Source organism: Lacticaseibacillus absianus, assembly GCF_013407595.1.
Classification (GTDB): domain Bacteria; phylum Bacillota; class Bacilli; order Lactobacillales; family Lactobacillaceae; genus Lacticaseibacillus; species Lacticaseibacillus absianus.
In genome coordinates this window covers 229,077-279,906 of sequence record NZ_JABEKX010000002.1, presented here as the reverse complement: position 1 = coordinate 279,906, position 50,830 = coordinate 229,077, and the positions used below count along the sequence as shown (strand labels likewise).

Annotated in this window: 74 protein-coding genes, 1 tRNA gene and 2 pseudogenes (2 of these 77 only partly in view); 10 read left to right on the top strand and 67 right to left on the bottom strand. The window is 55.5% G+C overall.

The window, feature by feature from the left end:
- The 21 genes and pseudogenes from HII33_RS06445 to HII33_RS06350 form a co-directional block, all read right to left on the bottom strand.
- Positions 1 to 394 carry the start of a phage tail spike protein gene (locus HII33_RS06445; RefSeq protein ID WP_425483985.1) on the bottom strand. Its footprint begins 2,090 nt before the window's first position, so only the first 394 of its 2,484 coding nucleotides appear in the window; the start codon lies at positions 392 to 394; its stop codon lies off the left edge, out of view.
- The gene (locus HII33_RS06440; protein WP_179394989.1) at positions 394 to 1,905 is read right to left on the bottom strand and encodes a distal tail protein Dit; all 1,512 of its coding nucleotides are present in this window, start codon (positions 1,903 to 1,905) and stop codon (positions 394 to 396) included. The genes HII33_RS06445 and HII33_RS06440 overlap by 1 nt, the downstream gene beginning before the upstream one ends.
- 1,366 nt (positions 1,906 to 3,271) lie before the next feature.
- Positions 3,272 to 4,492: pseudogene (locus HII33_RS13995) on the bottom strand (phage tail tape measure protein); the annotation flags it as partial.
- A gap of 218 nt (positions 4,493 to 4,710) precedes the next feature.
- On the bottom strand, positions 4,711 to 5,091 hold the full coding sequence (locus tag HII33_RS06430) for a hypothetical protein (RefSeq protein WP_179394987.1): 381 nt from the start codon (positions 5,089 to 5,091) through the stop codon (positions 4,711 to 4,713).
- Between the two features lie 93 nt (positions 5,092 to 5,184).
- Entirely contained in the window at positions 5,185 to 5,769 is a 585-nt protein-coding gene (locus tag HII33_RS06425; RefSeq protein WP_179394986.1) for a major tail protein, read from the bottom strand.
- Between the two features lie 2 nt (positions 5,770 to 5,771).
- Entirely contained in the window at positions 5,772 to 6,092 is a 321-nt protein-coding gene (locus tag HII33_RS06420; RefSeq protein ID WP_179394985.1) for a hypothetical protein, read from the bottom strand.
- Complete coding sequence (locus tag HII33_RS06415) at positions 6,092 to 6,442, bottom strand: HK97 gp10 family phage protein (protein WP_179394984.1); 351 nt, start codon at positions 6,440 to 6,442, stop codon at positions 6,092 to 6,094. The genes HII33_RS06420 and HII33_RS06415 overlap by 1 nt, the downstream gene beginning before the upstream one ends.
- Positions 6,432 to 6,746 (bottom strand): phage head closure protein, encoded by a 315-nt coding sequence (locus HII33_RS06410; protein WP_179394983.1) that lies wholly within the window; start codon positions 6,744 to 6,746, stop codon positions 6,432 to 6,434. Before HII33_RS06410 ends, HII33_RS06415 begins: the two co-directional genes overlap by 11 nt.
- The gene (locus tag HII33_RS06405) at positions 6,739 to 7,011 is read right to left on the bottom strand and encodes a hypothetical protein (protein WP_179394982.1); all 273 of its coding nucleotides are present in this window, start codon (positions 7,009 to 7,011) and stop codon (positions 6,739 to 6,741) included. The genes HII33_RS06410 and HII33_RS06405 overlap by 8 nt, the downstream gene beginning before the upstream one ends.
- A 13-nt stretch (positions 7,012 to 7,024) precedes the next feature.
- Entirely contained in the window at positions 7,025 to 7,273 is a 249-nt protein-coding gene (locus HII33_RS06400; RefSeq protein ID WP_179394981.1) for an Ig-like domain-containing protein, read from the bottom strand.
- A gap of 32 nt (positions 7,274 to 7,305) precedes the next feature.
- Positions 7,306 to 8,502 (bottom strand): phage major capsid protein, encoded by a 1,197-nt coding sequence (locus tag HII33_RS06395; RefSeq protein ID WP_179394980.1) that lies wholly within the window; start codon positions 8,500 to 8,502, stop codon positions 7,306 to 7,308.
- Positions 8,481 to 9,068 (bottom strand): HK97 family phage prohead protease, encoded by a 588-nt coding sequence (locus HII33_RS06390; protein WP_179394979.1) that lies wholly within the window; start codon positions 9,066 to 9,068, stop codon positions 8,481 to 8,483. The genes HII33_RS06395 and HII33_RS06390 overlap by 22 nt, the downstream gene beginning before the upstream one ends.
- Positions 9,016 to 10,254: a phage portal protein gene (locus HII33_RS06385; protein WP_179394978.1), complete on the bottom strand. Its 1,239-nt coding sequence runs from the start codon at positions 10,252 to 10,254 to the stop codon at positions 9,016 to 9,018. The genes HII33_RS06390 and HII33_RS06385 overlap by 53 nt, the downstream gene beginning before the upstream one ends.
- A gap of 2 nt (positions 10,255 to 10,256) precedes the next feature.
- Positions 10,257 to 11,987: a terminase large subunit gene (locus HII33_RS06380; RefSeq protein ID WP_179394977.1), complete on the bottom strand. Its 1,731-nt coding sequence runs from the start codon at positions 11,985 to 11,987 to the stop codon at positions 10,257 to 10,259.
- Positions 11,980 to 12,357: a P27 family phage terminase small subunit gene (locus HII33_RS06375; RefSeq protein WP_179394976.1), complete on the bottom strand. Its 378-nt coding sequence runs from the start codon at positions 12,355 to 12,357 to the stop codon at positions 11,980 to 11,982. Before HII33_RS06375 ends, HII33_RS06380 begins: the two co-directional genes overlap by 8 nt.
- A gap of 75 nt (positions 12,358 to 12,432) precedes the next feature.
- Entirely contained in the window at positions 12,433 to 12,711 is a 279-nt protein-coding gene (locus tag HII33_RS06370) for an HNH endonuclease (RefSeq protein ID WP_246287338.1), read from the bottom strand.
- 61 nt (positions 12,712 to 12,772) lie between these two features.
- A pseudogene (locus HII33_RS13795) lies at positions 12,773 to 13,015 on the bottom strand (thioredoxin domain-containing protein); the annotation flags it as partial.
- Positions 13,016 to 13,019: 4 nt separating this feature from the next.
- Positions 13,020 to 14,168 carry a hypothetical protein gene (locus tag HII33_RS06365; protein WP_179394974.1) on the bottom strand — a complete coding sequence of 383 codons (1,149 nt, stop codon included), beginning with the start codon at positions 14,166 to 14,168 and terminating at the stop codon, positions 13,020 to 13,022.
- Between the two features lie 84 nt (positions 14,169 to 14,252).
- A tRNA-OTHER gene (locus tag HII33_RS06360) sits at positions 14,253 to 14,325 on the bottom strand.
- Positions 14,326 to 14,910: 585 nt separating this feature from the next.
- Positions 14,911 to 15,297, bottom strand: coding sequence for a hypothetical protein (locus HII33_RS06355; protein ID WP_246287385.1), 387 nt, complete (start codon positions 15,295 to 15,297; stop codon positions 14,911 to 14,913).
- Positions 15,298 to 15,774: 477 nt separating this feature from the next.
- Positions 15,775 to 15,996: a helix-turn-helix domain-containing protein gene (locus HII33_RS06350; protein ID WP_179394972.1), complete on the bottom strand. Its 222-nt coding sequence runs from the start codon at positions 15,994 to 15,996 to the stop codon at positions 15,775 to 15,777.
- A 119-nt stretch (positions 15,997 to 16,115) separates the two neighbouring features.
- Between HII33_RS06350 and HII33_RS06345 the strand changes: the two genes are divergently transcribed.
- Entirely contained in the window at positions 16,116 to 16,385 is a 270-nt protein-coding gene (locus tag HII33_RS06345) for a DUF3892 domain-containing protein (protein ID WP_179394971.1), read from the top strand.
- Between the two features lie 13 nt (positions 16,386 to 16,398).
- Here the strand turns inward: HII33_RS06345 and HII33_RS06340 are convergent, their stop codons facing one another.
- From HII33_RS06340 to HII33_RS06230, 24 genes are all read right to left on the bottom strand, one after another.
- On the bottom strand, positions 16,399 to 16,554 hold the full coding sequence (locus tag HII33_RS06340) for a hypothetical protein (protein WP_179394970.1): 156 nt from the start codon (positions 16,552 to 16,554) through the stop codon (positions 16,399 to 16,401).
- A 12-nt stretch (positions 16,555 to 16,566) separates the two neighbouring features.
- Positions 16,567 to 16,776 (bottom strand): hypothetical protein, encoded by a 210-nt coding sequence (locus HII33_RS06335; RefSeq protein WP_179394969.1) that lies wholly within the window; start codon positions 16,774 to 16,776, stop codon positions 16,567 to 16,569.
- On the bottom strand, positions 16,760 to 17,131 hold the full coding sequence (locus tag HII33_RS06330) for a hypothetical protein (RefSeq protein ID WP_179394968.1): 372 nt from the start codon (positions 17,129 to 17,131) through the stop codon (positions 16,760 to 16,762). The genes HII33_RS06335 and HII33_RS06330 overlap by 17 nt, the downstream gene beginning before the upstream one ends.
- Positions 17,128 to 17,382, bottom strand: a complete 255-nt coding sequence (locus HII33_RS06325) for a hypothetical protein (RefSeq protein WP_179394967.1) — start codon at positions 17,380 to 17,382, stop codon at positions 17,128 to 17,130. Before HII33_RS06325 ends, HII33_RS06330 begins: the two co-directional genes overlap by 4 nt.
- The gene (locus HII33_RS06320; protein ID WP_179394966.1) at positions 17,373 to 17,579 is read right to left on the bottom strand and encodes a hypothetical protein; all 207 of its coding nucleotides are present in this window, start codon (positions 17,577 to 17,579) and stop codon (positions 17,373 to 17,375) included. Before HII33_RS06320 ends, HII33_RS06325 begins: the two co-directional genes overlap by 10 nt.
- On the bottom strand, positions 17,572 to 17,745 hold the full coding sequence (locus HII33_RS06315) for a hypothetical protein (RefSeq protein ID WP_179394965.1): 174 nt from the start codon (positions 17,743 to 17,745) through the stop codon (positions 17,572 to 17,574). Before HII33_RS06315 ends, HII33_RS06320 begins: the two co-directional genes overlap by 8 nt.
- A complete protein-coding gene (locus HII33_RS13895; protein WP_281362245.1) occupies positions 17,735 to 17,857 on the bottom strand; it encodes a hypothetical protein in 123 nt (40 codons plus the stop codon). The genes HII33_RS06315 and HII33_RS13895 overlap by 11 nt, the downstream gene beginning before the upstream one ends.
- The gene (locus HII33_RS06310) at positions 17,850 to 18,050 is read right to left on the bottom strand and encodes a hypothetical protein (protein ID WP_179394964.1); all 201 of its coding nucleotides are present in this window, start codon (positions 18,048 to 18,050) and stop codon (positions 17,850 to 17,852) included. The genes HII33_RS13895 and HII33_RS06310 overlap by 8 nt, the downstream gene beginning before the upstream one ends.
- Complete coding sequence (locus HII33_RS06305) at positions 18,040 to 18,252, bottom strand: hypothetical protein (RefSeq protein ID WP_179394963.1); 213 nt, start codon at positions 18,250 to 18,252, stop codon at positions 18,040 to 18,042. Before HII33_RS06305 ends, HII33_RS06310 begins: the two co-directional genes overlap by 11 nt.
- Positions 18,239 to 18,463: a hypothetical protein gene (locus tag HII33_RS06300; protein ID WP_179394962.1), complete on the bottom strand. Its 225-nt coding sequence runs from the start codon at positions 18,461 to 18,463 to the stop codon at positions 18,239 to 18,241. Before HII33_RS06300 ends, HII33_RS06305 begins: the two co-directional genes overlap by 14 nt.
- 207 nt (positions 18,464 to 18,670) lie before the next feature.
- Entirely contained in the window at positions 18,671 to 19,192 is a 522-nt protein-coding gene (locus tag HII33_RS06295; RefSeq protein ID WP_179394961.1) for a DUF1642 domain-containing protein, read from the bottom strand.
- Positions 19,189 to 19,431: a DUF3310 domain-containing protein gene (locus HII33_RS06290; protein ID WP_179394960.1), complete on the bottom strand. Its 243-nt coding sequence runs from the start codon at positions 19,429 to 19,431 to the stop codon at positions 19,189 to 19,191. The genes HII33_RS06295 and HII33_RS06290 overlap by 4 nt, the downstream gene beginning before the upstream one ends.
- Positions 19,428 to 20,021, bottom strand: a complete 594-nt coding sequence (locus tag HII33_RS06285) for an RNA polymerase sigma factor sigma-70 region 4 domain-containing protein (protein ID WP_179394959.1) — start codon at positions 20,019 to 20,021, stop codon at positions 19,428 to 19,430. Before HII33_RS06285 ends, HII33_RS06290 begins: the two co-directional genes overlap by 4 nt.
- Before the next feature lie 31 nt (positions 20,022 to 20,052).
- Positions 20,053 to 20,448, bottom strand: coding sequence for a VRR-NUC domain-containing protein (locus tag HII33_RS06280; protein ID WP_425483984.1), 396 nt, complete (start codon positions 20,446 to 20,448; stop codon positions 20,053 to 20,055).
- A 260-nt stretch (positions 20,449 to 20,708) separates the two neighbouring features.
- Complete coding sequence (locus tag HII33_RS06275) at positions 20,709 to 23,009, bottom strand: phage/plasmid primase, P4 family (RefSeq protein WP_179394958.1); 2,301 nt, start codon at positions 23,007 to 23,009, stop codon at positions 20,709 to 20,711.
- A gap of 11 nt (positions 23,010 to 23,020) precedes the next feature.
- Positions 23,021 to 23,548: a DUF669 domain-containing protein gene (locus HII33_RS06270; protein ID WP_179394957.1), complete on the bottom strand. Its 528-nt coding sequence runs from the start codon at positions 23,546 to 23,548 to the stop codon at positions 23,021 to 23,023.
- Positions 23,549 to 23,560: 12 nt separating this feature from the next.
- Positions 23,561 to 24,919 carry a DEAD/DEAH box helicase gene (locus HII33_RS06265; RefSeq protein ID WP_179394956.1) on the bottom strand — a complete coding sequence of 453 codons (1,359 nt, stop codon included), beginning with the start codon at positions 24,917 to 24,919 and terminating at the stop codon, positions 23,561 to 23,563.
- Positions 24,920 to 25,413: 494 nt separating this feature from the next.
- On the bottom strand, positions 25,414 to 26,178 hold the full coding sequence (locus HII33_RS06260) for an AAA family ATPase (protein ID WP_179394955.1): 765 nt from the start codon (positions 26,176 to 26,178) through the stop codon (positions 25,414 to 25,416).
- Positions 26,165 to 26,362, bottom strand: a complete 198-nt coding sequence (locus HII33_RS06255; RefSeq protein WP_179394954.1) for a hypothetical protein — start codon at positions 26,360 to 26,362, stop codon at positions 26,165 to 26,167. The genes HII33_RS06260 and HII33_RS06255 overlap by 14 nt, the downstream gene beginning before the upstream one ends.
- Positions 26,362 to 26,913 (bottom strand): host-nuclease inhibitor Gam family protein, encoded by a 552-nt coding sequence (locus HII33_RS06250; protein WP_179394953.1) that lies wholly within the window; start codon positions 26,911 to 26,913, stop codon positions 26,362 to 26,364. The genes HII33_RS06255 and HII33_RS06250 overlap by 1 nt, the downstream gene beginning before the upstream one ends.
- A 61-nt stretch (positions 26,914 to 26,974) precedes the next feature.
- Positions 26,975 to 27,205 carry a hypothetical protein gene (locus HII33_RS06245; protein ID WP_179394952.1) on the bottom strand — a complete coding sequence of 77 codons (231 nt, stop codon included), beginning with the start codon at positions 27,203 to 27,205 and terminating at the stop codon, positions 26,975 to 26,977.
- Positions 27,206 to 27,209: 4 nt separating this feature from the next.
- Positions 27,210 to 27,503: a hypothetical protein gene (locus HII33_RS06240; RefSeq protein ID WP_179394951.1), complete on the bottom strand. Its 294-nt coding sequence runs from the start codon at positions 27,501 to 27,503 to the stop codon at positions 27,210 to 27,212.
- A 9-nt stretch (positions 27,504 to 27,512) separates the two neighbouring features.
- Positions 27,513 to 27,671 carry a hypothetical protein gene (locus HII33_RS06235; RefSeq protein ID WP_179394950.1) on the bottom strand — a complete coding sequence of 53 codons (159 nt, stop codon included), beginning with the start codon at positions 27,669 to 27,671 and terminating at the stop codon, positions 27,513 to 27,515.
- A 126-nt stretch (positions 27,672 to 27,797) separates the two neighbouring features.
- On the bottom strand, positions 27,798 to 28,106 hold the full coding sequence (locus HII33_RS06230; RefSeq protein WP_179394949.1) for a DUF771 domain-containing protein: 309 nt from the start codon (positions 28,104 to 28,106) through the stop codon (positions 27,798 to 27,800).
- 64 nt (positions 28,107 to 28,170) lie between these two features.
- On the opposite strand from HII33_RS06230, the gene HII33_RS06225 reads away from it, so the two are divergent.
- The gene (locus HII33_RS06225; protein WP_179394948.1) at positions 28,171 to 28,425 is read left to right on the top strand and encodes a YozE family protein; all 255 of its coding nucleotides are present in this window, start codon (positions 28,171 to 28,173) and stop codon (positions 28,423 to 28,425) included.
- A 114-nt stretch (positions 28,426 to 28,539) separates the two neighbouring features.
- Here HII33_RS06225 and HII33_RS06220 read toward each other — a convergent pair whose 3' ends face one another.
- Positions 28,540 to 28,749 (bottom strand): helix-turn-helix domain-containing protein, encoded by a 210-nt coding sequence (locus HII33_RS06220; protein WP_179394947.1) that lies wholly within the window; start codon positions 28,747 to 28,749, stop codon positions 28,540 to 28,542.
- A 52-nt stretch (positions 28,750 to 28,801) separates the two neighbouring features.
- Between HII33_RS06220 and HII33_RS06215 the strand changes: the two genes are divergently transcribed.
- Positions 28,802 to 29,155, top strand: coding sequence for a hypothetical protein (locus HII33_RS06215; RefSeq protein ID WP_179394946.1), 354 nt, complete (start codon positions 28,802 to 28,804; stop codon positions 29,153 to 29,155).
- Here HII33_RS06215 and HII33_RS06210 read toward each other — a convergent pair.
- Positions 29,146 to 29,355, bottom strand: coding sequence for a Thoeris anti-defense Tad2 family protein (locus HII33_RS06210; RefSeq protein WP_179394945.1), 210 nt, complete (start codon positions 29,353 to 29,355; stop codon positions 29,146 to 29,148). The genes HII33_RS06215 and HII33_RS06210 overlap by 10 nt on opposite strands.
- A gap of 84 nt (positions 29,356 to 29,439) precedes the next feature.
- Positions 29,440 to 29,661: a helix-turn-helix transcriptional regulator gene (locus HII33_RS06205; RefSeq protein WP_179394944.1), complete on the bottom strand. Its 222-nt coding sequence runs from the start codon at positions 29,659 to 29,661 to the stop codon at positions 29,440 to 29,442.
- A 149-nt stretch (positions 29,662 to 29,810) separates the two neighbouring features.
- On the opposite strand from HII33_RS06205, the gene HII33_RS06200 reads away from it, so the two are divergent.
- The 3 genes from HII33_RS06200 to HII33_RS06190 all read left to right on the top strand — a co-directional run bounded on the left by HII33_RS06200 (position 29,811) and on the right by HII33_RS06190 (position 32,385).
- Entirely contained in the window at positions 29,811 to 30,485 is a 675-nt protein-coding gene (locus HII33_RS06200) for a LexA family transcriptional regulator (RefSeq protein WP_179394943.1), read from the top strand.
- A 73-nt stretch (positions 30,486 to 30,558) separates the two neighbouring features.
- The gene (locus HII33_RS06195; protein ID WP_179394942.1) at positions 30,559 to 31,110 is read left to right on the top strand and encodes a hypothetical protein; all 552 of its coding nucleotides are present in this window, start codon (positions 30,559 to 30,561) and stop codon (positions 31,108 to 31,110) included.
- A gap of 102 nt (positions 31,111 to 31,212) precedes the next feature.
- Positions 31,213 to 32,385 (top strand): site-specific integrase, encoded by a 1,173-nt coding sequence (locus HII33_RS06190; protein WP_179394941.1) that lies wholly within the window; start codon positions 31,213 to 31,215, stop codon positions 32,383 to 32,385.
- A gap of 194 nt (positions 32,386 to 32,579) precedes the next feature.
- Here HII33_RS06190 and HII33_RS06185 read toward each other — a convergent pair whose 3' ends face one another.
- From HII33_RS06185 to HII33_RS06125, 13 genes are all read right to left on the bottom strand, one after another.
- Positions 32,580 to 33,935 (bottom strand): amino acid permease, encoded by a 1,356-nt coding sequence (locus tag HII33_RS06185; protein ID WP_179394940.1) that lies wholly within the window; start codon positions 33,933 to 33,935, stop codon positions 32,580 to 32,582.
- A 116-nt stretch (positions 33,936 to 34,051) separates the two neighbouring features.
- Complete coding sequence (locus tag HII33_RS06180; RefSeq protein WP_179394939.1) at positions 34,052 to 35,413, bottom strand: amino acid permease; 1,362 nt, start codon at positions 35,411 to 35,413, stop codon at positions 34,052 to 34,054.
- 151 nt (positions 35,414 to 35,564) lie between these two features.
- Positions 35,565 to 36,026: a hypothetical protein gene (locus HII33_RS06175; RefSeq protein ID WP_179394938.1), complete on the bottom strand. Its 462-nt coding sequence runs from the start codon at positions 36,024 to 36,026 to the stop codon at positions 35,565 to 35,567.
- 144 nt (positions 36,027 to 36,170) lie between these two features.
- On the bottom strand, positions 36,171 to 37,361 hold the full coding sequence (locus HII33_RS06170) for an acetate/propionate family kinase (RefSeq protein WP_179394937.1): 1,191 nt from the start codon (positions 37,359 to 37,361) through the stop codon (positions 36,171 to 36,173).
- Positions 37,362 to 37,373: 12 nt separating this feature from the next.
- A complete protein-coding gene (locus tag HII33_RS06165; protein WP_179394936.1) occupies positions 37,374 to 38,384 on the bottom strand; it encodes an N-6 DNA methylase in 1,011 nt (336 codons plus the stop codon).
- A gap of 84 nt (positions 38,385 to 38,468) precedes the next feature.
- A complete protein-coding gene (locus HII33_RS06160; protein ID WP_179394935.1) occupies positions 38,469 to 38,705 on the bottom strand; it encodes a hypothetical protein in 237 nt (78 codons plus the stop codon).
- Positions 38,689 to 39,156 carry a hypothetical protein gene (locus HII33_RS06155; RefSeq protein WP_179394934.1) on the bottom strand — a complete coding sequence of 156 codons (468 nt, stop codon included), beginning with the start codon at positions 39,154 to 39,156 and terminating at the stop codon, positions 38,689 to 38,691. The genes HII33_RS06160 and HII33_RS06155 overlap by 17 nt, the downstream gene beginning before the upstream one ends.
- Positions 39,122 to 39,409, bottom strand: a complete 288-nt coding sequence (locus HII33_RS06150) for a hypothetical protein (protein ID WP_179394933.1) — start codon at positions 39,407 to 39,409, stop codon at positions 39,122 to 39,124. The genes HII33_RS06155 and HII33_RS06150 overlap by 35 nt, the downstream gene beginning before the upstream one ends.
- Positions 39,406 to 39,837: a type II secretion system protein gene (locus tag HII33_RS06145; RefSeq protein ID WP_179394932.1), complete on the bottom strand. Its 432-nt coding sequence runs from the start codon at positions 39,835 to 39,837 to the stop codon at positions 39,406 to 39,408. The genes HII33_RS06150 and HII33_RS06145 overlap by 4 nt, the downstream gene beginning before the upstream one ends.
- A complete protein-coding gene (locus HII33_RS06140) occupies positions 39,834 to 40,163 on the bottom strand; it encodes a type II secretion system protein (RefSeq protein ID WP_246287337.1) in 330 nt (109 codons plus the stop codon). The genes HII33_RS06145 and HII33_RS06140 overlap by 4 nt, the downstream gene beginning before the upstream one ends.
- Positions 40,160 to 41,131: a type II secretion system F family protein gene (locus HII33_RS06135; protein WP_179394930.1), complete on the bottom strand. Its 972-nt coding sequence runs from the start codon at positions 41,129 to 41,131 to the stop codon at positions 40,160 to 40,162. Before HII33_RS06135 ends, HII33_RS06140 begins: the two co-directional genes overlap by 4 nt.
- Complete coding sequence (locus HII33_RS06130; RefSeq protein ID WP_179394929.1) at positions 41,124 to 41,966, bottom strand: ATPase, T2SS/T4P/T4SS family; 843 nt, start codon at positions 41,964 to 41,966, stop codon at positions 41,124 to 41,126. The genes HII33_RS06135 and HII33_RS06130 overlap by 8 nt, the downstream gene beginning before the upstream one ends.
- A gap of 97 nt (positions 41,967 to 42,063) precedes the next feature.
- Positions 42,064 to 42,669 (bottom strand): ECF transporter S component, encoded by a 606-nt coding sequence (locus HII33_RS06125; RefSeq protein WP_179394928.1) that lies wholly within the window; start codon positions 42,667 to 42,669, stop codon positions 42,064 to 42,066.
- A 95-nt stretch (positions 42,670 to 42,764) separates the two neighbouring features.
- Between HII33_RS06125 and HII33_RS06120 the strand changes: the two genes are divergently transcribed.
- Positions 42,765 to 43,361, top strand: a complete 597-nt coding sequence (locus tag HII33_RS06120; protein ID WP_179394927.1) for a TetR/AcrR family transcriptional regulator — start codon at positions 42,765 to 42,767, stop codon at positions 43,359 to 43,361.
- A gap of 55 nt (positions 43,362 to 43,416) precedes the next feature.
- Here the strand turns inward: HII33_RS06120 and HII33_RS06115 are convergent, their stop codons facing one another.
- Together HII33_RS06115 and HII33_RS06110 are read right to left on the bottom strand one after the other, a co-directional pair.
- Positions 43,417 to 44,151 carry a YebC/PmpR family DNA-binding transcriptional regulator gene (locus HII33_RS06115; RefSeq protein ID WP_179394926.1) on the bottom strand — a complete coding sequence of 245 codons (735 nt, stop codon included), beginning with the start codon at positions 44,149 to 44,151 and terminating at the stop codon, positions 43,417 to 43,419.
- A gap of 77 nt (positions 44,152 to 44,228) precedes the next feature.
- Positions 44,229 to 44,717 (bottom strand): VanZ family protein, encoded by a 489-nt coding sequence (locus HII33_RS06110; protein WP_179394925.1) that lies wholly within the window; start codon positions 44,715 to 44,717, stop codon positions 44,229 to 44,231.
- A 97-nt stretch (positions 44,718 to 44,814) separates the two neighbouring features.
- Between HII33_RS06110 and HII33_RS06105 the strand changes: the two genes are divergently transcribed.
- Positions 44,815 to 46,614, top strand: coding sequence for a M3 family oligoendopeptidase (locus HII33_RS06105; protein ID WP_179394924.1), 1,800 nt, complete (start codon positions 44,815 to 44,817; stop codon positions 46,612 to 46,614).
- A 92-nt stretch (positions 46,615 to 46,706) separates the two neighbouring features.
- Here the strand turns inward: HII33_RS06105 and glmS are convergent, their stop codons facing one another.
- From glmS to HII33_RS06085, 3 genes are all read right to left on the bottom strand, one after another.
- Positions 46,707 to 48,518 (bottom strand): glutamine--fructose-6-phosphate transaminase (isomerizing), encoded by a 1,812-nt coding sequence (glmS, locus tag HII33_RS06100; protein ID WP_179394923.1) that lies wholly within the window; start codon positions 48,516 to 48,518, stop codon positions 46,707 to 46,709.
- Between the two features lie 383 nt (positions 48,519 to 48,901).
- The gene (locus HII33_RS06095) at positions 48,902 to 49,387 is read right to left on the bottom strand and encodes a hypothetical protein (RefSeq protein WP_179394922.1); all 486 of its coding nucleotides are present in this window, start codon (positions 49,385 to 49,387) and stop codon (positions 48,902 to 48,904) included.
- Positions 49,388 to 49,612: 225 nt separating this feature from the next.
- The gene (locus HII33_RS06085; RefSeq protein WP_179394920.1) at positions 49,613 to 49,918 is read right to left on the bottom strand and encodes a hypothetical protein; all 306 of its coding nucleotides are present in this window, start codon (positions 49,916 to 49,918) and stop codon (positions 49,613 to 49,615) included.
- A gap of 237 nt (positions 49,919 to 50,155) precedes the next feature.
- Here HII33_RS06085 and HII33_RS06080 point away from each other — a divergent pair, with 237 nt between their 5' ends.
- Both HII33_RS06080 and HII33_RS06075 read left to right on the top strand, forming a co-directional pair.
- On the top strand, positions 50,156 to 50,380 hold the full coding sequence (locus HII33_RS06080) for a recombinase family protein (RefSeq protein ID WP_179394919.1): 225 nt from the start codon (positions 50,156 to 50,158) through the stop codon (positions 50,378 to 50,380).
- Complete coding sequence (locus HII33_RS06075) at positions 50,316 to 50,507, top strand: hypothetical protein (protein WP_179394712.1); 192 nt, start codon at positions 50,316 to 50,318, stop codon at positions 50,505 to 50,507. The genes HII33_RS06080 and HII33_RS06075 overlap by 65 nt, the downstream gene beginning before the upstream one ends.
- A gap of 121 nt (positions 50,508 to 50,628) precedes the next feature.
- Here the strand turns inward: HII33_RS06075 and glmM are convergent, their stop codons facing one another.
- Positions 50,629 to 50,830 carry the end of a phosphoglucosamine mutase gene (gene glmM, locus HII33_RS06070; protein ID WP_179394918.1) on the bottom strand. Its footprint extends 1,154 nt past the window's final position, so the window shows 202 of its 1,356 coding nt (coding positions 1,155–1,356); its start codon lies off the right edge, out of view; it ends in the stop codon at positions 50,629 to 50,631.

Sequence of the window (50,830 nt, the reverse complement as noted above, 5' to 3'; positions counted from 1 at the left end):
CTGAGTCCGCAGTAAATCGATTGATATAATCTGCGATTGGCATTGCCTTGCTGGCAGTGTAGCTACCTACCGTCTCGTTGATCAGGTCAATCCCACCGTTTTCAGCGGCGAAGTCCAGCGTCCCAGCGAGTGGGTCTAGTGTCGCTTCCATTATGGTCATGAAGACATAGCGTCCACGGTCGTCTTGATACAGCATGTAATTGCCCGTCGTGCCAGCCGTGGTCACTAACGCAAGCTGCTCTGACGTAAAATAGATTGTCCCAGCGTACGTCCGGCCAACTGACTGCGGCACCATCTCCGTATCGGTATCAGCGCCGATGACCAGCGGACCGTCTCCGCCAGCTGTCGCAATCGCCAGAAGGTTATATTTTCGGTCAGTAATGTAAAAATCCACTAGTACCATGCCTCCCTGTACTCAATCTGCGCTTGAAACGGATCAGCCCATTCAGATGCCACTGGTTGAATAATGGTCTCACCAGCAGGGAGCACAAAGCTATCCCACTGATTACCCACCGTCTGTAAAGTAGCGTCTTCAATGCCGTTCACATACACTCTCTTCTGGCCTACGTCCGCCGTCACTACATCACCCGCCATAAAGCGGTTCGGCAAGTCGCTCCAGTAGTCCACATTGACCCAATCAAAGCGCGTATCGGCCACCGCCATAAGCACATGTTCCTTGTCGCGATACCGCTCAAACCAGGCCGAGTAGCCGTCGACTGGTAAGTCCGCAACGGTGTCCAGTGTGAAAGACCTGATCACTGACCGGTCTAATCCATTGGTTGTTCCAGCTTGAACCTGCGCAACGTGGCCAATCTCAAACTGGATAACACTTCCCAGCTTCGAAATCGTCACCTGCTTATAACCACCCTTGCCGACCTGTGCCTTAGTCAGCGAAAAACCAGCGTAAACTTTATCTCGAACCCACAGCTCGCACTTGTACTGTTCCTCCGAAGCGGAGCTGTCACGGATCACAAACTGATAAGCGGATTCCGTGCCGTTTTGCAGGGTGACCTCGAGCCGGCCCTGCTTCGTCACACTGGATTCAAAGTAAAAAAGAGTTCGACAAATGAAGTTTCCAGTATTGTCGCCCGCACTGTTGGCGGTAACTGGCAAGTAAATTGACGGGCCACCCCAGTCGCCAGTGTTACCATTAGCGAAATAGGGCACTGCCGACTGACCGCCGGTGTAATCTACCTTGTAATCAATTCGGCCCTGTTGCTTATTCGGCCGCGACGCGTCTCCGAGATAGTTTGGGTAGTTCGTTGCGGCTTGGTTGTAGATCACACCGGTCGGCTCAGCTGCGTAGCTGACACTCAATGGTCGCTCGGATTTTTGCTTGGTGACCCCGTCCAGCTCATCAGGCGAGCCAAACTGCAGCGCACCGCCTTTGTCATTGGTCCACGCCACCAGCCCGTTATCACCGGTCATAGTAGCCGTCAGGATAGGCACGGTGGGCGCGGTGCCGGAATTTGTGACGGTGATAGGCTCACCGCTGGTGCCCGTGGTGGGTAGCTTGTCGAAACTGTGAGCTATGCCGTCATAGCATTCGAACTCAAGCGTGCCTGTCGTCTTATACCCTGCAATTGCAAAAGTGCTATTTTTTGGTATCGCATTGTAATATCTGTCTGGCGCACGACTAAGCACAAGTTTTTTGGGTTCTGAAACCGATAGCGCCGCGATCAGTGCTTGTCGCTTCGATTCCGTGGGGTTACGCATTGTGTAGGGGATTGTAATCGTGCGCTTTCCGTATTTGCGCTGTCTAAAGATTTCGCCAATGGTACCTAAAAACGATAGGGTTGTGTCGGCAGTTTCCGGTAGCATTGCGCTATCTGTAGAAAAAGAAGGCGTGATGAAGTCGTTCAGTACGACACCATTAAATGTAATTTTAAGTTCATTGCTATACATTCCCTAGCCTCCGATTTCTTGTGCGTGCCGCCGCGTTAGTAAGCCGCTCGATTTCAGGCTGCATCTTTCGTGCTCCAGCCTGCCAGTCCACATACGCCGGGACCCCATTCATCAACTCGTCTAGCATCTTCGCTAGCAGACTGTTTTGTACTTCCAGCAAGGATAATTGCGCACCGTCGTCTTTGTTCTGAATCACGTTTGCGACCGCTTGCTGTACGTAGCCCATCAGTTTGTCGAGCGGAGCAACCGCTTCTGCGCCAGCTTCTCCCACGCCGTGTAACGAACCGTCACCACCAGCAAACAATGTCGGCTTGTTGAAAATTCCCCCGGCCGCGTGCCAGGCAACGGATAGACTTGGAATCTTGCCTTTCAGCAGGTCACCAATCTTCCAGCCTTTCGGGTTGATGCCGAAATGAGGCATTGGGATATGTGGCCAGCTAAACTTGAAGTTGAGGAAGCCTTTGATTGCATCAATCGCCTTGCCAAAAAGGTTCTTTGCCGTCTCGATTGGGTGTGTAATCACCTGAACGATTCCACCGAAGATACTCTTCGCGATGGCCACGGCTCCTTTCGCCCCCGCCGAAACTGTGTTCACAATTGCCCCAAAAAGACTGCCCACAGTGTTAATCAGCTGTCTAAGTATCGATGCGCCAATTGTGATCAACCCCTGAAACGCCTTCCTGAAGCCTTGCTTAATTTTTTCTCCGTTACCGGTGAAGATACCGACCAAAATGTCTAGCAGGCCCTTGGAAAAGGTAACAAAGCCTTTGATTGCCATCTTGATGTTGTCGAAAGTATTCATAAAGAACCGCTTCAGTACGTCTAGAACGGGCTTCAGTGCGTTGAGCGCCCCCATAAATGGCTTCATGGCCGGCCGCATCTGCGCCCAAATGCCCTTGAACCAGTCGACGATGGTGCCCCAGTTCTTGAAGATAAGCACCACGCCAGCGATTGCCGCCGCGATGCCGATCGCCACCGCTGAAGCTACACCGCCCATTGTCACAAATGCCGCGATGATTGGGGCCAGGATACCGAGAAGAACCGTAACGCCGCCAAATACGATGATGAACTGCTTCACTGGCTCTGGTAGCTTACCGAAAGCTTCTGCTGCCTGCTTAGCGAGGTCGGCAACCTGCTTCAACACAGGTGAGACGGTAGTGAGAATCTCACCACCGATTTCAGCAAGCGACTGTTTCATCTGTTTCTGGGCCTGCGTTGCTTTATCGATTGGATCGAGTGTCTGATTGAAACTGTTTTTGACCGTGCCGCCACTGTCAGTGGCCGCTTTGGTTAAATCGCTTAAGCTGACCTTACCGGACTGGATGGCAGACACCATCAATGGCCCTTGCTTGGTGCCAAAGGCCTCTACGCCTGCATTCAGCGCTTCCACCGGCGAATTGGCATTAGTAATCGCATCAAACGTGCCCTTGAGGCCTTGCTGCAGGGTCTTGTTGTCCTTGGCGTAGGTGGCAGATGCCTTTTGCATCCCCTTCAGCGCCGTTGTTGCATCAACCCCGCCTTTAGCCCATTGGGCCACCACGCCGACCCCGTCTTTTAGCCCAATGTGCAACTGTGAGAAGACCGGGTAAGCGGTGGCAACAGATGACTCTAAATCATCGACTGAGATACCGCTTGACTGACTAGCCGCTGTGAATGCATCCAGCACGCCCGGAATATCCTTAGCTTGCACGTTGAATTTTCCTAGAGTGTCGCGCAACGCATCGACAGCGTCAGTCCCAGACTGACCGGTGACGGCACTGAACTGCGCCACATACTCCGTAGTGTTTTCCAGCTCCTTGCCAGTCAGTCCAAAAACGGAATGAAGGCCCGCCATTGTGTTCGACAGGTCTTCGCTTTCCATTTGAGAGCCTGCCATTGAGGCTTCGACTTTCTCGTAGGACTCGCCCAACTTATCGGCTGCAGCCCCGGTAGCACCGGTCTTGCTGGTCAAATTGTCGACAGCGTCATCCATTTCAGACCACGCGTCAATTGCTTGATCACCAAACTCTTTTACCTTGTCGCCAATGTCGCTGAACGCATCGCCAATGTTTTGGAGTTTCTCACTGAATGTGTTATCTGCAATCTTATCTAGCTTGTCGCCAGTGCTCTCGGCGTCAGTGCCAAGCCCCTTCACATCGTCGCCGGCTTGCGCTGCCTTGACCGCTGCTTTGGAGTAGCCGACAGCGGCCATGCCTGCAGCATCATTGTTGTCCCTAAGGAAGGCATCCGTGTCTTTGAGCTGGCCCGAGAAGTGATCGAGCTTGCCTTCGGTTGCGACCACTTCGCGCTGAAATGCGCGGTACTGGTCTTCGCCGATGTCACCAGCTTTGAATTGCGCCTCGACCTGAGCCTGTGCGTCCTTCAATGTCTTGAGCTTGGAACTGGTCTGCTCAACCTGTTTCGCCAGTAGTTGCTGTTTCTGCGCCACCAGTTCAGTGTTTCCGGGGTTGAACTTCAACAGACTGTCAACCTGTCGCAACTCTTTGTTGACGGCGGTAGTCTGCTTGTTTACGCCGGTCAGGGCCTTGTCGAGTTTGGTCGTGTCACCGTTGATTTCGATCGTGATACCCTTAATGTTTCCTGCCATAGATTCGTCTCCTTTCTATCAGAAATTATCGAAGTCTGCCTGTGTTGCCTTGCGAGACTTCTCGCCAGCGCCTTTGTGGGCGTTAACGTATTCGACACTTTGGTCAAGCACCTGACCAATCGAGAGCTCGTTGAGCTCACTCACGCTAAAGCCCATGACCTTCGCCATGTACAAAAACGAGTCTGTGTCGATTGGCTCGTCCGATTGGTCGGCGCTACTTAGTTTTTTGTTGTCGTGAACAGGCTTTGCATCAGCTCCATGACTGTGCCCATGATTTCATCCAGTGGGAAACTGTCAAACGATGACAGCCACGTCACCAAGTCACCGATGGAGTTGTCGGCATTCTTGGCAAAAGCCCATGTGACCTTGTACAGCGTGTTCATATCCAAATGTTCCAGATCTTCGTATGACAACTTCGATAAATCAAATTCATCGGACTTGTCATCGCCCGTTTCTTGCACCGCTCCGAACGTTTTCGCCAAGCGAATCATGTCAGCAAAGAAGTCAGTGCCGAACTGATTCTTGTACAGGATTGCAGTTGCCGCGCTGGAGCGCAGCGCGAGTTGCTTGCCGTCTGGTAGGTCAACTACTTTTAGCATCGTTTCCTCCTATAAATGTGAGCCGCCCACAGGATCGTGTACTGTTGATTTCATAGGCGACTAGGTGACGGACTATCCTTCAGAACCGGCGGTCTATGGATTTGTAGGCGTGGTTTCACCCGGTACAACAACCTTGGTGAAGAAGTTGCTGTATGCCGGTGAACCTTCGGACACCTTGCCGTGGGAGCGATGTTCATACGGATCCGGTGCGGCAGTGAAGCTCAATTCCTGTGTGTTAACTTCAGTCTTGTCTTCCTTAGTCTTAGAACCAATGGAAGGCCGAGTTGCCGTGACGTTGAACATCACGTGGCGGGTGCGGTTCTTGTCGCCGCTGAACTCGAACAGCAGTGCGAACCGCTTTGGCTCTGCGTCCGTGTTGTCCACCTGCATCCCTGTGGTGGCATCGATAACGTCACCGAACACGTCCTGGTTGAATTGGTCATTCAGCCGGGCCACGGTCAACTTGCCGGAGTAACCTTGGTTGCTTACTGAAGTATAGTATTTAGTGTCATCGGCGTAGAAGTCGTTGGACTCGCCTTCCGGGTCGATGCTCAATTCGGTTGCGCCTTTCAGCGCAACGGGATCGCCGTAGGTCAGCTTGGAACCGTCATCGGTGGCGATGGCGTAGTAGGCGTTCTTCAAGCCGAACTCGACTTTGTTTTCTGTGTTTTCTGCCATGATTATTCTCCTTTTTCAATGTAGTAGATGCGCTCGAACATCTTGTCGGCATCGAGGTATAGATCGCCATCGCATGCCCAGTCGATTTCGTTTGCATCAAAAAAAGACTCGATTTGCGTTTCCACAGCCGGGTCTTTTCGTTCAAAATAAAACTCCACGCGGTAGGTGCCGCGCTTGAGGTAGTGTGCATCATCTGCATAGAAGTCATCGGGGCCGGTATCGAACACAATCAGGTACGGCAAGGGCTGGGCGTTGCCCGTGCCCCACGCGCCGTACGTGGTCGGCATGATTGCCGACAGGCCCGTGATTAGGTCAGTCAGCATCAGCTCAGCCCCTTTCTGATTGCAGTCTCGAAAGTCTCTGCGGCTGTCTTCTCAGCAGGTGCGATGTGCGGAATCGCACGGGTGCGACTGCCATCACGATTGGCGTGGCCGTTCTCCAGAAGATGGGTGAGCGACGGCTTGGTCTTGTTGTAGACCGTCACGCTCTTGCCCTTCTTTTGGCTAGTCCAGCCCCGGTAGTATTTCTTTCCAGCTCTTGAATCACGCGGTGACGATGCGGTGAGCTCATCAACGGTCGCCTTGGCGGCCTTCTCTTGCGCTTCGTCCACGGCCTGCTGAACCTCTTCCTTGTACTGGTCGAGTATTTTCGACAGGTCAAGTTCAATCGCCAATGTCGCTCACCTTCCTTTCGAGATAAAGCTCAACTTCATCAGCGTTGCGTTGATAGGTTCTAATCAGACTGTATGTGATGCCGTTCCACTTCACGGTTTGTTGGCCGTCATACTCAAACGCATGAACAATCAACTCGACTTCTGGACGAATGCCAGCTTGGGCGGCCGCGTAGAACTCGCTCATGGTGAGTTCTTTCTTCCCGGCCTGCACCGTGGTCTTCGTCTCTGTTGCGATTTGATTGCCATATTGGTCTGGTTCGTACACCTTGCCAATGAGCATCACGTCTTCACTCCAGTCAATCATCAGCGCTCACCTGCCCCACCATGAGGTTGTGGAGGCGGTACTGAATATTGCGTGGCATTGCACCCTCGCCACGATTGCGGAACCGCCACGCGGCGTAGTCAACCTGCAGCATGATTGCCGGGTTGTCTTCGTCACCAATGGTCACTCCGGAAGCGTTCAGTTCGCCCTCCACGCTCGTTAGAATTGACTGCAAATACTGGTCACGTGCTTCTGACGTGATTCCGAGGTTGGCCTTCAGCAGGCCGAGTTTGTCCAATTCAGCCATCTAGGCCACCTCCCTACGCTGCTGCGGCGACGGTAACCTTGACGGTGCCGGTGAAGCTTCCGCTTGTGGCGGTGATTGTCGCCGTACCCTCAGCGACCGCCGTGATGGTGCCGTCAGCGGCTACTGATGCAATGCCGTTGTCGCTTGAAGTCCACGCAATCGCGCTGTTTACTGCAGACGCGTCATCGGCATCAGCTGGGTCAGCCGTTGCGGTGACCTGCTTAGAATCGCCGACCTTCATCGAAGCCGTCGCCTGGCTCATCTTGAGCCCGGTTGCCGGGTTCGGAGCCGGCTCTACGCTTTTGGGCCCAGCGTTACCAGGTAACCAGCGGCGGTGTCGGCCACTTCAACGTCAACGGAGATGGCAGCCAGCATTGCCTGTGCGAAGTTCTCGTTCACAGACCAGCCCAGCTGAACCTCTTCACGGTCAAACAACTTCACGAAGCGCTTTGCATCGCCGACAAAGGCCAGTGCATCACCCGCAGCTTTGCCCAGTGCGGTGTCTGGAACAACGCCAATCTGCAGACCCAGGAAGCGGTAGCCGGTTGCGCTGGTTACGTCTGGCTGCATCAGGTAGCGGCCTTCGCCGTCTTTCAAGGTGTCGAGGAATTGGAACCCAGATTGGGTGGCAATGACAACCTTGTTGTAGGCGGGGTCGAGGTCAACGTTGATGATCTTCTTGATGCCGTCAGCGTCTTCAGCAGTAGCAGCAGTCGCGGTCTTCAACTTCTCAGCAATCAGGCGGTTCTTGGTGTTCAGCACAACCTGGTCGAGCACGTTCTGCAGCAGCCGCTTCAGGTCAGTTGCATCACGCAGGGATTCATGGGAAGTGGTGATGGAACCACGGTAGGTGCCGACGTTCCACTTCACGGTGATGAGTTCAGGCTTGCCCAGCTCCGGGTTGGCGGCCAGTTCTTCCACGGTGTGGAGGCTTTCGTCAGTCTTCTTGGCCACAGCATAGGTGCCACCAGCATCTTGAACGCTGATGTTGTCAACAAACTTTGTCAGGTCGTATGTGGACTTGAGTTCGTCCTGGGCCTTGTACAGAATCTGCTGTGGGATAATCGCGGCCACATCGCCGGACACGATGCCGTCACGCTTCTGGCCTTTGCTGTTCAGGTAGTCAATCAAACTGCGGACTTCTGGGTTTTCTTTTTCAATGCTCTTCATACGGGTTTCCCCACCTTTCTTTGCGTTCGTCTGCGGTTCGTCAGGTTCTGCAGGCGTTTCGTTTGCGTCTTCCAGTTGTTTTTCAAGGTCAGCAATCTTGGCCTTCAAGTCTTCGTTTTCCTTCTGCAGATCCTCGATTGACTTGTCGTTCTCGTCACTGTCAGCGGCCGCCTTGTCCAATGCTTCCTGATCAGCGGCCTCATCAGCAGCACGCAGAATGGCCTGCTTGGCAGTTTCAAGCTCAGAACGTTTCTTTTCGTTCTCAGCTAATGCGGCACGCGCCATCTTCAAACGTGCGTTTAAGATAATTGGGTTTTCCATTTTTCTTTCAACTCCTTAACAAGTTTTTGTTTGCGTTCGTTGAACGCTTCTTCTTCGGCGTGTTCGTTGTCACGACTGCGCGCGCAAATCTCGGTCGTCTCATAGGCCGGGAAGGCCACCACAGACACCTCGAACAGGTCAACGTCAGTCAGCGTGTTGTGCCAGCCGTCATCGCGCTTCTCCACCTTCTGGTCCCGGATGTAGAAGCCGAATGATGCTTGCGACACGTCCCCGCGCTTAACTTTTGCGTAAATTGAAAGGGCCTCCGGATCGTCGTCGTTAATCTCGACGGTTCCGAATAGCCCTTTGTCGTCTTTGCGTAGTGTCATAGTGCCGGCACTCGTGCGTCCCAGCACCTTGCCGGTGTCGTGGTCGAACAGTGCGCGAATGTCTTGGTCTGCGATGTCGTCCGGAATTGCTTCCGGCGCCACCGTTTCAAACTGACCTCTGTACAGCTGGGTTTCTTCGTTGAAGCGGATGAAGTAGCCGGACAAGAATTTCTTGCCACCTTCTTCAGTCGCCGCTCGGAAGTCCGCCGTCTTGGTCAGGCTGGTTCGTTTCTCCATTGTCATCACCTCCCTTCAACTTGGCTTGATCGCCAAGTTTGTTGGTTGGCACGTAGTTCTCCAGCGTAATGAGGTCTTCCATTTCGTCATCAGGCGGCAGGCCAACCCAGCCGCGCCATTCATTGCGCCGCATGGAAGTGCGGTCAACCATTTCCTTGCCGGCATTGACCAGCTCGGTCAGGTCGTATTGATAGAGTGAACGCGGGTTGAATCGGAAGTACCAACTTGTTGAAATGAGCACATCACGTGTCAGCGCCTGGGCAATCATCTGACCGAGACCAGCAATGCGAGTGTTGACGAAGTTGTTGTACTCTTCCCGGTTGAAGTCACCGACGCCGAGCAAAAAGGCCGGCACTCCGAAGAGTCCAGCCACGGTCTTCTTGTCGATTTCAACGCCCTCGTTCAGCGCGATGTCTTGCAGGGTCAGCGGTTTGACCTGTTGCACTTCCAGCAGGTCTGCCGGAATCACCCACGGCTCCAATCCGTCCGAGTGGCCGATGTACTTGTTCTTGACTTCATCACGTCCGGTGTCACTGCTCAGCGCTTCGCTGTCAGAATCGACTTTGATGATGATGTTCGGCATATACTTGCCACTCATGAATACAGACTTGGTCTTGGCGGCCTGCGCCAGGTTGTTTAGCGTGGTGCTGAGAATCGCATCAAAGCCGTGGCCAATCAGCGGGTAACGTGGGTCCGGGTTGATGAGGAAGTGCACCAGCTGAGCTGAGTCCATTTCCTTGTCGCCGTACCGCACACGGAGGTCGGCAGTTTGCGAATCGTAGATATAGCTGACGTTTGCCATATCCAGCGGCCGCAATTCTGACAGGTACTCACTTCCCGGCTGGGCAGTGATTTGACACAGCGAGTTGCCATCGCCGTAGAGGTACAGGTCACGAACAATCTTCGTCAGCCACGTCTTCCGGGTCATACCCTTGGACGGGCTGACGTCAATCAGACGTGACAGCTCGTTATTCACGCGCTTGTCGCCTTTGTCGGTATTCTCTAGCAAGTGAATAGACATGCTGGATACCAGTTCGGCAATTGTATTCACCGCAGACTGCACGTCCGGGTTGTCAGCCAGTCGCGTGTAGCCGCTGGTCTGAATCAACTCTGACCACTGCGGTGAACCGATTTGGACAATCTGCGGTGTGCTGCGTTTTTCAGTTTTCCGTTTTAATCCAAACAATTTCAATCACCTCCTTTCAGCCAGGCGGCCGCGTTCTCGTTCTTCGTAATGTCTTCTGACATCTGGACGCACGCGAACACGGACGCATCGAACAGGTCGATGCGCTGGTTGCCTGACTGACCGTCAATCTTGTCGTACTGGATCATGTCGTCTGTTTTCTCGACCGCTGCCACGTTGGACACGCAATATTCATAGGCCTCGCTGTGGACGTAGTAGAGCTCCTTGTTCTTGGCCTTCATCTCAATGCGCCGGAACCCTTCGGACTTCTTGAAAAAATACTGAGGCTGGTCAACAATTTTGAAGTGCGCCTTCTTCATCTGCATGAAGAACTCACGACCAAACTTTTTGTCGAAGCCAATCTTCCTGATGTTAAACCCAGCGGATCGCATGTCCACAAACCACTTCACGATGTCGTCATACAGCACGGTCGCGGTATTGCTCATCGTCAGCCAGCCGTCATCCTCCCAGCCAAACAGTGGGATGCCGTCTTTATCAGCTTTTTCATGCGCGGCTTGGCGCGGGAAGAACGCGTGCGTGATGACAATGTCTGTATCGCCCTTGCGGCCATACAGAGCCGCCGCAGTGAGGTCATGCAACTTGGACAGGTCGGCCCCGCCGTACCACTTGATGTTCATCTTCGCGAGGTCTTCCAATGACCAATCGTAGGAGCGGTCGGACGCTTTGAAGTCTTCGATGTCGAAGTAGGCCTTGCTCGATGCCGTGAAGACGTTCAGCGTCTTGTTGAAGAACTCCAGCCGCGTCTGCGGGTCGTTCAAAGCCATCTCCGCATCGCGCCGCAGGTCATCGAGTGAGACCGACACGCCCACGGACGGGTTCGACTTCATCAGCACTTCGTCACTCGTGAAGTCGTCCACGTCGCCTTCTTCGTTCTGGTCAGCTTGGCAGATGAAGAAGAAATACTCATCGTCTTGGATCGATCCGGACAGTACCTTCTTCGCATATTCCACACGCTGAGCGAGGAACCCGTTCGGAATGTCACCCGCCGTTGAGATACCAATCAGAAGTTTGTTACGGTAGGCCTTCTGCGCGTTCTTCATCAAGATATATTTCTTTGCCGACTTGAACGCGTGCAGTTCGTCCAAGATAAGCAGGTTCGCATTCAGCGAGTCCAGTCGCTTCTCGTCACTGGCGAGCGCTTGGATATAGATTGAGCCGTCTTCGCCAAAGTCTTTGGCGATACTGTGCTCGGAGTTGTTGTCGCGAATGTTATACGTCGAGTCATGGAAGCGGTCGATGTTGAACTTCAGCAGGCTGAACGATTCCATCGTCTGTTTCAGACTATTCGCTAACACATATAGCTTGGAGCCTGACCGCGCTTCGAGCAGGGACAACGCAAACCCCAGCGCTGCCGCGAAGGTGGTTTTCCCTTGCTTACGCGGAATCATGATTAGCACTTCGTGGAACCGCCGCAGGTCAGTGCCTTTCTTGTAGAAGCACAGCATATTGACGATGCAAAACTTCTGCCACTCGGTCAGCAACAAAGGCCGCCCACGCATCGGCCGGCCTTCCAAGTCTTCGCCCTGCTGATGCACGAACACGTTCTCAATCAGGTCAATCACGAAGTCGGCGTCCTTCATTCGGACGTCAAACTCATCGGTGCGCTTCAGGTCATCTAGGAACCGTTGTCCCGCCTGCACGCGCAACCGGTTAGCCATAATCGACCCGTCAACCACGCCTTGTGCGTATGCCTTAGCGATTTCAAAGTTATCCATCGCGACCACGGCTATTCATGAAGTCGGCCAGCGGGTTCGCGTTGACGGTCGGCACCACTTCCACGCTGTTTGACTTCGGATTCAGCTGCAGCCGATCGGAGTAGCTGGCGATATCCTTGCGCAAAGATTCTATCGCGTTCAGGATCGGCACTTTCCGTTGGTTGGTTGCGCCGGCCTTGTTGGTGTACTCTTCCGTCACCTTGTAGCCGGACTGCTCGTATTGGTTGTTCAGTGCCGCATACTGGTCTAGCATTCCGGCGTAGATCGTGATGAGGTCGTCATAGGCAGACTTGTACACGCCCAGGTCCCGCATCTGTTCAACCACCCGGCGGCGGCGGTCTAGCGTTTCGACTCTTACCTCTTGTGCCATGCCGGCACCCCCTTCACTTACATTTTCCGCGTAGTCGGAAAAAACTCCCATTGTCCCGTCTCCCGTAAGCCAAAATTATTTTTGTGAACGGGGGGGATCCAAATTTTTATCGGCAAAAAATTTTTCAAAATCGCGTCTTCGTTTTTGTTGCCAATACAATCCAGCACCAGTCACTTCATCCGTGAGCCGGTCGTGCATCTTGTTGTGTGATGCAGCAGAGAGTGGCAACAGGTTCCACGTCTGCAATGCCAGCATCGGATAGTCAGCCAGTGGATAGATGTGATGAATCATCGTGGCTTGCACAATACGTCCGTATCGCTTGGCTTCTTGGTCTTCATAGTTATACTTGCGCATGACTACTGCCCTCTTGTGCTGCCATCGCTTAGACTGGTAGAAGGCGTGGTTACGCTCACGGTTAGCCAAGAGCATCACCCTTTGTGTACTGTTTAATCTTGTCCACTCGCATGTCTGACCAAGTGTCGTGCGTCCCGTCTGATTGGTAGACCGTAACGACTGGCATTGACTGGTAGCCTGCCGCGCGGAAACGTTCGTAGTCGCTGGTGTCAGCCGTGATTGTCTGCACCGGCATAACTTTGGATAGCTGCATGGCAGTCATGCGGCACTTTGGACAGTTTGGCTTGGTGTAGATGATTGCTCGCGTTTCAGACATAGTAGATTGCCCTCGTTTCATGATCGCTGTATTCGACTAGCTCAAACGTCTTGTGCGCTACCACGCCAATATCATCAGTCCATTGGTCGGTTGGCTTGCGTGTCGATACTTGACGCTGAACGAATCCGCCTAGGTCTTTGCTCATCTCTGAATGCAGGTGACCGGTGAATAATTCGCGGTTCTGTGCCGTACCTAACATGAAGCCAAACTCATCAAGATACTTCGCCAGATAGTTGTTCTTGCCCTTATCACCATGAGTGGCACCAATGAAGTTATGGCCTAACATTGCACCTTTGTAATGCTTCAACGATATGTCCCAAGTGATGTTTGTCTGGTTGCTGTAGGCACGTTTTAATAATCGGGCAAACATATATCCAACTGACGGATCATGATTTCCGGCACAATACATGACCTCGCACTCATTAGCGTGCCTAATAATCGCTTCAATCAGTGTCTCGAAGTACTGCTCCATTTCGTTCACAGCCTCGCCTAGGTCGGTTGTTTCGAGCTGTGTGCCCTTTGCTGTGGTTGAGTTGATATTGTCCACGTGAGCTAAATCGCCGCCCAGAATGAGCAATATTTTGGCGTAATGGCCGCGTTCAATGATCTCTAGTTGACGCTTCAATGATTCGACATAGACATCAAAAGTGTGCCCGTTGAAGTGCGTGTCAAAAGCGGGAATGACCAGATAGCGATCTGATTCCACAAAAATAGGAGCCTTGGCTTGATACGGCTCCTTGTGTGTAATGATGTCATTCATCAATGATTCATATTGTTCTGCTTCAACTAACGGCCTGATTTGTATCTTGCTCTGGTACAACGTCGCTTCAGGTGTTTGCTTCCAGAAGTTGCTTGTGGCACGTACTAGCTCCCACTTGGTGTAATCATACCCGTGAGCTTCCAGAACCTCTCTAGGCGTCATTTTGTGGCCCCTGACAACCTTTAGGATAGTTTCACTGGATTGTGTACCGTCTGAGTCATATTCATTAGGCATGGGTGATTGAAAATCAATTCCAAGCCGCCGTGATTTCTTCTGGACTGCATCGTAGCTAATTCCTAGCTTGTCTGCCGTCTCTCGTCTGGTAAATCCTTCGGAAGCGAGCTTGCGCATCGTTCCAATTTGTTCATCTGTCCATTGCATCTACTCGCCTCCTATCTGACAAAAACAAAAGCGAAGTGCCATAGTCCTGTGCCTACTCCTAGGGCCTCCCAGACTTGGTCCCTATGTGAGAGGTGGGAGTCGAACCCACATATTACCCGCCTGGTGACGGGGCGCTTTTCCACTTAGCTACTCTCACTACTTGCTGACACGAATCCTAGATACCGCGCTAGGCCGCAAACGACAGATCTGTCATCCGGCGTAAGCGTGTCTTCTTACGCTGGCCATTTGCTCGCTTGCCCGTACCAGACGGGTCATTGCAAGCTACACAACCGGTTGGAATCGAACCACCACTACGGCTAGGCCGCGGACTTGCTATTATCCTACGGTTGCTGATGGGCGAGACGTCCAGCCCCATCGTGTCCCTCACCTGCCGGCTGGGAGCTTGTGCCGCTTGCGCTGAGCGGCCCTTGTACAGCACTTGTCCGGCTGTACGCATCAAATTGTTTTGCCTTGCTTTGCCGGGGCATCGTGGCAATACAGCCCCCGGGAGTCGAACCCGAATCCGTGTCCACGCTGATCTGGCGTGCCGCTCTCCGTGAGCTGTGGCTGCACCTGAGGCTGGCGAGTAGTTCCCGCCGCGGTCCGAAAACCAACGTGACTTATCACAGCCTCACTGGTATTGGTTGACCGGCTCACCCAAATAGTTCGCCCGTTGCTCGAATACCTCATGGTACTATTAAAATTCATTTTGGCTGGTACTACCACCGTATTTCGTACCAAATTATGTCAATTCGCCCAGTTCTTTCGCTAACGCTGACAAAATACCATATCGGTACCGATACACCGCTCCGTGGCTGAATGGTGCAATGGTCTCGATGTCTGCCCAGTGATAATTGACCATCGAACAATAACGTATTTTGTAGACTTCGAACTGGTCATCGCTCATACGGCTTATAACGGTCTCACACGCGTTTTTGAGCCGTCTTAAGTAAATAATACGTGGGTCGTCTTCAATCGCCGCGAGCGTCCTGTCTGCGCCGTCTGGACGCATTGCAGACCGTCCGCCACCGACGTTCGTGTCGGTAGGCCGCCACGGGTATCGAAGCTCAAACTCGCGTGCTGCCAAGTCGTGGTCAACGTGCTGGAACTCCTCGAACTTCAAGTCCATCGCTGCCAACTTGCCCTTGCTTAACTCCTCGATGCTACCACCCCCTAAAAAACATCCCAGTGTTTCTCTTGCTCGGCCCTCAGCCACTCGGCGGTCGTCTGCTTAGGTTGTGTGCCCAGAAAGTGGATTTCATGCCGTTTCTCCATCAAACTGTCCCTCCAAGCTTCCGGCCGCACATCGGGCAGTAATGAATCGGTACCAACAGCGTAGGTTGCCCGGGAACACGCGTCGCCAACACGTCCTCCTCTGGTCGATCGCTGTGTGTGATACGCTGCCAATCACTGAGCGGTGCGTATACGTTCGCGTGTTTTTTCGTTCTGTGGCAGTACGGGCAATCTGGATCGCCGTCTGAGGCGGCAGCGTAACGGGCGCGGTAGTCTTCATCATCCGGAAGGCCGCCCCATTCTTCGACCCGCTGCTCCTCGTCTTCTTCGTACGCAGCTAACACTTCCTCGAACACCTATTGCTTTGTCTCTGTCATGCATTTCCCTCCTCACCTTTCGTCTTGGTCGGCCTTAGCTCATCCAAGCTCACGCCGAGCGCATCGGCTATTCTAATCACCGTACTCAACTTTGGGTCCTTGTTTTGACCGGACTTGATAGCGTAAATAGTCGAATTATTCTTGTACCCTGCCCGCTTGCTCAACTCTGCAGCGTCAATCCCTTGACGCTCTAATATTTTTTCAATCGAACACCACATATTGAACATCCTTTCAATATTCGCACCAATGCCACTACATATTGTGTGCCAGCACACGTACGTGTTATATTGTTATCAGCGTATTCCAGTTGCGCTAATAAATCATAGGAGGGCAAGCTATGGCTTACCAAATTGTTGCAATTAGAACAGAGGGATTCGGTGCAACCACAACCGATAAAATTACGGCAGTTAAATTGTCCGACGGGATTACCGAGACCGTTTCTCAAGTCGTCACGTATATTGACGCGAAGATGGAGTACTATTACACCACTTCAACCGGTTCTCGTGCAGACGTTGAGTCTGTTCATCCGGTACAGGGCAACGCGTACATCCGTACAGTCCGAAACGGTACCACCCAAGACAATCTTCTGAATCTCCCTGAGTTCTAATAAACTCCCCCGCCTATTTTTTCGTGGTGGGGGTTTTCATTTTCACCATGAAGCTATAAACCGTTTCAACGCTGTCATTTTCTCCCTCCCGATTCGAAAGTGTTGTTTGCACGAGATCGAATGCTCCCGACTCAAGTCCTTCAATCAGTTCAGCCAAATATTTATTCATTTCGTTTCCTCCTTAGCTTTCCAACCATTCCATCAAGAGCATGCCGCCCAAAAATACTACGCCCACCAGAACTCCGATCGCGATTGTACCTAGCGTCGCAACAGGGTCTTCGATGAGCTTAGCCACGATGACAAGTAGCATGAACAGTCCGCCCGCCGCCATGATCGTGTACCAGATCGTCTTAATGACCTTGGCGATCGTGTGTCTAGTCTTCCGGCTCATCGGCTTCCTCCTGGATCTGCACGTCCGGCCACATCTGCCAAGCGCGGGCGAAGATGTTGCTATTGTCGAGAATCCACGTTTCGGCTTCTTCCAGCTGTGGCACTTCTTTCCAATCGTTGTCAGAATCTTCATAGGCGTTGCGAAAGACTTCGCCGAGACTATCATCGTTTTGCTGGAACCACTCGATCGCATACGACACTGCCTGCGGAATCACCGGCAGCGGGTCAAAATGCTCTTTCAACGCCTCATCGCTTACAACGTAGGGCATCAGAAACGATTCGCGCATCAGCCACCCATCCCGGCCGAAGGGCTCCGCAGTGATCGTGCCGCGCTTGTAAAACTGCTGTGCTGTCATAGAATATTCCCCCTTCGCCGTGCATTCTGCGCATCTAGGGCGAGTTCTTGTGCAATCGCGTTCGCCGCAACAACAGTCACGCTTGTTGTCGATTTCTTATTGATTGCTTCCACGATACGATCGCGGTCGGCAGCGGTGATGTCGAATGAATTGTTGCTCCGCAGTCCGATGTACGGGCTATCTCCGCCCTTGATTACGTCCACCGCTTCCGTGTTGATGTAGTCCCCGCTGTCTAGCTTAATCAGTGCCATGCTCGGACACCTCCCCAGAATACTGAATGGATAATCACGGCAAGCACCAATGCGCACGCAATGCCAATCGCCCAGCGGTGCCAACCCATTGTCATGTTGATACCGTTTATCGTGACGTCGCCCCATATACACCCCACCATTACAGTGAGAATAATAAGCGACCAGAAGCCGTACCAAAACGCTTGCACGTTACTCATGCTCGGCTACCTCCAACTGTTCCTTGTTGTAATCGATGATGCGTTGATAGTTATTGTTTGCTTGCCACGCGCAATCATACAGGCCACACAGATCAAGCTTGTTGATTTGATTGTTCGCGGCATCGATAGCCTTTTGCGCCGCGTCTATGTCAGCTTTAGTCGTCATGCTTGGCCACCTCCAGTGTGATGTACTGGTTATCGCGTTCATCAAGCTCACGTAGCAGTCCTAACGCCATTGCCAGCCACCAGAATCGGTCTTCCTCCATCGGCTTACTCATCTCGCACCTCATGCCAGCCGGTAGCTTCGTAAATCTTGGCTGCTCCCGCCTCACCCCGGCGGGGTCCGTAGTATTGCAGTTGGGCAAGCCGTTTCTCAGCCGCGAATTGCTTTACGTAGCACGGGCTCAGAATTTCGATGGTACCGTCCAATTGCTCCCGGCCGATAACATAGACACGTTTGCTAGTTTTCATCTCGCACCTCCCGAAGTGTGACGACCTTGCCGCCACAAAAATCCGCGATCTCTTCTGGCGAGACATCTTCGTCGCCCTGCCAAAGCTGTGCTGACATGAAGTTGTCAGTCATGAATAGGCTGTGCTCATCACCTCGCCAGCGGTTGAATTGACCAGCCTCAAAGAAACATTCACCGATGCGAACTGCCTTAATCTCCATCATTAGGTTTCACCTCCACCACCTCATACGGGTGTGTCTTCGCATCCGCCGCGCCGAACAGAACGTTGAACAGGTTGCCCTCGCGTGCGACCTTCTCTGCGCCTTTTCGGGTCGCAATTTTTGATGCGAACTGGCGTGGCGATCCATAATCATAGCCATCACCGCGACGGCTGTAATACTCACCCTTGCCGTTGGTCACAAGATACTTAGTCATGGTCAGTCACCTCCCCCAGCGCTGCGCGCCAGCATCCTACCAACGCAGCCAAGCCGTTGTGTGTGAAGGTCATCGACACTTCCTGAACAGACCGACCGCGCTTTGTTCTTTTCGCAGTAACAATGTATTCTCCATCTTCGTTTGGCCCAACCAGCTGCATAGTGGCGGCTGCCCCGTCACGGTAATTTGCTTCGTTTTCAAGGTTCATCAGTCCTTCACCTCCGCTTTCTCGCAGTCGCCCAGTCCGTAGTAATCGATCTCGGCGGCGGTGAACTGCGAACGCTCTTGTAACATGCGACCACGCTTGGCCGTGAAGGCTGCAAGTCCGTCACTGTCTTTGTAGTAATAACCATTGCTGACGTGTGGCACCTTGACGTTCCACCGCTTCGGCTTCTCGACCGTGTATCCGTTGACGTAGGCGCGCATGAGGCGATCTTCATCATCTGAACCATACCATGCCGAGAAATTGCTGATGTGAGTAACGGGACACTTATCTGCTCTAGCAGACTCTAGCATCTTCGCTTCCTTTTCGCTCACCACGACCTTCGCCGGGACCTCTACTAGCTCGACTACGTGGCCACCATACTTTTTGGCTAAATACTCTGCCTCACTGCGCTTTGTCAGCATCAAACCGACATAGCCGACGCCATATTGAGCCTCTTCGGGGTAGAAATCTCCCACATCGTCCATCCACTCGCCCTCGTCGTTCTGTACTGCCCATAAACTCATTTGCGATCCTCCATGTCTTTCTTGAGCGCTTCCGTATACCACAGCATCTTTGCGATTTCTTGGATCACGTCATCCTTGCCACCGAAGCGGCAGAGGTATTTGACGATCGTGCCCACCAACCACGCCTGGAATGGTGAAATGTCCGGGTGATACGACAGCACCGCTTTGATGATGTCGATGACCTCCATCGTGCCGCGATTGTAGTAGGCCGGGTGGTTTACCGCTTCACCAGTCTTCAATTTTTAAGCTCCCCTTTCGTTCGTGCTACGCTGATCCAGCGTTGTAACGAGCTTCCCCGAATGCCAAGTTTACGAGCTATTTCGGCGTTCGATAGCCGACCTTCTCTGACCATTTCCAGGGCCTTTCGATGGTTCCTGATCGACAAGAACCTAAGGACCCCCGTTTCTTTGAATCCAAGCAGCTCCGCGATCTCCGAGTAACTCATCCCATGTTCAAGGTGATACAAGATCGCTTCTTGAGAATGGTTAGGCTCGTTCGCGATGCGGAGCTGTGACTGCACATAACCACGGCTCGTGTGCGTGAGTGTGGCAATCTTTTCTTGCGAGTACCCCAACCGAGCAAGTCTCAAGATGCCTGCGTCAACCTCTTTCCCGTTATGTCCAGGCTTTTTAACTGGGTCATCCGCATGTGCTAGCTGGTGCACCCGCACCATCAATGGGTCGTCGTCCGGCGCGTCGATTGTTGATCCGTACTTTTTCTCAACCGCGAACACTGCAGCCATGAGGGCGTTCGACGGGCGAGCTTGTGTTTCGCCCACTGGCCGGTCGTCATTCGACGGCATCGGGACTAGGCTCTGTGCTTTTAACATTTCTTTTCCTCCACCGTACCGGAACCTTTCTTCACTCCACATCCCAGGGGCTGAACCCCAGTGCTTCACGCATCGCCTCGTCATCCTCTGGTTCCTCCACCGGATGCTCTGCCAGCAACCGTAGCGCATCATCGGCGCTCCGGCAGACACCGTAAATGATTTCAGTGTTCGCGATCATCGCCGCGAATCGTTTCTGGTCTTCCCTCAACCTTCCACGTGCGTTCTTGCACTCGACTAGTACTGCGCGCCCGTCTGCTCGCCGGATAGCCGTCACGTCAGGCCAACCCTTCGGTGGTCCTGCGTTGAAAAGCCGTCCGTCTTCCGTTCGCACCGTGCCCACGTTCGTTCGGGCGACCACGCACCCGTGCGCTGATAGCGCGAGCATGATCTCGGACTGAATTGCGTGTTCTGACTTAATTTTGTTCACGAATCGTGGTACTCCTTCCGTTATGACGGATGTGACGGATAATGTGACGGATGTTGAAACGCGTCTATCCTTACTCTCGCAACACTTCCGCGTGTTTTGTGACGGATGTGACGGATGATTCGTCGAATAGTTCTCTATATACTATTTTTTACTTTTTACTTATATACTCTTTGACAATTCATCCGTCACAAGAAGTAAATATAGGCTATAACCTACGGTCTGTAGGCGTTTCGCGAAAAATTCATCCGTCACACCATCCGTCACACGTTGGCCCAATTTAGGCGAGAATCGGTCTTCAACCTCACTCCAACATACCTCCGCCCATCACGTCTCCGTGCGTACTCGAACTTCTTCTGCATCTCCGCACCGAACTTTTGTTTACGCATCTTGTACTCGCCGGTGCTTTCTGCCCACTTAATGTAAGTGTCATATAGCTGACCGGCAGGCGCTTCGTATCCGGGGCCTTTCTCACAACAGTCATTCACGAATAGCTCCAACACGTCCATTTCGTTGCGATATGCCAGGCTCGCGTCCTTCACACTCTGCGGCGGCTGTAATCCTTCACGTTGCCACTTCAGTGCACCGTCTACGGCCCAGTTCAGGATGCCGATTGATTCGCGTTCCAGCTTGTACGTCAGCCGTTTGTCAATCTGATCCACTGGCACCTGGTGCGTGAACGGAATCAGCATCAGTCGCCGCCAGATACCATCGTCAGTGCCGCGAATGATTGGCTTGTGGTTAGTGGATAGCCATAGCTTGAACTCGGGCTTGAACTCGAACTCGCGCCCGTACAGGAATCGTGCGGTGACCGATTCACCACCGGTCAGTTCTTTGATTAATCCTTCGTCCAGTCGCACACCTTCGTTCGGCTCGCTGGCAGACACTAGCCGTGCACCTTTCAGCCGGGCAATGTCGCTGTTCGCCCCGCCACTGGTCTGCTGAACCATGATCGACTTCGCTTGCATCGTACGGCTGTATGAGCCGGCGATGTGCTTTAGCGTGTCCATGAACACAGACTTACCGTTGCGACCTGAACCATATAGGATGAACATCACCTGTTCTTCCACGGACCCTGTCAGTGAGTAACCGACCGCCTTCTGAATGTAGTCAGTCAGCTCTTTGTCACCATTGAACGTCTGCTCTAGAAACGCCTGCCACTCTGGGCAATCGACCGTATCAGAGTATTCAACTGTGGACTGCTTAGAGAACATCTTTTTGATGTCGTGCTCGTGCAGCGTGCCGTCCGACAAGTCAATGTACCCGTTGTCTACGTTCATCAGCGACTGATCGGCGTCAAACTCGTCTGTGGTAACCGGCAGACGATGTTGTAGTTCGTCTTCCATCGCACGCTTGCCGCGATTGCCACGGCTGGTCTTGCAAAACTTTGCCCACTCTTTCTCTGCCTTGTCAGGGTCAACGTCCGGTGGTGTGTACGGTTTCTCGTTTTTCAGGTCGGCGATTGTGTTGTCAATCATCGTTCGCAGCAGACCACGCTGATCCAGTTCCCAGAACGCGCCGTTATAAATGTACCAGCCTTTATCGATGAAACTGTATCGCGCAACCTTGCCATATCTGTCAACGAATCGGTCAGCATTCCCCGTGTCGTCCCATGAGTGCGGCTTGAAGGCTTTCGGCTTGCCACTGTCTGTGATGAACCCCAGCTTGTACTTCGGTTTCTCACGTTCAGGGTGATACGTGTCACGGGTGTCGCTGATTGCTCGGTTCAGCGTGGCGACCCCGTAGGTCGTTTTGCCGTGTTTCTCGTCCCACTTGTCGCGCATCAGTGATGACTGGCGGAAGATGCTATCCATTCGAGCGAAGTCGCGACCCGTCCAGAATGCCAAGTCATTAGCAAACGCTAAGTCTGCCTCTGACTGCGAAGAGTAGAACTGTTCCCATCCACCCTGCAACAGTAACCTGATGCGACTGCCGTTTTTCGAGTTGAGCATCTTCGTGATGATCTCGCCTTCGGGCAGATTGTTCGGCTCATTACGGGTCGCGGTCGGTAATGCGATTACCGTTTTCGGTTCGAGATACTTCGTATACAGCCGCTTGAAGTCGTCTGGATTTGGCGCATTCACATCGTGGAAGGTGCCGATCGCATCGCCGGTGATCGCGAAGAAGCGACCGTCTTGGTACATCTCGACGTTACCCTTGCGCCTCCGCGTGCCAGGAATCTCTCCCTTGATAATGATGTGGATACCGGTGCCGGACATGGAGCGCTCGGTATAGGATTTGAACGTGGTCATAAACTCCCACGCTGTGTTGTCCTGCGTGTCTCCTGCAGCTAGGCGATCAAGGTCAGCGCCGATATGATCGACGTCCACGCCTGCATAACCGTTGCCGAAGAAGAAACCCAGACCGTCGAGATCGTACGCCTGGAGCGCCGTCAGCGCTTCATCATACGTGACCCACTGGTTCGGGTCAGTCGAGCTAGTCTTCGTACCGGTCAGAGCGGAGTACGGAATCTTGGTGTACTTGTCCTTCTCCGGTTTCCAAATTCGTTTGTACAGCCCCCATTGTTTTAGGGGCCGGAGTTCTTCTGGAACTCGTTCATACATTCGTTACCCTCCTAGAACGGCAAATCCGTGTCTGTCACGGTCGGCTGGGCGTTATCGAACACCGGGTCTTGCGAAGCATCCTTGTAACGGTGCGCAACGGTCGGATACTTGGTCTCCTTGACGTTCCAAGGCGCCACGGTGTTGCGGTCGCCATATTCTGGATCGTTTTGAACTTTGACGTACACGCGTACCGGCTTGTAGATCAGCGCGGCACAGAACTCGTCCACGCTGTTTAGCGGCGTACCTTCTGGAATCTTTGCCGCTTCGAGCACGTACTGGAGGCCTTCCATGTCGTACTGGTTGGTCTTCTTGCGCTTCCAGTTGTCGAAGAATACGATACGGTTGTGGTACTTGCCGTTGGTGGACGGCTCTGCGGCGTCCAGATCGTTGCGCACGGTCAAGCGAAGTTGGAGTGATTCGGCACCGTTCTTGGTGGCGCGCTCCTGTGCTGAGGTGATGAGCATTTCGTACTCACCCTGCGGCAGCGGCTGAAAGTCGTTTTCTTGGTTCTTGCTGTAATCGGTTGTGATGAATGACATGTTAGTTTCCTCCTAATTTTTGACTGGGATAAATCCGCGTGACTTTGCCTGAAAGTACACCCACCCGTTTTTGTATCCACGGGCATGAGCAATCAGTTTCAGGTCTTCGATTGACTTTGCATCTTTCGGCTGCATCCGCACTGGATAATCAACCGTCATGTGAAACTCTGGTGTGAGCTTCGTCAGCTTTGCGTTCGGGTCAACTTCCAAATCTGACCCATCTGCCCGAAAGGCATAGCCACACAACGGGCACTGCTTTACTTGTGCGGCCACCATGCCGTAGCACTCTGGGCATGACTTAATCGCTGGCCCGTCAGACTTACCTTGCTTGTGTCCCTTTGCTGGTCTGTCGGATAGCGACCACTCGCGATCAGCGTCTGGCAAACCGAATCGATAGGCGTTTGCTACGTGGTCGATAATTACGGCTCGCTTGCCAGGCTTATAACGCATACCGCGCATGGATTGTTGGATGAACAGGGTTAATGAATCGGTCGGCCTTAGCATGATTACTGTTTGGCAATCTGGAACGTCTACGCCCTCCCCGTATAACTCGGCATTGACCAAGATCATCGTTTTGCCGCTTCGGAAGTTTTCCATTGCTTGCTCACGCTTGTCCGCCGGCGTTTTTCCGTCTACTTGTTCAGCAGAGTAACCCGCCTCGTTAAATGCTGCAGCTACGTCAACACTCGATTTGACGTTGTGGGTATAGACGATTGTTTTTGTTCCGTCGGCTACGCGCTTGTATGTGCTTAAGACGTTGCCGAATATTGCTCGCACTTTGACTGCATCTTCCATTGACTTGCTACTGTAATCACCCGTGGACGCACGTTTCAGCTTTTCAACATCAATCAACGTCGGAGCGTAATAGGTGAACGGTGCGAGGTAATGATTTTCAATCAACCATTTAATCTGTGGCCCAAGAATCAGATCATCATATACTTCACCCATGCCTTTGCCGGATAATCGGCATGGCGTGGCTGTGAACCCTACAAGCGATGCTTCTTGGAATCGCTCAAAAATGTGTTTGTAGCTATTCGCCAGCGAGTGGTGCGCCTCGTCACAAAGAATTAGCTGAGGCGGCGCAATTTTATCCAGTTGACGGGTCACCGTTTGAACCATCCCCACGTAGCAGCGGTTCATATCAACACCCCACGCAGTAAACGTCTTTTTAACTTGCTGAACAATTTCTCTGCGGTGGACGATGAACAGCACTTCGTTTCCACGCTCAGTTGCTATTTTGGCTATTTCAGCCATTGTTGCGGTCTTACCGGAACCGGCCGGCGACTGAACCAATACGTGCTTATTGCCATTTGCAAGCGATCCGCGTGCCTCTGAAACCAAACGCTGTTGATACGGTCGAAGCTCACCCATGCCGGTAGTTTCCCTTCCTTGGCGGGGTCAATACCGCTTGCACAGGATCCCATCCGCGTTCAACGCGGGAATGAACCAGACGGCTGCGGTACCCCATGGCCTTATTCCACTCGCGCATGTTCCTGGTCACGCCGCCGATTGTGATTAACACCGGGCGCGGGTCCTCACCGTAGACTGAATCGTGTGCTGACCTCCCCTGCTTCAGGTATCGGTTCCGAATGGCCGCCGCGCTGAAGCTCGATACTTCTGACCACTCACTGGCGGTTCGAGTAACGCCTTCGATCGTAAGCCTGAGATTATTACCCCGGTTGTTTTGCTGGGTCTTCTGGTCAGTCCACCGGCAGTTTTTTGGCTCATAGTTGCCGTCGAAGTCGATTCTGTCGATTGTCAGGCCTTGCCGATAGCCATTCGCCCTAGCCCAGTTCTCGAACGCCCAGAAGTTATCGTTCCATTCATCGCAAACCTTGATGCCACGCCCCCCATATCTTGGGTATTTATGATTGTTTGGATTTTGACACCGCTGCTTCATCGTGCCCCACACTCCGTACAGGGGATTCTCGATCACTCGGCTCACTTACTTCACCTCCGAACTCGAACAGCTTCTCAATCGCCGTGGACTTCCGCCCGTCAATGCGGTTCTTCGCAAAAATCGCATCGGAGCCATCAAGAATCACGCCGCGTCCGCCAGTCTTAGGATTGACCATCACGCGGCCCACAACGTCTGTCAGGCCCAGCAAGCCGTCACGCACGCTGTCACGAATCGCTGGCGCATACTGGCTGAACGACTGGCCGCTTTCGGCGGTAACGTCACGCGTGTTCTCCCACGCCGTGACTAGCACGTTAATCGGCGCATCCATGAAGATCGTGGTCATGATGCGTGCAAAGTAGTTCGTCCAGCCAGAGTAGTCCTGTAATTCATTGCGAATGCCGTTTTTACTGTTCCGCCCTTGCTCGATGAACCAGTCCTTCTCGAACGCAGACACGTTGTCGATAACCAGATTGTCGTAGCCCTCTAATCGCGCCCGTAAGCCGGTTAGAAAGTCCTTCCATTCATCACTAGGGTGCTGGCGGTTGAATGGCTGTACGTCGATATCCGGCAGTCCTGCGAGCACCTTGGAGCTATCGTCTAGGTCAAGCACCAGTGTCTTGCCTCTCAGGTTGCGAATCGCGCTGGTTTTGCCGACGCCCGGCTTGCCATAGATCAGGACACGCCAGTTTGCCGTGCGGTTGATCGATGATGCGTGTTTAATTGGTTGCATGGTCGTCCTCCACAATCTCTAGGCGTTCAAGGCCGAACCGGATGCAGGCTTCCACTACGTCGCGCATCGACACGTTTGCCTCTGCCCCGATCTGTTTTACCCGCGCGTGGCAATCAATGCTGACGAATACCGGCGCGTAACCCGCCGTCTTGTCGCCTTTACGTAGAATCATTTTGTCAGTCATCACTTCATCCCCTCCGAATCAATCTTCACCGACGTGTGCGCCGGCGTAACTTCGTATCCGTCAATCTGCTGACCGTCTTTGTCGATAACCTTGCCGCCTGCCGTAATCATCAGACCGGTGGCTTCTTTGAGCTTCTTGGCGTCCACGGTTTCGGCTACCTTGACCACGTCTTGCAGGCCGTTCGCCTTTGCGTAACTGACTGCCGCCGCTTGGTCAACGATCTTCGCAGATGCAGATACCTGCCGCACCTTCACAGAGCCGCGTGCGGATTTCAGCGTGTGGCCGTCATTGTGGTCGAGCACGAACCCGAGCACCTCACGACTGAGAAATTGGCGCCGTTGCTCGTTCTTTGCCAACTCGGCTTCCATGAACGCTTTCCACGGGGCCGTCTGCTTTTCGTAGCGATCACGCACAGCCTTGTCGGCTTCGTCCAGACTGGCAATCTCATCCATTGCGTTGTCGAAGTCGTGGATGTCGTGGACCTCGTAGGTCTTCACATTGCCGAAGTCGTTATGCTCTGCAATGACTTCTTGTGGGTTAAATTCTGTCATGTGGTATAATCTCCTTGACTAGTTTGTTGTGAGCCGCCTTGCTGTCCTACCAGCAGGCGGCTTATTTTTCGTCCCAAGAAATCCACTGGCCGCCGTCGATTGGGTCTAGTGCGAATCCCAGTGACGATAGCTCGATGATCTCTTGCGGCGTTACGTCTTTCACTTTGACGCTAGTTTGGCCGCGATAGGCTGCGTTGCGGATAGCGTCCATCACGTTTTCTGCGTGTTGGTGCTCGCGAGCCTCACGTGTGTAGCGCTGCACATCTTTGAGCGTGCTGGTAAATAGCTCCATGCCTTCACCCCCTCTCAATTGCCTCGTGGATAACCATTGGCTGTTCGCTTGCTAAGGCGTCCAGATGCTTCTGCGCGCCCGGCACGCCACGCCGTCTAGCTTCTATCAATACAGCCGCGTGGTAACCGTATTGATTGATGCGGTCAACGTCCTGCGTGGCAAGGTCGAGCTTTGCCGCATAGTGATCTACGTCTTCCTCAGTCATGCTACGGTCGTTGAGTGCTCGGCCCAGCCAGATGCGGTAATCACGCTTGCGGCGCTCGGCACGGGCCAGCTCGTCTTTCGTAAATTGGTTCATGCCAGCCTCCTACTTCAAAGTTGCAAAAGCGTCCAGATTGAGATTGTCAAGAATCATTTTCGCCATTTGAAGGTCGCCAGTGTGCTCTGCAAGAACTTGAACAATCTGGCTTTCGACCTTGTGCACTTCTTTTGCGTCCATGAATGATTTTTCTGTTTGGTAATACATTGTGTTCACCTCCCTACTCGAAGAACTGCCGCTTGTTCGGCGTGCCAATGATGATGCCGACCAGCAGCGCCAGAACCAGCGCGCAGATCGTTTGCTGGTGGGCCAGGCACCAAAGAATAAAGTTCGTCATGCTGTCGCCTCCTTAGCGATCTGCCTAAACTCCCGCCGCATGAACTCGCTGAATGCCAGTGGCTCGAACCTCCAGCCAATGCGGCCACCGTAGTTAAACGCGAATCCGTCGAGTTGCCGCTGGAATCGCGGTTTATCGAGAATGTGTGCCGACAGCCACGCCGGGTTGACGCCATAGCGGTCTTGCACATCCTTGACCGTCCACCAGCGGCGATAGTCGGGTTCGTGGCTTAGACGGGCCGCTACGGCTTTATCCACGGCTTCCTGGATCAGCTCGGGTGGGACTGATAATGTTATCGGTGGCATCGTTAGGCCTCCTTTCGCTTACCCCTCTCTTGGCGGATAATGAATCCGGGAAGGAGGTGAAAAAATGGAATACGTAATCTGCTCGTTCAAAGAATGGCTCGACCGCTTCAAAGGTGTTGACTGGCCGATTGGTGACTTACAAGCCGATGTAGCAAAAGACCCGACATTCCCATCAGAATCAAGAGACCACGATGAAATTCGCGCTTATTTAGAACGCCGTGCGAGCAATGCTGCTCTTGAGACTTTCGAGGAGTGCTACGAGTTTTACCAAAAGAGTCATTTAGACGCGCCAGAGCTTGGTGGCGGCTTTGAGGAATGATGACAACCGTATATTGATCTGGAAGTTCAAGCTTCTTGCCGTATCTACCAACCATTTGCACTGGCTGATAAATACCGGCATCGAAGACTTGGACTTTTTGTTTACTTTGCATCGTTAGACCTCCATTCCAATTTTCTCTGCGATCTCACCACGCAGTCGATCGTATGCCGGCGCGGAATCACCATTGATTGCTCGGCTGATTGCCGCTTCACTCGTGCCGAGCATCTTGGCTAGCTGTCGGCCGGTGACATCTCGTTCAGCCAGCGCCGCTTTATACTTCTTGCGGGTAGCCTTACGGGCCTGTTCTAAGTCGTATTCAGGCATCGTATCGCCTCCTTTCTTGTGGGATAATTGCCTCCGAAGGGAGGTGTAAAAAATGAATGATGAATATGAACGTCTTACCAATGACGCTCGATATTTGTTGCTGCGGATTTCGTCCGAATATCAAGAACGCCGCGTAGCTGGTAAGCCAAAACGTGATGCCGTTGAAATGGGTTCGGCAGAATACGTTCGCGATACCGTAATGCCGGAGTGGAGTCTGGCAGACGTTGAGTTCACAATGGGTGAACTGGTCAACGCGGGATTCATGGATGCGACTCCGGGTGATGACACATATATCTGGTCGCACATCACCACGGCCGCAATATCTTGGCGCGAGCAAAAATTTGGTAACGATGTTCGCAAAGTTCTAAGCGCCATTGATGAAGTAAAGAAGCTTCTTCATCCGTAGACTATCCAGTCGTTAGCGATTAGATCATCGCTGAACGGCTCCCACCGCTTACCTGGTCGGTCTTCATCCCGTGATGAGACGATTAGAACCGCGGCCGTTGTGTTCGTAGGAATCAGAAACATTGGTCGGGGCATCCACGATTCGCGTGTGATGCCTTTTTGTTGTTCAACCGCTTTGTTGATGGCCTCGCCGATAGTCATGTTTTCGCCTCCCTTCATCAATTGTTTGCTCAATTAGTTGCATTTAAGTACGAGATGCCGTACTATATGGGCTCTGTTTTCATGCTATGCCTCCTCTCTACGGTTTAACCGTACTTTTTTGGCAAAACGAATATCACTCACAGGAATACCGGTCAAATCCTCGATTACCTGAATTTGCCGAACGTCTGGGAACGTCTTTCCGTGTTCATAGCTACGAATGGTTACCTCCGAAACGCCCAACGCTTCTGCCATTTGAGCTTGCGTCAGCCCGGCGTTAACTCGTGCTGCCTTTAATGTGATGCTCATTAACTCACCTCCCCTCTCAACAAATCTAATAGTACAACGGTTAAACCGTATTTGCAAGAAGTGTTTACGGTTTAGTCGTATTATTTTTCCTTAACCATTGATTAATTTACGGTCGCGGCGTATAGTTACCTATATAGGAGGCGGGCACAATGTCAACATCCGATTTGGGCAACAAAGAGATTTTTTCAAACAATTTGCAGACGTTCATTGATCGTCAAGAATTGACAGTTCCTCAACTAGCTGAAAAGCTCGGCATTAAGTACACTACCTTTCGCGATTGGGTCAAGGGCAACACCTATCCACGCATTGACAAGATAGAACTGCTAGCCGATTACTTTGGCGTTAAAAAGTCTGCACTAGTAGAACACCATGACGCCGGAGTACCTCTTCCCATCCACAGCTACCCCTACGTCCCTGCCGCTATCTCTGCCGGTTCCCCTACCACCGTGGACGCAATCGCACCTGACAAGCTCGAACAGGTAGCAATTCCAGATGCTGTTATGGGTAAGTGGGCTGGGCACTCTGACATCTCACTCATGCGGGCCAACGGCGACAGCATGAACCGCGTCATTCCAAACGGGTCACTGATTGGCGTTCGTAAGATTGATGAAATAAGCGACCTCAAGAATGGCGACATCGTAGTCTTTGATTGTGACGGTGAGTATGCAGTGAAGCGTTTCTTCAACGACAAGCAGAACCGTACCTACATCTTCCAACCTGACTCTGATCGTGATGGGTTCTTCCCCGTCACCCACAGCTATGATGACGAAGACTTGGTAGCAATCGTTGGTAAAGTAGTGATGTATGTAGTTGAACTGAATTAGCCCACCAAGCGACAGGCACGAGCAAGGCGTGCCGTGGGCGTTGCACCAACAGACTTTATTCGGGGGTACGGAAATGGAAGCAATGGTAATTTTAAGCACACTTGTTATGGTAGTTGGTCTGATTATGCTGGTACTAGCGCGAGGAAAGTCCAAAAAGCCAGCCACAATCGTAACCACCGTCGGAGTCGTGTTGATGATGGTCTTCATTTTCATTAATTCGGCAACAACCCCGGCACCAAAAGAACAGACCAAGGCATCGTCTGAATCCTCAATACAAAAAACAGTCAACCCGATGGATAACAGCAAGCTGGCATCACTCGTTGACGCCGAGACGACTCTTCGCACGAACCTGATGAGCGACGATTACGACAAGGAGCTTTTTGCTAGTGAATTTGCAGATCTTAGAAAAGCTTATAAGTCGGCCGTCGGAGAAGACCTGCCGAGTGGCCCTATGGAATTTCTCGAGTCCGCCAATCATAAAAAAGCAAACGGCGGAAGCGTGACGTCCGGCTCACTTTATGTTGGCGCATTTAAGTACATGAATGCTCAAGCAGCGGAAAAACAGTTACCTAACTCCAAAACAAAAGCCGAAACGGCAATGCACAACAAGTACCTTGGCAAATAAAAACCGTCCACCCCAGCCTGGACAGCATAGTGGACGGCAACCAGAACAACACTAAATAGTGCGCTCTTTGCGTACTCCATTTTAACACATGGAGGTAGAAAAATGGCATCAATCAGAAAACGCGGTGGTGCGTATGAATATCGAGTTCGCTTTCAAACTCCTGACGGCAAGTGGCAAGAACGGTCCAAAGGCGGGTTCCGCACGAAGCGACTAGCAGAAGCCGCGGCGGTAGAGGTTCAATCTCATCAACTGCGTGGTGCCGATCTCTCCCGTACCGACATCACCCTACTCGACTATTGGGACGATTGGGTGGCCCTGTACAAAACTGGTAAGAACAGTCTAGTCACCGAAAAACGGTACCCAATCATTCGAAAGGCGTTGCGAGCAGAGTTCGGTCAGTCCAAACTTACCGACATCACGCGATCAGACTGGCAGCGGTTTTTGAATCGCTACGGTGATACTCACAGCCACATCACCGTAGAAAAGCTCAACGGCTACGTGCGCACCATGGTCAGGTCAGCCATGAACGATCAGCTCATATACACCGACTTCACGTTCGGAGCAATCATCACCGGCGCTGACGGCAAAAAGGATGCAGACAAGTTTCTCGAAGCTGACCAGTTCGCCGCCGTCATCGACTACGCCCGAGAACGCGTGGACTTCAACCACTTATCTATGCTGGCCATCTATCTCGGCGCCATGTCCGGCGCGCGATTCTCCGAGCTGGTCGGTCTGACATGGGACGACATAGACTTTGACGCTTGCACGATCAGCATCAACAAAACGTGGGACTACCACTTTGGGCAGGGCTTTCTGCCAACCAAGACGCCGTCCGGGGTGCGCACAGTTAAGCTGACGCCACCAACAATGGATGTGCTCAAAGCCTATAAAGCCCAGCAGGCGGCGTACTCTTTGCGCATCGGGTTTCGTGACGACAAGAAGCTAGTCTTCCGCGCGCGGACGCACCAGGTACTCACCAACGCCGGCGCGAATAAGGCGCTTAAAACCGCCCAAGAAGCGATCGATGCTGACCCCGAGCTACCTAGCATCTCGAAGTCGATCACCTTCCACGGGCTCCGCCACAGCCACGTGAGCTACCTATTATCTCAGCACGTGGACATCTACTACATCTCAAAGCGGCTCGGTCACAAGGACATTACAATAACACAGCAAGTCTATTCTCACATGTTAGACACCCTTCAAACCGAGCAAGAAAACGCGACCGTTTCGGCCCTCGAAAAGCTTGTGGGCAACTCGTGGGCAAGCAACGCCTAACTCCCGCTCGTGCTAGGGTGTGTGTTACTCCTCACCTCCATCTCAACTCCCCTTGAACGTCGGCGCAACTGCGTCGACGTTTTTTTGTACCCTTATCATCACACAAAGCCTTGAACGCCTCGCGACCGAAGTGTGAAGAAACATGCACGACCACAAGCGCCGACCCACTAACTCTGGGTCGGCGCTTGTGGCGTTTACAGATGGCCTCGAGCTCGACGGCGGCCACTCCCAATGAACAGCGCACCGATCACCCCGCCGGCGATCAGCGTCGCCACCGCAGTGTCCCGCGACAGCATCATGATCACGACGACCATCGCGAGGAATGCGAGCACGAACCAGTCCCCCCACGGGAACAGTGGCGCGGCGAACGGTCCAACCGGCTGCTGACGCTTGTAGCGCAGGTGTGTGAGCACGATCATCACCCAGACGAACAGAAAACTGATCGTCGCAACGCTTGAGACTAAGATGAACACCGAGGCGGGCAAGAAGTAGTTCAACCCGACCGCCACCGCGATCACCGCCGTCGACGCCAGGATCGCCCGTGCCGGCACCTGCCGCCGCGACAGCTTGGCCAAGCCGCGCATCCGTGGGGTCGGGCTGGTCGCGGCCATGCTGTAGAGGAGCCGTCCAGTACTGTACAGACCCGAGTTGCAGGCGCTGGCCGCCGCGGTCAGCACCACGAAGTTCACGACCCCGGCCGCTCCCGGCACCCCGAGCGCTTCGAAGACTTGGACGAACGGGCTGCTGTCAGCGCTGACGGCAGTCCACGGCGAGAGGCTCATAATCACGATCAGAGCCCCGACGTAGAACAGGATGATCCGCACCGGTAGCTGGTTGATCGCGCTGGGGATCGCCGTCTGCGGATCACGCGTCTCACTCGCCGTCAGCCCGACCAGTTCGATACCGGTGAAGCTGAACACGACCATCTGAAACGCCATCATGAACCCGCTGACCCCGCGGGGGAAAAAACCGCCGTGCGCAACCAAGTTACGCAACGTCGCCGGCCCGGCCGCCGTCTGCACATGCCCGACGATCAAGACCAGACCGACGCCGATCAACGCGAGGATCGCGATCACCTTGATCAAGGCAAACCAGAACTCCGCCTCGCCGAACAGCCCGACGGAGATCAGGTTGACAGCCCCGAGGACCAACAGGACCACCAGCCCTGGCAACCACTGCGGAACGCTAGGCAACCAGAAGCGCACGTAGACCCCAACGGCCGTCACCTCGGCCATCGCCAGCGACACCCAGCACAGCCAGTAGATCCAGCCGGTCACGGCCGCCGCGCGGGCACCGAGGTAGCGCGCCACGAAGTCAATGAACGAGTGCTGGCTCAGATCAGACATCAGCAACTCGCCGAGCGCCCGCATCAGGAAAAACGCCATCACGCCGCATAGCAGATAAGCCAAGACGATCGCCGGCCCGGCTGCCTGGATCGACTTGCCCGCGCCGAGGAACAAGCCCGTCCCGATCGTGCCCCCAATCGCCATCAGCTGAATGTGTCGCCCCTTCAAGTTGCGGGCCAGTTCGTCGTTCGCGTGTGCTGCCATCGTAGCCTCCAAGAGATTGATACTGTCCAGTATACACAAGTGTTTTTATATTGTGAACAGTCATTGATTCATTCGCGCCCCGATCAAAAAACGCCCCGCGCGAGGCGAGGCATGGGTCACGAAGCAGTGTGGCGCTGGTGCCACCACCGACCGAACCCGATCACGGTGAGCCAGACGATCGCCAGCACCGCCGGGATCAGCGTACTGCGGTGGCTGAGCATGATCACGCCGATGCCGATCAGGAAGGCCAACACGAGGTAGTCGCCATACGGAAAGAACGGGGCGCGGAACGTCGCAGCGGCCGGGTGCTGGCGGCGATACTTCAGGTGCGCCAAGACGATCATCGACCAGACGAACAAAAAACTGGTGGTCGCGACACTCGAGATCAAGGTGAACACCTCGCCGGGTAGGACCATGTTCAACAACACAGCCAGCGCGATGACCACCGTTGAGCCGATGATCGCGTTAGCCGGCACTTGCCGCCGGGAGAGCCGGCTGAACGGCTTGAGCGCGCGGTTGTCTGTACCCAACGTTAGTGAAAACAGCATCCGACCGGTAGTGAACAGGCTCGAGTTGCAGGCGCTGGCCGCCGCGGTCAGGACGACAAAGTTGATGATGTCTGCCGCAGCGCGGATCCCGACATTGTTGAAGACCTGCACGAACGGACTAGAGTCTGGGCTGACCGCCGACCACGGGTAGATGCTCATGATCACCAGTAATGCCCCGATATAAAACAGAATGATCCGCACCGGCAACTCGTTGATCGCCTCGGGGATCACTTTCTTGGGGTCCGCCGTTTCGCTGGCGGTCATCCCTACCATCTCAATCCCGGCGAAGCTGAACGTGACCATCTGAAAGGACGCGAGAAAACCGCCGAAGCCTTTGGGGAAAAAACCGCCGTAGTCGACCAAGTTACCCAGGCTCGCATGGCCGCTAGTCGTCGGGTAGTGCGTCGCGATCATCCACGCCCCGACCAAGATCAACGCGATGATCGCGCCGACCTTGATGAGGGAGAACCAGAACTCGGTCTCGCCGAACAGCCCGACGGAGATCAGATTCATCAACAGCAAGGCGACCAGCGCCAGCAACCCCGGGACCCACTGGGGCAGTGCGGGGAACCAGTAGCGGATGTACATCCCCACCGCCGTGACCTCCGCCATCGCGATCGACACCCAGCAGATCCAATAGGTCCAGCCGGTCACGAAGGCGGCGTTGTCCCCGAGGTAGCGCCGGATGAAGTCGACGAAGCTATGCTGAGAAAGGTCTGACACGAGCAGCTCGCCCATCGCGCGCATCAGCAGGAAGCACATGCCCCCGGCCAGCATGTACGCCAGCACGATCGATGGCCCAGCGAGGTGGATCGACTGGCCGGCGCCCAGGAACAGGCCGGTCCCGATCGTGCCCCCGATCGCGATCCATTGGATGTGCCGACTCTTGAGCGTCCGCGCGAGTTCAGGTTGTGGAGCAGATGATTGCATAAGGGTTTCCTCCAAACGTTACAGTCGATTATACAAAACGCGACTCACCGAAACAAAGGCGGGGGCTGCGCTAGCGGGACACAAAAAGCGGTCTCACCCGATGAGACCGCCTTTTTCGTCATGTTCCGCTGGTCAACGTGAAATTAATTCATCACAAGATGACCACCCGTTGTGGCGGCATCTGCCGCTTCAAAAACTGCGCCAACTGCGCTGGCGACTGCGTGAACTGCAAGCGCACGACGACCACGGTGCCGACCAGCCCGTTCAGTGCCGTTCCGCTCCCCACCGCCTGCAGCTGGATCTGCGTGAACTGCGTATAGGGACGCATACTGCCGAACCCATTGATCACCTCGGCGTCGGTCAGCCCGCGCCGCCACGAGGCGAAGACCAGCAGCATCACGACAATGAAGCCCCCGCTGATGGCATCATCGGGCCGTTGGCTAGTCAAACCCGTGAAGAGCCCCATCAGAAGCGCGCCGCCGAGGTAAAGCCCCTGCCAAGCGCGCTTGACTCTGGCCGCAAACCGCAGCTGTCGGCGCACGACCGTCATCGCCCCGGCTGCGACCACCGCTAAGAGTATCAGTAACCAGCTCATGCCACTCAACGGACCCATCCGACCGCCTCCCGTCTGTCTCATAGTGTTATGCTACCACATCCGGCCGCCAGGTGCTGGTGAACTCGGGCGCAGACACCAAAAGAGACGCCTGCTCAGGCGTCCCTTCCCACCACCAGCATAGTACCGACGGCGACTTTGGCCTTACTTGCTCAACCGCACGACGTCGCGTGCGATCATCACTTCTTCGTTGGTCGGGACCAACAGCACCTTAACCTTGGAGTCGTCACTGGAGATCAGGCGCTCTTCGGCCATCACGTCGTTGCGGGCATCATCGATCTTGGCGCCAAAGACGCTCAGCCCCTCGATGATCCGCTTGCGCTCGCGCTTGTCCCCTTCGCCCATGCCGGCGGTGAAGACCAGGGCGTCGATCCCGCCCATCTCGGCGATGTAGCCCGCCACATACTTGACCACGCGGTTCGTGAAGATGTCGATCGCCAGCTGGGACGCTGGCCGCTCTTCGCGGGTGTTCTCCAGCTCACGCATGTCTGGGGAGAGCCCAGACAGCCCGAGCAACCCGGATTGCTTGTTCAGGATATCGATCATGTCCTGTGGGTCCGTCAGTTCCAGCTTTTGCATCAGGTACGCGACCAAGGAGGCATCGATGTCCCCACTGCGCGTGCTCATCGTGACGCCGGCCAGCGGCGTGAAGCCCATCGAGGTATCAAAGGACTGGCCATCTTTTTCCGACGTGATGGAGACCCCAGAACCGAGGTGCATGGTAACCATGCGCAGATCCTTCAAGTCCTTGCCGAGCAGTTCGGCGGCGCGCTGCGAGACGTAGCGATGGCTGGTCCCGTGCGCCCCGTACTTGCGGGCCCCGTACTTCTCGTAGTATTCCTGTGGGATGGAGTACAGGTAGTTCATCTTCGGCATCGTAGTGTGGAAGGACGTGTCGAACACGCCCACTTCCGGCACGCCGGGCAGCAGCTTCATGAACGCCCGGATCCCGTTGGCCTCGGCCGGGTTATGTAACGGGGCATATTCAGCCAGCGCTTCGACTTCCTTGAGGGAATCGTCGTTCAGCAACTCGGATTCCTTGAATCGCTCGCCCCCGGCCACGATGCGGTGGCCGACGCCTTCGATCTCGGCGTAATCCTTGATGATATCCAATTCGATCAGCGCCTTGAGCAGCATGTCGACCGCCATGTCGGCGGTCGGGATGTCCTGGTTGACCACGTACTTTTGCCCGTCACCGTACTTGACCTTGAACTCGGAGTTCGACAAGCCCATGCGATCGACCATCCCAGACGCAATGACCGTCTCGTCTGGCATGACGAACAGCTTCCACTTCAACGTGGAACTGCCGGCATTGATTGCGAGAATTTTTGACATACGATACATCTCCTACACTAAATTTGTTGCAGACCAGTTCTTCACATCCGCAAGGAATGCACTGAACGCTGGGTGATCGGCGAGATCTGGGAACGTGCCCAGTAGGACCTGACGGACTTGCTGAACGCCCGGGCCTGGTTTTTGCAAGACCAGCAGCGACTTCTGCGCGGCTTGGGTGGCAAAAAGCGTGCTCGGCAAGTTCAGCAATCCCTGGAAGTGCATCCGGTGCGTCAACCAGCTCGTCAGCCCTGCGGCCTCCTCAGATCGAAACACGTTACTCGGCACGAAGAACAGGCCCAGCCCGCCCGGCGCCAAAGCCGCCATACTCTGCTCAATCAGCAGGTGATGCGCATAGCTGTGCCCGCTGGTCGCGGCCGTCTCGAACTGCTTGGCGCGCTCGTCCAGTGGGTAGTAGCCCACCGGCAAGTCGGAGACCACGACGTCAACGCCGCTGAACGCCAAAGGCGCCAAGGCGTCTTGGTGATACAGCGTCGCGTCTAGTCGCTGCAAGCGACTGCTCATGTCGGCAAAGGCCAGCAACATCGGATCATTGTCGACCGCGATGCCGCGCACCGTCACCTCAAACGCCGCCTGCAGCCGGTTCATCACCGCAAAAAGCAGGTTCCCCGACCCCGCAGCGAGGTCGGCAACGGTCACGGTCGCGGGGACGTGCTTGAGGAACGTCGTCGCCATGAACGTTGCCAACCCCGCCATCAGGTCTGGGGTGACCTGCTTGTTGGGCTCGACCCCATCGACTTGGATCACCTTGACGAGGATCAGTTGCAAGGCTTCACGGATCTCTTCCGGGGTGTAATCCGCCAAGTCGATCTGCGCGAATTGCGCCGCTAACTTCTCAGTCGCGGCGGCATCCGGCAGCCCGTCTTGATGCGTGATCTGACCCGCAAGGAGGTCGTCGCCAGACTCGGTGGCAGCTTCGAGATAGCTGCCCTTCAGCTGCTTGTGCAGCAAGTCAGTCGTTGATTCCAAAACGGCATACAAAGACTTCAAGTGCTCGTTTGCCACGCTGTAACCTCCTTAAATGTACCTCTCAATTCTAACGATGAATTGGGATAGATTCAAGCGGTTTCTTTCGCGTCACACCGGCATTCATGGTCGCGGGACATTCTGCCCCGGTAGTACAGCTTCACCGGCCTGTTCATCCCCGGACGGCCCCAGCGCTTGCCACTGCACCACGGCGGCGTCAAGCGCGGTTCGTTCGAGCCGCAACCGGGCTTGATACTCACTGCGCCAAAGCGCAAAGCGTTGCAGCGTCGCCAGGCCGATCACCGTCACGACGCTCAGCAATAACACCGCGCCCATCAGCGCACTAGCGCGTCGCCCCATAAAGCACCCCTTCCACCGGTGGACCGGCGTTGAGCGTCCAAGTGAACGCAACGACGTTGGGCCGCAACTCGACAAACACGATGTGCTTGACGCGCAGCAATAACGGCATCTGCCCACCCGACGCCCGGATGCGCAACTGGCTGATCACCGTGTTGCTGCTCGCGGACTCGATCGTGTAGCGCGTCATCTGCTGCTTGGCGTTCGGCTTATCGAGCCACACCCGTTGGCCGTCTGCGGCCACCGTCAGCGTCTGCCCCTGCACGAACATCTGCAACGCTTGTGCCGCCTGCAAAGCCTCTAGGAGCCGTTGATCCTGGGTCGCCTCGGTGACCAGAGTCCGTAGTGGCGGGCGCCACAGCCAGGTCACTAAGACCAAGACGCCCAGCGCTACTAGCGTTTCGATCAGCGTGAAGGCCTTACGGAAAGGCCTGTTGCCAGACCACCTGACCATCGACGGTCACCTCCATTCCCTCAGGGGTCACCCGCACGACTTGTGGTCCGGCGCCACTTTGCACGGTGACCGTGCCGGTGTGTCCCGGCCCCAGCCGCATCAACGCGACCCGCGCCGCATACACGGCCAGCGTCTGCGTACGCATCGGCACGACTTGCTCGCGGTACGCCGTCTGCACCATTGTCAGCCACAGCACGACGAACACCGTCACGCTCAGCGCCGCCAAGTGTTCGGCTAAGAGCATCGCCTTCATAATGGTTTCAGCACCCCCCAGCCTAGCTGCACCGTGTAGACCTTATCCGGACGTGGCGGGCGACGAAACGTCAGCGTCTGCGGCGCGCCGAAGTACCGATCGTCCGGCGCTTCGAAGTCCACCTGCGGCAGGACGATCCCGTCGTTGATCGGCACCACCACAGTCGCCGGCACCGCGATGAGGCGGGTCGGGCCGGTCGGGCCGACGCGAAAAGCCACCGCGGTGGCGGTGAACTTGACTACCCCGTACTGGCGCGCCGCGGCCGCCTCGACCCGTAGCGTTGCCCAGTGCGCCTCAAAATTGGCAAAAAACTGCGTCTCTGCCTGTCGGGCTTGCTGCACCGCCGACCATCGCACGCCCAACACCCCCGCCAGCGCGACAAGGGCCAGCACCACGATCAGCTCCAGCAGCGTGAATGCCCGCCTCATGGCGTTAGCTTGAAGGCAGGCGGTTGCGTCCCCGGCTGGTAGGTCGCTTTGCCGGCCAATAGCTGGGCCTGTTGCGCCGTGATGATCCCGTTATCGATCAAGCTCTGCAGCGTATTGAACTGGAGCTGGATTCGGTCCGGTTGCTGATAGGCCACGTCGATCTGCGCGTTGACCGTTTCGACCGTCGCCCGTAGTTGCTGGCGGTTCGCCTGCTCGACTTGCGCGCGGATCGTCACGACCAGTGTCAACGTCAACACGATGATCAACCCCAACGCCGCCAGGACCTCGATCAAGGTGAACGCCCGCCGTGTGGTTCTTCGCTTCATAACCATCCTCCCCCGCTGTACAGCGGTCCTAAGAGTGACTGGTAGACCCAGACGATCTGGCCCCCGATCAGTAGAAACATCAGCGGTTGCACGACCGCCAACCACCGTTCGCTGCGCGTCTGCAACTGGGCCATCAGTTGAGTGGCCAGGAGCTGCATCCCGGTGGCGACCAGTGCCGCCGTCTGCCCCAACCCCAGCAGCTCACGCGCCGGGGCGTAGACGAGCGGGTGGTGCAACGCAGCCTCTAGCGCCTGACCAGCGGCGACTTTGGCCTGCAGCTCACGGCCCAGCTGCGTCAGCACGCTAGGCGGAAGCTGCGCCAGCTGGGCAAGATAGGCGGTGACTGGCAACCCGACGGCGAGGAACTGAGCGGCACCGCTGACGAACTGGAACTGGTAGACGCTCTTCGCCAAGCGGCGCACGCCAGGTAGCCGTAGCAGCAAGCGACCGCGGGCAAGCGGCGTCAGGCGTCGCCAGAACCACCACCCGCTACTGACCGCCAGCCCCACCGCCGTCAGCACGAGCAGCTGCGTCAGGGGCGGCTTCGGTGGCTGACCCAGCGCCGGGAGCACGTTGACCCACAAGACCACCTGCAGACCAGCGAGTAGTGCCAGCAAAACCGCCGGATAGACCAACAGCTGGCGCAGGCGTTGCCAGCTGTTACGCTGCAGCGTCAAGAACCGCACCGCCACCGCCAGCCCCTGGACAAGCTGGCCGTGGATCGCCGCCAGGCGCACTTGCGTGACGATCACTGGGTGAAACCGCGCCACGGTCAACGCCACCTCCAATGACTCCCCCGCGGCCAAGGCGGCCGTGAGCTGCTGCCACACCCCCGCCTGCTGGGGCATACTCACCACTAGATACGCTAACCCCTCGCTGAGGGTGAAGCCGACTGTCAGTAGGCTGATCAGGCGCTCGCAGGCAGCGAGTTGCACCTTGAGCGCCGGCTGCCTCGCCCGCCTATGCATCTGCGACCGCCGTCACCAACGTCAGCACTGGGTGCGTGACCGGTGTATGGACGAGGTGAACGGCACCGCTGGCGGTCAACGCCGCGGTGACCAAGGCTGGGGCCACGCCCAGGCCCTGAAGCCGCATCGCCACAAGGGCCGCGCTGCGCGCATGCACGGTGGTCAACACCAGGTGGCCACTGATCGCCGCCTCGCACGCCTGCTGAGCCGTCTCGTGGTCGCGGATCTCACCGATCAACAACACATCCGGCCGGTGACGGAGCGCGGCCTTGAGCAACGCCGCGTAACTCATCGCCGCCTCCGGGTTGACTTGTAGCTGCAGGAACTGAGGTTGCACGATCTCCACCGGATCCTCGACCGTCATCACGATCTGGTCGGCCGCCAGCGCCGTGGCAAGCTGGTAAAGCAGCGTCGTCTTGCCGCTACCGGTCGGGCCGCACAGGGCCAGCAGCCCGCGTGAGGCAACGACCGCCATCAGTTGAGTGATCACCGGAGTCGTCCACTCATCGAGCGGTGGGACGCCGTGCATCAACCGCGCGACCAGCGTCTCGGCGCCGCTGTGGTCGGCGACCGTGCTCAGCCGCAGCGGGACGCCCAAGCTCGGTGGTGTGTAGGCCCCGAGCTGCACGCGCCGGTGCTCGGTCACGTTCATCCCCCCCTGATACTTCAGATAGTTCAGCCATCGCCGCCCCACGGCCAGGCTCACCGCCGGTAGCGGGGCCAGCCCGGTAGGGACGCGCAAGATCACGGCGTAGCCGGCTGCTTGCGGCAACAGGTACAGGTCGCTGGCGCGTGCCGCCACCGCCGCGCGCAATACGGCCATCAAGTCGTCCATCCCCTCACCCCCTAGTCTATATTTCGCTTTTCATGGTGATCGGCCTTGATGGCATAAAAAAAAGTTGACCGTGGCCGGTCAACTTCATGTGTCTCGACTACTTCGGGAGCTGCCGCAGGTGCAGGCGCGAAACCGAAAACAGGGCGGTAGTGATCAGCGGCGTCAACACCGCCGCGCCGAGCACCTCGGGAACACCGTTAGCGGCAACGATCCCCATCAGCACCTTCAACAAGCCGCTGGACGTGACCCCATAGGCTTGAGCCAGCGTCCCGGTGTATAATAGGCCCATCAGCGCGACGACCAGCACCGTGTTCGTCAGCGTCCCGAAGATCGCCGCCACAACGCTGGCCCCGACGAGGTGAAGCCGTTTGTACGTCCAGTTGAACGTGTACCCGGCGACCACGCCGACCAGTACCCGCGGCACCACGGCCACGATCGGATTGGTGAAAATGATCGGATCCAGTGGACTGCTCGGTGCTGTCAGCGCCCGCACGATGGTGAATAGTCCCCACATCAGCCCAACGAACGCCCCATCCCATGGGCCGAGCACGATGGCGGCCACGATCACGGTGATGTGGATGATGGTCAGACTAGTCGGGCCCAGCGGGATGAACCCCAGCATCGGGACCATGGTCTGCAAGATGATCAGCGCCGTGAGTAGCGCACGGATCGTCAGGCGAAATGCGGATGATTGTTTGGACATAACAGCCTCCAATTTATGACACGCGTGTCAGTTTTTATCATTAAACCACAAATCGCTTTGCCTGTCACGCCAAGAATACGCAAAGGAATGATGAGATGAGTCCCGAACGCAAAGCCCAAAAACGCGCCGCGATCCTCGCCGCCGCCCGGCAGGTGTTCAGCCACCACGGGTTGATCGGCGTCACGATGGCCGACATCGTTGCTGCCAGCGGCATCAGCCGCGGGGGGCTCTACCTGTACTTCAGCTCGGTCGACGAGATCTTCATCGCCGTCTTGAACGAGCGCACCACCCACCGCTTCGCCGGTGTCCGCGACGCCGCAGCGCGCAACGTCCCCTTCAAGGTGCTCCTGAACACCTACCTCGCCGGCCACAAGAACCGGCTCCTGCACCAGATGAATGACTCGATGCTACGGGCGATGTACGAGTACTACTTCACACACAAAAGCGCGGCAGACCACGCGTTTCAGGCCAGTCAGTTCGCGACCACAAAGGCGACCATTCGCTCGATCCTCGCGCTCGGCGTCACCCAGGGGACGTTGCGGCCGGACCAGCTCGACGCCCACGCCGAGCGGATCATGTTCACCATCGAAGGGATGAGCGTGATGGCGCTGACCGGCGGACTGTCGGCCGCGCAGATCGACGCCCAGTGGCAGCAACTCAAAGCGGCGTTGCCTTACACTGATCGAACCTGACCAAGCGGGCTGGCATCAGCCGCCAAAAAAACCGCCGATCGGCGGTTTTTTTGGCTTAGTCTTCGTCCGGCCATTCAGCGGAGGTATAAACGTTTTGAACATCATCGTCGTCTTCAAGGGCATCGATCATGTTCTGCATGGTCTCCAGTTTGTCTTCCGGCACCGCGACCGTGTTTTGCGGGATCATGGTCAGCTCACTGGTGGTGAACTTGAAGCCCTGGCCTTCGAGCGCATCGCGCACAGCGGTGAAGTCCTTCGGGTCGGTGTAGATGGTGAACTCCTCGTCCGTCGTCTGCAAGTCTTCCGCCCCGGCTTCGAGCGCAGCTTCGAGCATCTGGTCTTCATCGACATCGAGGTCTTCGCGGTCGATCACGAACATCCCCTTACGGTCGAACATGTAAGCGACCGCCCCGGCGCCGGCCATCGAGCCACCGTGACGCGTGATCGCCACGCGCACGTTGGACGAGGTACGGTTCTTGTTATCGGTCAGGGCTTCAACGAGCACCGCGATCCCTGCCGCACCGTAACCTTCGTAGGTCACTTCATCGTAACGGGTGGTGTCGCCGCCTTCAGCTTTATCTAAGGCGCGCTTGATGTTGTCCTTTGGCATGTTGGCGGCACGCGCCTTATCCATGACTAACCGAAGCGCTGGGTTGTTGTTGGGGTCAGAACCACCTTGCTTTGCTGCCATGAAAAGCTCACGCGAGATTTTCTGGAAAATTTTGCCACGCTTAGCATCTTGGGCGTTCTTACGACCCTGGATGTTATGCCACTTACTGTGTCCTGACATCGTTAAACCCTCTTTTCAAAATATTCTGTGCATAGACGGACTTATTATACCAAAAGGACCCCGCCACGACAACGCCTTCACCGGCGCTTGCGGCGGATCACCCAGACCGCCAAGCAGACGCCGACCAGCGCGCCGCACGTGTCGAGCATCACGTCTTGAAACAACGGGGTGCGCTGCTGCGTCAGCATCTGATGGAACTCGTCCAGCGCCGCCACCCCGCTAGCCGTTAGCACCGCGGTGATCGCGGTCAGGCCGCGGTCCTTGATGAACCCTAGCAGCCCGCGCGCCGTCGCGAAGCCGAAGCACAGGAAGATCGTCACGTGGGCCCCCTTGCGCAGGAACCACTCGACGAAACTTGGCAACCCCATGGTCGCAGCGTGGACGCGGGTCCCGGCGTAGGTGAAGTCGATGCGGGCCAGCCAGGCGAACGGCGCCTGGTTGGGGACCAGCCCATCGAGCATCGGCACGACGGTCTGCTGCTGGTAGGTCATGCTGGAGCTGATGAACAGCACCACAATGATCGCCAGCGATACCCACAGCCAGTTGTATCTACGGATCAGTGTCACAATGTCACCCCTTCGGATAAGTTCTCGCAATAGCATACCATACCGGGTCAAATTAAGGTAAAATGAGAGAATCCTAAAAAAACCGGAGGCGATACGATTGACCTATCCGATCAATTGGCAACTCGACAGCATTTTTCCCGGCGGCATCGACTCGCCGCAGCTCCACGCCCGCATTGCGGACGTACGCACCAAGATCCCGCAACTGAAGACCCAAGTGAGTGCCTGGACCGCCGCGACCGATCCCGACTTCGCCGACTTCACCGCGCTGATGGCGCTGTTCGAAGACGTCGACAACGGGCTGAGCACCGCGGCGACCTTCGCCAACATGATCCAATCCGCCGACGCGGCCAACCAGCAGGCCGGCGTGATCCTCAACGACCTGCAGACGATCGGCAACGACCTGAACGCTGCGATCACGCCACTGGCGAAAAAATTGGGCGCCTTAGACGACGCGACCTTCGCCGCCTTGATCGCCACGCCAGCACTCGCCCCGAGCCAGTTCGGCCTGACCGAGATGCGTGAGCAAGCCAAGGAGTTGCTCGATGATGCCACCGAGGCCCTGATCAACGACCTCGCCGTCGACGGCTTCAGCGGTTGGGCGACCCATTATACCACCCTGTCGACCACCCAGCGCTTCGACGTGACCCTGAACGGTGAAGCCTTATCGCTGTCAGCCGGCCAGGCGCAGAACCGCTTTGAATCCGACCCGATCGCCACTAACCGCGAGCAGATGTTCAACGTCTGGGAGACGACCTGGGAAGCCAACGCCCCGGCGTTCGCCGACACGCTGAACCACCTGGCAGGCTTCCGGTTGGCCGATTACAAGGCCCACGGGCAGCAAGACTACATGCACAAACCATTACAGAACAACCGGATGAGCGCAGCGACGCTCGACCAGATGTGGGCCACCGTGTCCGCCAACAAGGCCCCATTCGTGGCCTTCCTCGACCAGAAGGCCAAACTGATGGGCAAGCCGAAGATGACCTGGTACGACCAGTGGGCACCAGTGGTCGTGGGCGACTTCACGCCGAAGGTCTACACCTTCGATGAAGCGGCTGAGTTCATCATTACGAACTTCCGCAAGTTCTCGCCGAAGATGGCTGATTTTGCCCAGCACGCCTTCGAAAGCGGCTGGATCGAATCGGAGGACCGTCCAGGCAAGCGCGCCGGTGGCTACATGACCTCGGTGCCAGACGTCAAGGAGGCCCGGATCTTCATGACCTTCGACGGCTCCGCCAGTGGCGTGTCCACCATCGCGCATGAGCTCGGCCACGCCTTTCACTCGAGCATCCTCAAGGACTTTCCCGTCTTGCGCCGCGAATACGCGATGAACGTCGCCGAGACCGCGTCGACCTTCGCCGAGCTGATCGTCGCAGACGCGACGGTCAAGGCCGCGACCAGCGTGGAAGAGAAGCTCAACCTGCTAGACGCCAAGATGAGCAACCCCAAGGACATGTTGCTGAACATTCACGCCCGCTACTTATTCGAGCGCAGCTTCTACGACGCACGCCAGACCGGACTGGTCACCGTGCCGCAACTCAAGGCGCTGATGCAACAAGCGCAAGAGCGCGCCTACGCCGGGGCCTTGGTCACTTTCGATCCGATGTACTGGGCCAACAAGCTCCACTTCTTCAAAGACGGCACACCGTTTTATAACTTCCCGTACACCTTCGGCTACCTGTTCTCCAGCGGGATCTACGCCAAGGCGCAACAGCAGGCCGGCAGCTTCGAGGACGCCTACATCGCCCTGTTGACCGACACGGCGAACATGACCACCGAGGACTTGGCGCAAAAGCACCTCGGGGTCGACTTGACCCAGCCGGACTTCTGGCAACAAGGCATCGACCTGGCCGCCGCCGATGCCCAGCTCTTCATCGACTTGAGCAACCAGCTCTAACGGGCCGCCAAAAAAGCGCTTGGACGCGATCCAAGCGCTTTTTTTGGTGGTCAATTCCGTGTGCAGTCGGCTGGTCGCGCGCCGCGTCGCCGTTATTCGACCGTGACCGACTTAGCCAGGTTGCGCGGCCGGTCAACGTCGTAGCCACGGTCGAGGCTGGTGTAGTAGGCCATGAGCTGCCCGGCGATGATCGTCAGAAGCGGGCTCAACCGCGCATCGATCGGCGGCAGCTGGAGTTGGTCGTCCGGGCGCGCCAAGTCATGCGCCGCGATCCGAAAGACCTTGGCCCCACGCGCGGCGACCTCCTCGGCGTTGCTGCGCGTATGCGCCGCAGTGAGTGGATCAGTGATGAAGGCCACCACCGGTGTCTCCTGCTCGATCAGCGCGATCGTGCCGTGCTTGAGCTCGCCGGCGGCAAAGCCCTCGGCCTGCACATAGGAGATCTCCTTGAGCTTCAAGGCCGCCTCCAGGCTGACCGCGTGGTCCACGCCGCGCCCGATGAAAAAGGCGTTGCGGGTGGTGGCAAACAGGTCACGCGCAGCGGCGTGTAGCACATCGGCCTCTTCGATCAGCGTCTGCTGCCCGCTCGCCGCCAGGCTCAGCTGATGCACGACGTCGAAGTCTGCCGCCGCAGCGCGCCCCTGCGCGGCCCCGAGCGCCTTAGCGACCAGAGCTTCCAGCGCGATCTGGGCCGTGTACGCCTTGGTCGAGGCGACCGCGATCTCGGGCCCAGCCGCTAGTGTCAGGAAGTGGTCCGCCTCACGCGCCAGCGTACTGGTCTCGACATTCGTGATCGTCAGCGTCGGGTGCCCCTGCGCTTTGACCTTGACCAGCACCTGACGGATGTCGGCGGTCTCACCGCTTTGCGACAGAAAGATGAACACAGGATGCGCCGACAGCAGCGGCTGGTGATACCCAAACTCGGAGGCCAGGTGGACCTCGGTCGGCACCCCGGCCAGCTGTTCAAACAGCGGCGCCCCGACCAAGCCGGCGTGGTAGCTGGTCCCAGCCGCCACGATGTACAGCCGGTCTGCGGTCTGGAGCGTCCGCATCAGCGCCGCGGGCAACTGGATCTGCCCGGCGGCGTCGGTGTAGCGTGCGACCAGCCGACGCATCACGGCGGGTTGTTCGTTGATCTCTTTAAGCATGTAATACGGGTAGGGCCCCTTCTCAGCGTCACCGTCGTTCAGCACCACGGTGTGTGCAGGGCGCACCACCGGGGTGCCATCGAGCTGCTCGATCGTCACGGTGTCTGCGGTCAACGTGACGAGGTCCCCATCCTGTAAGGCGACGAAGCGATCCGTCTGGTCGAGCATCGCCAAGGCATCAGAGGTCACCACGTTGAAGTGGTCGCCCAGGCCGATCAGCAGCGGACTCTGGTTTTTGGCCACATACAAGGTTGCAGGATCGAGCCGGTCGACTAAAGCGAAGGCATAGGAGCCTTCGACCAACCCAAGCGTCTGTTGCAACGCCACCTTGGCGGTCAGACCGGTGCGGGCGAGGGCCGCGATCAGTTGCACGACCACCTCGGTATCGGTGTCGCTGACCAAGTCAACGTCTTGCAGATACGCGTCGCGCAACGCGGCCGCGTTCGTGATCACCCCGTTATGCACGAGGAAAAACCGCTCGTCGTTCGAAACATGTGGGTGCGCGTTCGCCGTCGTCGGCCGCCCGTTCGTCGCCCATCGCGTGTGGCCGATGCCCATCGTCCCGCTGACTGTTTCGTCCAGCGCCTCAGACAACACCCGGATCCGGCCGACGCGCTTGATCAGGTGGTCGTGCCCCTGCTGATCATTGACATACAGTCCCGCGGAATCGTACCCGCGGTACTCCAACCGCTCCAACCCCCGCAACAGCACCTGCGTTGCGTCCTGATTCCCGATCACGCCGACGATCCCACACATAAGCATTCTTCCTCTCGATATTGGTCCAGTTCATTTTATCCGGTTGGTTGTCCAATCGACAATCACCACTTTAACGTCACAGAACGCGTTTGTCAACACGGATCGGATATTGGTATATAGAATCTTAATCAAATTGGTCTATAGTCATTTTGTGGAAGCGTTCACTTTTTGCGGGATCAAAAAAACAGGCACTGTCCCGGATGAACCCGGGCAGTGCCTGTTGTTGGACCGCGACTCTCACCAATTGGTGTGTTAGTATCCGTTTGAAACGAAATAGCGCATCAACATCCTAGCTGGCTAGGGTGTTCTGTGTTGACCCTGCAGACTCTGGACGCTGTCAACTATGCGCAACGTTATGGTGGTCCCATGTATGAAACTCGTGATTAACTCCGGGTCGATTCATCAAACCATTCCACAATTGTTTTTGACCAATTGTGCTCCGGATCAAAGGACAGCATCCGCTTGGCATATGGCACAACTTCAGCCAAGGCAACGCCGCAATCTGGCGTCGTACCCAACCAAGTAATGGTATTGAGAAACGCTAAATTATCGGGCTCAAAACTAAGTGCCTTTGCCTCATGCCAAAATGCCAATGTATACGCACCGTCAATAAAGGCATACGATCCGTAGAGTAAGGCGGCTGCTAGATTATGGGCTTCAGAACAGGGCTCTGTTAAGCACCAGTACTCAGCAAAAAGATACGGGGTATAATTGGAAGTGTTGTCTGTTGAATTTCTAGCAAAACCTGTAACAAGCAAGCCGAATTCATTAGGAATATTTTCTCTGAGCTTCAATACCTCTGCAAAATTATTTTTTCTGAATGCGATCCCGACTTGTTTCTTTACGCCATTATATGTTTCATCATCCATGATTAAGTGCCACATACCCATCCGAGATCAGGAGGAGTCCTTCCTTTGAAAGATTATAGACGACTTGGACAAGGTACCCGTCCACCCGCAATTGGCGGCCAAACACACCCTTGCCTTCATTCATAATAAACTCTTTTCCGTTTCGTAGCACCTGTTTAACGACGCTCTTCACGCTTTCAACAGAAGAATCCTTTGTAACAAGTTCCCAGTGGTGGTGCTTCTGCATCAGATGGTTGATCGCGTTATCATCCATTGACTCAACGGCTTAGTCAATTTCTGAATCAATATCGTTAAGCTGGGATTTGCGTTATTAGCTCGAAATGCGGCAATTAAGGCACCCGGCCCAATTTCAGCAGTACCCAGAAGAACCGTGCCGCCGCTAATAACAACACTTACTGGAGTAGCTGAACCGCCACTCGCTAGAGCAAGACCCCCACCAAAGCTAATTCCGTCTATAATCGTTTTAATCCCCGGGGTAACTAGCGCGGCACTGCCAACTGCAGCAACCAGATCTAAAATGATCTGGTACACTTGGATCACTCCAATGCGCCGATGAACTTACGCGCAACAGTGGATCTAGAACCTGATCCTCAAATTCAGAAAATTCGGCGAGACGCTGCGACAAGCTATCCTTAAGTGAACTAAGGTCAAGCCCAGAAAGGTCTATATCACCTGGTTAATTCTCTGTGTCCCTTAAATTTACACTTTGAATCAGCTATTCTAAAGAAATAGCAGGTGTAAAATCTGGGTGTAAAGGCGGTCTTGTAGATGACCAAAGTCGGACACGCGCGGGTAAGTACCCGCGAACAGAACCTAGATCGGCAGCTATCCTCACTTAAACGTGCTGGCTGCACCCAAATCTTTCAAGAAAAGCAGTCCGTCGCGACGCTAGCCTGGCCCGAGTTAGCTGCGCTGCTTGACTATATTCATGACGATGATGAAGTCGATGAAAACGAACGGTTACGTCACCCCCCTTCAATTCCACACATTTGACTTTCGCCGTCGTCGATTTGAGCTCATCGAGCCCATCGCTGCAGACACACTGGCACAAGCAGTGCAAACCATCAACGATGTAATCAATGCGACCGATCCGCGTAAGCACGGTTCTACCAAAGGCTGACTGATCTCAGCCTTTTTTCGTGGCGCTAGGGGCAACCCTGGCTTCTCGTGCTGCACTTGATCCGACAAGTCAGACAAAAAACGCCGCCTCATCTATCAATGAGGCGACGTCGCTTGGCTGTCTAGCAACCCATCACGTCTTCAACGACCGCGGCGATCTGGTCGACATAGGCGTTGACCAGGGCTTCAGTCCTGGCTTCTGCCATCACCCGCAGCAGTGGCTCCGTGCCGCTCGGGCGGACCAGCACCCGACCGTCGCCAGCCATCTGCCGCTCAACGTCATCGATCGCGGCTTGGATCGCAGGGTAATCTTCCCAGTTGTTC

Excerpts from the sequence above, each read along its gene's own strand:
- HII33_RS06390 (WP_179394979.1), bottom strand. The coding sequence starts at position 9,068 with ATGGAGAAACGAACCAGCCTGACCAAGACGGCGGACTTCCGAGCGGCG.
- HII33_RS06190 (WP_179394941.1), top strand. The coding sequence starts at position 31,213 with ATGGCATCAATCAGAAAACGCGGTGGTGCGTATGAATATCGAGTTCGC.
- HII33_RS06350 (WP_179394972.1), bottom strand. The coding sequence starts at position 15,996 with ATGTGGTGTTCGATTGAAAAAATATTAGAGCGTCAAGGGATTGACGCT.
- HII33_RS06225 (WP_179394948.1), top strand. The coding sequence starts at position 28,171 with ATGGAATACGTAATCTGCTCGTTCAAAGAATGGCTCGACCGCTTCAAA.
- HII33_RS06120 (WP_179394927.1), top strand. The coding sequence starts at position 42,765 with ATGAGTCCCGAACGCAAAGCCCAAAAACGCGCCGCGATCCTCGCCGCC.
- HII33_RS06115 (WP_179394926.1), bottom strand. The coding sequence starts at position 44,151 with ATGTCAGGACACAGTAAGTGGCATAACATCCAGGGTCGTAAGAACGCC.
- HII33_RS06155 (WP_179394934.1), bottom strand. The coding sequence starts at position 39,156 with ATGGTCAGGTGGTCTGGCAACAGGCCTTTCCGTAAGGCCTTCACGCTG.
- HII33_RS06250 (WP_179394953.1), bottom strand. The coding sequence starts at position 26,913 with ATGACAGAATTTAACCCACAAGAAGTCATTGCAGAGCATAACGACTTC.
- HII33_RS06405 (WP_179394982.1), bottom strand. The coding sequence starts at position 7,011 with ATGGCTGAATTGGACAAACTCGGCCTGCTGAAGGCCAACCTCGGAATC.
- HII33_RS06205 (WP_179394944.1), bottom strand. The coding sequence starts at position 29,661 with ATGAGCATCACATTAAAGGCAGCACGAGTTAACGCCGGGCTGACGCAA.
- HII33_RS06170 (WP_179394937.1), bottom strand. The coding sequence starts at position 37,361 with ATGTCAAAAATTCTCGCAATCAATGCCGGCAGTTCCACGTTGAAGTGG.
- HII33_RS06270 (WP_179394957.1), bottom strand. The coding sequence starts at position 23,548 with ATGTCATTCATCACAACCGATTACAGCAAGAACCAAGAAAACGACTTT.
- HII33_RS06315 (WP_179394965.1), bottom strand. The coding sequence starts at position 17,745 with ATGACGACTAAAGCTGACATAGACGCGGCGCAAAAGGCTATCGATGCC.
- HII33_RS06375 (WP_179394976.1), bottom strand. The coding sequence starts at position 12,357 with ATGGCACAAGAGGTAAGAGTCGAAACGCTAGACCGCCGCCGCCGGGTG.
- HII33_RS06420 (WP_179394985.1), bottom strand. The coding sequence starts at position 6,092 with ATGCTGACTGACCTAATCACGGGCCTGTCGGCAATCATGCCGACCACG.
- HII33_RS06370 (WP_246287338.1), bottom strand. The coding sequence starts at position 12,711 with ATGCGCAAGTATAACTATGAAGACCAAGAAGCCAAGCGATACGGACGT.
- HII33_RS06430 (WP_179394987.1), bottom strand. The coding sequence starts at position 5,091 with ATGCTAAAAGTAGTTGACCTACCAGACGGCAAGCAACTCGCGCTGCGC.
- HII33_RS06080 (WP_179394919.1), top strand. The coding sequence starts at position 50,156 with ATGACCAAAGTCGGACACGCGCGGGTAAGTACCCGCGAACAGAACCTA.
- HII33_RS06380 (WP_179394977.1), bottom strand. The coding sequence starts at position 11,987 with ATGGATAACTTTGAAATCGCTAAGGCATACGCACAAGGCGTGGTTGAC.
- HII33_RS06185 (WP_179394940.1), bottom strand. The coding sequence starts at position 33,935 with ATGGCAGCACACGCGAACGACGAACTGGCCCGCAACTTGAAGGGGCGA.
- HII33_RS06150 (WP_179394933.1), bottom strand. The coding sequence starts at position 39,409 with ATGAAGGCGATGCTCTTAGCCGAACACTTGGCGGCGCTGAGCGTGACG.
- HII33_RS06255 (WP_179394954.1), bottom strand. The coding sequence starts at position 26,362 with ATGACTGACAAAATGATTCTACGTAAAGGCGACAAGACGGCGGGTTAC.
- glmS (WP_179394923.1), bottom strand. The coding sequence starts at position 48,518 with ATGTGTGGGATCGTCGGCGTGATCGGGAATCAGGACGCAACGCAGGTG.
- HII33_RS06175 (WP_179394938.1), bottom strand. The coding sequence starts at position 36,026 with ATGGGTCCGTTGAGTGGCATGAGCTGGTTACTGATACTCTTAGCGGTG.
- HII33_RS06300 (WP_179394962.1), bottom strand. The coding sequence starts at position 18,463 with ATGACTAAGTATCTTGTGACCAACGGCAAGGGTGAGTATTACAGCCGT.
- HII33_RS06095 (WP_179394922.1), bottom strand. The coding sequence starts at position 49,387 with ATGGATGATGAAACATATAATGGCGTAAAGAAACAAGTCGGGATCGCA.
- HII33_RS06075 (WP_179394712.1), top strand. The coding sequence starts at position 50,316 with ATGACGATGATGAAGTCGATGAAAACGAACGGTTACGTCACCCCCCTT.
- HII33_RS06145 (WP_179394932.1), bottom strand. The coding sequence starts at position 39,837 with ATGAGGCGGGCATTCACGCTGCTGGAGCTGATCGTGGTGCTGGCCCTT.
- HII33_RS06345 (WP_179394971.1), top strand. The coding sequence starts at position 16,116 with ATGGCTTACCAAATTGTTGCAATTAGAACAGAGGGATTCGGTGCAACC.
- HII33_RS06260 (WP_179394955.1), bottom strand. The coding sequence starts at position 26,178 with ATGCAACCAATTAAACACGCATCATCGATCAACCGCACGGCAAACTGG.
- HII33_RS06355 (WP_246287385.1), bottom strand. The coding sequence starts at position 15,297 with ATGGACTTGAAGTTCGAGGAGTTCCAGCACGTTGACCACGACTTGGCA.
- HII33_RS13895 (WP_281362245.1), bottom strand. The coding sequence starts at position 17,857 with ATGAGTAAGCCGATGGAGGAAGACCGATTCTGGTGGCTGGCAATGGCG.
- HII33_RS06325 (WP_179394967.1), bottom strand. The coding sequence starts at position 17,382 with ATGGCACTGATTAAGCTAGACAGCGGGGACTACATCAACACGGAAGCG.
- HII33_RS06245 (WP_179394952.1), bottom strand. The coding sequence starts at position 27,205 with ATGGAGCTATTTACCAGCACGCTCAAAGATGTGCAGCGCTACACACGT.
- HII33_RS06310 (WP_179394964.1), bottom strand. The coding sequence starts at position 18,050 with ATGAAAACTAGCAAACGTGTCTATGTTATCGGCCGGGAGCAATTGGAC.
- HII33_RS06230 (WP_179394949.1), bottom strand. The coding sequence starts at position 28,106 with ATGCCACCGATAACATTATCAGTCCCACCCGAGCTGATCCAGGAAGCC.
- HII33_RS06195 (WP_179394942.1), top strand. The coding sequence starts at position 30,559 with ATGGAAGCAATGGTAATTTTAAGCACACTTGTTATGGTAGTTGGTCTG.
- HII33_RS06275 (WP_179394958.1), bottom strand. The coding sequence starts at position 23,009 with ATGTATGAACGAGTTCCAGAAGAACTCCGGCCCCTAAAACAATGGGGG.
- HII33_RS06410 (WP_179394983.1), bottom strand. The coding sequence starts at position 6,746 with ATGATTGACTGGAGTGAAGACGTGATGCTCATTGGCAAGGTGTACGAA.
- HII33_RS06335 (WP_179394969.1), bottom strand. The coding sequence starts at position 16,776 with ATGAGCCGGAAGACTAGACACACGATCGCCAAGGTCATTAAGACGATC.
- HII33_RS06160 (WP_179394935.1), bottom strand. The coding sequence starts at position 38,705 with ATGGGGCGACGCGCTAGTGCGCTGATGGGCGCGGTGTTATTGCTGAGC.
- HII33_RS06135 (WP_179394930.1), bottom strand. The coding sequence starts at position 41,131 with ATGCATAGGCGGGCGAGGCAGCCGGCGCTCAAGGTGCAACTCGCTGCC.
- HII33_RS06210 (WP_179394945.1), bottom strand. The coding sequence starts at position 29,355 with ATGACTATCGGCGAGGCCATCAACAAAGCGGTTGAACAACAAAAAGGC.
- HII33_RS06425 (WP_179394986.1), bottom strand. The coding sequence starts at position 5,769 with ATGGCAGAAAACACAGAAAACAAAGTCGAGTTCGGCTTGAAGAACGCC.
- HII33_RS06125 (WP_179394928.1), bottom strand. The coding sequence starts at position 42,669 with ATGTCCAAACAATCATCCGCATTTCGCCTGACGATCCGTGCGCTACTC.
- HII33_RS06235 (WP_179394950.1), bottom strand. The coding sequence starts at position 27,671 with ATGTATTACCAAACAGAAAAATCATTCATGGACGCAAAAGAAGTGCAC.
- HII33_RS06400 (WP_179394981.1), bottom strand. The coding sequence starts at position 7,273 with ATGAGCCAGGCGACGGCTTCGATGAAGGTCGGCGATTCTAAGCAGGTC.
- HII33_RS06130 (WP_179394929.1), bottom strand. The coding sequence starts at position 41,966 with ATGGACGACTTGATGGCCGTATTGCGCGCGGCGGTGGCGGCACGCGCC.
- HII33_RS06330 (WP_179394968.1), bottom strand. The coding sequence starts at position 17,131 with ATGACAGCACAGCAGTTTTACAAGCGCGGCACGATCACTGCGGAGCCC.
- HII33_RS06305 (WP_179394963.1), bottom strand. The coding sequence starts at position 18,252 with ATGATGGAGATTAAGGCAGTTCGCATCGGTGAATGTTTCTTTGAGGCT.
- HII33_RS06215 (WP_179394946.1), top strand. The coding sequence starts at position 28,802 with ATGAATGATGAATATGAACGTCTTACCAATGACGCTCGATATTTGTTG.
- HII33_RS06395 (WP_179394980.1), bottom strand. The coding sequence starts at position 8,502 with ATGGAAAACCCAATTATCTTAAACGCACGTTTGAAGATGGCGCGTGCC.
- HII33_RS06200 (WP_179394943.1), top strand. The coding sequence starts at position 29,811 with ATGTCAACATCCGATTTGGGCAACAAAGAGATTTTTTCAAACAATTTG.
- HII33_RS06220 (WP_179394947.1), bottom strand. The coding sequence starts at position 28,749 with ATGCCTGAATACGACTTAGAACAGGCCCGTAAGGCTACCCGCAAGAAG.
- HII33_RS06365 (WP_179394974.1), bottom strand. The coding sequence starts at position 14,168 with ATGCAATGGACAGATGAACAAATTGGAACGATGCGCAAGCTCGCTTCC.
- HII33_RS06285 (WP_179394959.1), bottom strand. The coding sequence starts at position 20,021 with ATGTTAAAAGCACAGAGCCTAGTCCCGATGCCGTCGAATGACGACCGG.
- HII33_RS06440 (WP_179394989.1), bottom strand. The coding sequence starts at position 1,905 with ATGTATAGCAATGAACTTAAAATTACATTTAATGGTGTCGTACTGAAC.
- HII33_RS06340 (WP_179394970.1), bottom strand. The coding sequence starts at position 16,554 with ATGAATAAATATTTGGCTGAACTGATTGAAGGACTTGAGTCGGGAGCA.
- HII33_RS06140 (WP_246287337.1), bottom strand. The coding sequence starts at position 40,163 with ATGAAGCGAAGAACCACACGGCGGGCGTTCACCTTGATCGAGGTCCTG.
- HII33_RS06240 (WP_179394951.1), bottom strand. The coding sequence starts at position 27,503 with ATGAACCAATTTACGAAAGACGAGCTGGCCCGTGCCGAGCGCCGCAAG.
- HII33_RS06295 (WP_179394961.1), bottom strand. The coding sequence starts at position 19,192 with ATGAGTTTATGGGCAGTACAGAACGACGAGGGCGAGTGGATGGACGAT.
- HII33_RS06180 (WP_179394939.1), bottom strand. The coding sequence starts at position 35,413 with ATGCAATCATCTGCTCCACAACCTGAACTCGCGCGGACGCTCAAGAGT.
- HII33_RS06265 (WP_179394956.1), bottom strand. The coding sequence starts at position 24,919 with ATGGGTGAGCTTCGACCGTATCAACAGCGTTTGGTTTCAGAGGCACGC.
- HII33_RS06320 (WP_179394966.1), bottom strand. The coding sequence starts at position 17,579 with ATGAGTAACGTGCAAGCGTTTTGGTACGGCTTCTGGTCGCTTATTATT.